The sequence below is a fragment of the Pseudomonas sp. JE3303 genome (assembly GCF_056312565.1).
In genome coordinates, this window is the sequence record NZ_JBWGIF010000008.1 from 226,292 (window position 1) to 268,768 (window position 42,477).

Below are 42,477 nucleotides of genomic sequence, written 5' to 3' on the forward strand. Positions count from 1 at the left end.
TTCGCGGGCGAACCGAACGAACACCCGCCAGGGGTTGCCGTACTGAGGCGGCTCCAGCAGCACGTCTAGGCCTTCGGCCTTGGCCACTGCCCAGGCCAGCTGCTCGCCGACCAGGTCGGATGTCTTCACTTCGATCAGGTCGGTCATGGCTAGCCCCAATAGCTCAGGTCTTCGTCGATGGCATCATGGGGATGCCAGGCGCCGAACGTCTCATGCAGAGAGTCGACCATCTCCCAGCTCGCCCAACCGAGGCGGCTGCGCATGTGTCTGTACGCCTTGGTCTTCCAGATGATCGCCTTCAAGTAAGCCCGGATCTTCTTCACAGCTGATACCTCTCATCAATCCAGCGCCCAGGCGCCTGAGCGGGTGTAGGTTCGGGTTGGGTGTCGTGCGGGGAGAGCTGGCGCTCGCTATGCACACTTCCATCGCAAGGCCATTCGGTGCCCGGGCCGCAGTTCGGCGCCTTGAGCTGGCTGTCGGGGATGCATCTGATGCCGCCCCGGTTGCTCAGCTCATACAGCCAGCAAGTTGCACCGCGGTCGTCGTCGTGGAAGACAGTCACTCCACGGGGTAGTGAGTCTGCGCTGGCGCCGGCGGCCAGCAGCAGGAGGCAGAGGGCGAGGCGGCTCATGGCTCGATCCTCTTGAACTCAACGACCCAGACCCATGGGTTGGCGTCCCAGCTGTTCTCACCGTTGATCTTTTCCCAGAGGTTCGCGAACGCCCACCTGGCTCGATCAAGGCACTGATCCGGGTGCGTTGCGTCGCCAGCGTGCCAGCCTGGCGCTTGCTGAGGCTTCAGCGGGTGGAAAGTTTTGCCGCTGTCGATGCTTGCCTTGCCGGGCCGCTCTTGCGTGCCGAAGTCGGTGTACACCATGCCTTCGGCCTTGGCCTGGTCGTCGCTGATGTCCTGCAGTCGCTCGACGCGCACGTCGGTGACCTCCAAGAGAATGCGGCAGGCCCAGCGCGGCATGTGGATGCTCGGCCTGGTTCGGTCGAAAGTGCGAGGGCCAATTGCTTCCGGCTGAGGCAAGACCTTGGCTTGGTAGTCACCGTCGGCTTGGTAGCGGACGCATGCCTGGCGGTCGCCAACCTTGCCAGTGGAGATCTTGTGCGTCTCGCGCACCCAAAGGCGGTCGCCAGGCAGCCCAAAGCGGCAGAGCTCCGCATAGTAACTGGCGTCGTTCGGGTGCATGGAGTCGCCCTGGGCCGGCAGGGCATGGCACTCGCCCAGCCGCACGGCGTATTCGATCTCTTTGAGGTCCCGGGCACTGAGCGCTCGTCTGGTCACCGTTTTTCGACAGTCCAACAGAGCGCGGACCATCGGCCCGCTGAACAGAATCGGGCGTTCCTTTGCTTCAGGCATGACTACTCCAGGGCCGCTCCATGGCGGCTTTGATAGATAGGGGTGTATGGATTCCGCAACCAAGCGCGCCGATGGTCCGACTACTTCTCAAAAATCGGCCGATACAGTTGCAGTGGCGGAGAGTTCCGTTATGTTTGTCTAACGGCTGTACAACTCGACCGGTGGATCTGGAGGAACCATGAGAAAGCGAGGCGATCTTTTTTGGGATTGGGCAGACCCAAATCTTCATCACCGCTCGCATGACGAAAACCTGAGCGATGGAACGCACATTGATGTGCAGGTCCGGCTGTCCCGGGTCGGTGCCACTCAGTTGTTCATCGGTATCTACAACCCCTCTGGCCTGCCTCTGCATGAAGAGGCCTATGACAACCGCCCTGGAGAATCCATGACCCGAGCGCTTTCATGGGGCGTAGGTCGCGCGCGAGTAATCGCCACCCACGGCTTGGCATCTGCGGACCTGGTTGAAGGTCAGCTGCAGTCCGCGGCGAGATAAAAGGGTAGGGGTTATAGCTGGGTGAGTATTACGGCTGGCGCTGGAACATCATCGTGTCGTGCACTCTCGACACACACTTGGCAGCGCTCTGATCTGCGCTGGCTGATAGGGCTGCTTCGATGCGCGCCGCGACGCGCAGCGGAATATCATCGGACAGCAGGTCGCGAAGCAGGGTGTCCCGTTCAGCTTGTCGACCCAGCTGGATGCGCAGCTCATCCACTCGCTGGCGCAGGTCGACGGCGTTCTGCACGTAGGCAGCCTTGTCTGCCTGGGCCGTGGCCAGCTCCTCACGCAGGTCGTTGCGGTCGCGGAACAGCAACTGGCCTCCGGCCTTGAGTGTCTCTATCTCCTGGTTGGCCACCTCTAGGGCTTCCTGCAGCGACTTGCGGCTAGGCGTGCCCATCTTGTACCTCCGGCTCTGCGCTGGCGGATAGGGCTGTTTGCAAGCGGGAAAGCTCGGGCAGGTCGTTAACTGATCTTTCGTTCGCCCGCTCTATCCATGGCAGAAGATCACGCAGCAGCGCATCCCGCTCGGCCAACTGGGCGCGCAGGGTTTCGAACGCCTGCTTTCTCGCTTCAAGCGCAACATTGGCGGAATGCAGGTCTCGTCGCAGGGCGTCGCGCTCACTCTCGAGCTTTTCACCAACCTCTTTGTTGTGCGCCGCAATTCTCTTGCAGTAGTCGCGGTCTGCACGCAGATCGTCTCGCTCCGCTTCCAGCTTCGCAATGGTCGAATAGGCCATCTGTTCTTTCTGGCTCAGCTTACGTGTCATGCTCGCTTCTCCGCTTGATACCGCGCCTGCCGCTTCTTCGAGCAGGCACGATGGTTGCCTTGAGCGCGGGGCTTGCTGCACTCATCGCAGATGTTGTTGAGGTCGAGGAAAGGCATCGGCGCGCCGTGGCGCCGGGCCTGGGTGGTTCGGTAGAGCGGCTTCATTGCAGTACCTCGAGCTGGCGCTGGATCCGCCGGCCGATCCACCGCACGACGAACACGGCCTTGCTGTTCCCGATCGCCTTGTAGCGGGGGCCGTCTGGGCAAAGGTCGGCAGGTTTGGCGCGGTAGGGTATGGCGGTGTATCTGTCAGGGAAGCCCATTAGCCGCTCACACTCGACGGGCAGAAGTCGGCGAACATGGCCAGACTCGGGCGTCAGGACTTCGGTCAGATCCTGGCCCTCGGGATGAACTAGAAAGGTCTCAGTTGCGAAGTCGTGCCGAATTCCGTGCGCAGTCAATGTGCCAGCGCGGAACAAGGAGCGTCGGTTGTCTCCGCCAAACGCTGGCACGCCGGCCAGCACGCTCACTGCAGGCCCGTCGTCACCCTCGCAGTTGGCACATCCATAGGCGCCTAGCTCCTCATCGAAGAGGTACCCGCATCCGCACTGGAGAGCAGGGCCGAACGGAGCGTGTCCGGCAAAGTCGTGCCCCTCTGCCCTGTTCGGCGCAGTATCCCGGCGCTCGCCTTCGCGCTCAAAAAGTACCTCGAGGGGATCGAACCCTCCTCGAGCACTTGCGACAACGAACACACGACGCCGTTGTTGGGCCAGGCCGAAATATTGGGCGTCAAGAACCCTCCACGCGACTGTTCGGCGGGGTCCATGCACACAACCAGCGTGCGTCCATCCTCTCCCTGGAGGCTGCAGCTCGCAGTCTTCCCCAGCAAGCGCGCCAAGAAAGCATCCGAAGGCATTGCGCTTGTCGGTGAGGCAGCCGATGACGTTTTCCCAGACAGCGACGCACTCGGCATCGCCGCGGGCTGTTCGAACATGGTCAATTGCATCTAGGAGCTCCACGTATTTGATGGTGAGGGCGCCGCGCGGATCAGCCAGGCCTTCGCGCATGCCGGCCACGCTGAACGCCTGGCATGGCGTGCCGCCGACCAGCACGTCGGGCGCTGGAATCTTGCCGGACAGCGTCATGGCGGCCAGCCGGGTCATGTCGCCGTGGTTCGGCGTACTGGGGTAATGGTGAGCCAGCACCGCGCTGGGGAATGGCTCGATCTCGGCGTACCAGTCGGCAACCCAGCCAATTGGGTGCCAGGCTACGGTCGCAGCTTCAATACCGCTGCAGACACTTCCGTACTTGATGGGCATTGGTGATCCTCGCCGGGCTGGCGTGATTCGTTGAATAGGGGAGGGATGAAGCGTCAGACCGGAGCGATAACCTCGTCGCCCGGGTCCTGCTGAATCATCAGCATGCTCTTCTGGCTGAATGCCAGGGCCAGGCGAGGCGATATGCTCACCTGGTGTTGCGGTGGGGTCAGGAACTTCACGGCGTGCTGCGTGCCCAGCGAGTGGATGCCGTGGATAAGGGCCTCGATCACTCCAGCGGACTCCCGCGCCGCCCAGCGTGCCAGGGTCAGCAGGCACTCTGCCGTGCGGGGCCTGACGGCGAGCCTGAGCAGCTCAGGTCGCGCCACAATCCGGCTACCTGTAATTTCGTGGCGCACGATCCGCAGCAGCGCAGCCTGGCCCAGCGCCTCGACGTGATGAATCATCAGCGTCAGCGCCTCGCCCTGCTCCTCAATCCCGGCCCACTCCATAAGCTCCAGCAGGGCCTGTTTAGTCCCTGGCCGAACCCTCAAGCGCAGGTCTTCTTCCTGCAACCTCTCGGCCTTGGCGTGCCTGCGCAGGTCTCGTTCCTTCTGGGTCATTGCCATACGGCACCTCTTTCAATCCGCTCGGTGGCAGGTGGAACTGTTCTTGTCGCCGACGCTGGCGAACTTTCAGATTGGTCCGTCGCATCGCTTCCCCGCAGCCTTGGGGTAGTCGACCCCGAATAGGTGGATGATCCGGCAGAACTTTCGATCGGAGATTTCCAGGCGAGCCTTCGCCTGCTGACGGCTCAGGCCCTCGTCTCGAAGGGCGGAAATCTTGGCGGCCAATGCCTTGTCGGCGGCTGGATCTGCGTAGTCCCGAAACTTGTAGCCCTGGGACCGGTTAGGGTCCGGCTGGAACGAGAAGCCTCCTTCCACCGATGCCCTGTAGAGCGTCGTCTGGACCAGACCGGTATGTGCCATCGCCTGGGCGTAGGTCATGGTCTTGGCCAACTCGCGCAGTTCTGCGAGCCGGATGTGGCGCTTGGCCGCCTTCACGCTTACCGGCTTCTCCGGCACGGCCCGGATCACCTCGATGTCCCGGTGCGCCCGGTGCGGCACGTACTCAAAGCCCTCGAGCACGATGATCTGGCCGCCAGATTGAAGGAAGGCGGCGCGGGCCGCCTCCAGGTCGATTGATTGGTTCATTCGGCCTCCTATGCTGCGATGCCAAGCACGCGATTCATGCGATCGTCGAGGATTTCGTAGAAGGTCTTCACCCGCTCGGTGAGCTTGCGGATCATGGCTTCATCTCGATACGCACGCTTCACAAACAGCGGCATGCCTGGCCAGTAGCAGATGAAGTCGATCCATTCGCGCTCGGACACCCACAGACCGCCCTGGCACTGGGCGACGTGCTCTTTCGGGATCTCGCCGCCCAGGATCACGTCGACCTGAAGCTTGGGGAGTTTTGTCTTGATCTCGGTCAGCCCCTTCTCGCCAACCAGTGCGTCCGGCGAGTAGCCGATACCGTGATTGAGGATGATCCCAACTTCGGTTGTCTCGACATCCTCGCTGTCGCGGTAGAGGTTTCGGGCCACCCCTTCAAGTTCGTGACCGCGTTCGGTATGGCGATTGCCGCTGAAAGGGTCGGCAGCTTCGCCAGTGATGCGCTCGCCGATCAGCGTGTTCATGTAAGTGAAGGCGCCTACACCGAAGCCAGCTTCGCCCTTGCCGTTCACCAGCAGGCACTCCAGCTCGCTGCAGGTGATGATGCCCAGGCGAAGATCCAGCCAGGCTTGGGTGCCTTGCTCAACGTCACTGATGATCCGCATTTGCAGCCTCCGCAGCCTTGATTGCTTTGTTCAGTTGGGCGACCAGGATGTCGTGTCGGCCTTTTGGTACGCACTCGGCCGAGCCGTATTCGCCCGTGAACCAGTCGCGGGTCTTCTGGGTGCAGCGATCCAGCAGCGCGGTAATGCCTGCCGCCTGAACGCTGGTGACGTTCGCCGTCGGCACCGCCGCATGGCCGTCGTCATCCTCGCCGCGCGTGGTGAGATTGAGGAGGGCGCCCATCACGTAGCGCTTGCCGTAGCTGGTGGACGAGCCGACAGCCTGGACCGCGTTCTTGCTTCCGCTGGTGTCCAGGGGCAGCAGCATGGTGGTGCTTTCCCGGTGGCCAGCCCGATGCATCAGGATTCCTGTCACGCTCAGACCGGAAGGCGTGTTATCGACCTTGAAGGTGATGGCGAAGCCGTGGATCTGCATGATCGGCTTGATGACGTCGTTGATGTCCTCGAAGGTGGCGTAGTCGCTGCGCTTCTGGCCATTCACGACAATGGCGCCGCGCTCGGCGATGCTCGGGATGTCGCTTTGCATGGCCGCCATGGCCGCGTTGAACTCAGCCTCAGCGTCGCGGGCCTGCATCCGCTCATGCATCGCCATCAGACGCTCGAGCTTATCGATGTCGCAGGTCGGGTCGGTGGCGGCCCGGCTGATTACGGCGAGGATGCTGCTGTCGGCCTGGGCCGGAGCGGCCACCTGGCGGCGCTGCTCCGGAACAATGATCGTGCTGCTCATGGTTTGCGCCTCAGTAGGAGATGGCGATGTTTGGGATCTTGCGCTGGGCAATCAGAGTGATCGCTTGCTTGGCGCCTTCCTCGGTCATGCCGCCGGCGATGAAGGCTTCCAGGGCGGCTCGGTTGATTGTGGCCCGGTGAGCCTTGTCGGCCTCGCGGGCTTCTTGCTGGCGGACGATCTCGGCGGCAGCGGCGTCGGCCCGGCGGCGCTCATCCTGGCGGGCCTGCTCGGCAGCTTCCTCGGCACGACGGGCAGCGGCCTGGCGATCCTGTTCGGCGCGCTGCTCGGCAGCTATTCGATCGGCTTCGGCCTGGACCTTTGCACGCTCGGCCTGTTCGGCCTGCAATTGCAGTTGGAGGCGCTGGCGTTCGGCGGCAGCCTCGGCATCTCTGGCGGCCTGTTCGGCAGCACGCTGCTGGGCCGCGGCCTGATCAATCAGGGCCTGCTCGCGGCGGGCGGCCTCGGCGCGCTCAGCTGCTGCACGCTCACCTGCTTCGCGCCGCTCACGTTCGGCAGCTTCACGGGCAATGGCAGCCTCGCGGTCTGCTTTCTCGCGGGCTTCTGCCTCGGCGCGCAGGCGGGCCAGTTCGGCCTGTTCGGCTTCGTACTTCTGCCGGGCGGCCAGCGCATCACGCAGCGCTGCCAGCACCTGGTCCTTCACCTGACCGGCCTCAGCCGCGAACTCCTCCCACGACTCGCCCAGGGCAACGCCTTCAACCTTTCCGATGCGGTCCAGCAGATCTTCGCTGACCAGCACCCCCAGTTCGGCACCGTGCGCTTTCAGCCTGTCGAGTGCCTGTTCGTGCGAAGCCATCCGGGCAGCCTCGGCGGCTTCCCATTCAGTCAGAGGCCGGCGCGTCTCATCCCGCAGCGCGTCCATCTTCGTGACGAAATCGCGAAGCTCAGCCTCGACCACCTTCGGCATTTCCTTGAGACGGCGCAGGTAGTCACGGCCCGGCTTCTCGACGGCGACCTTGGACTTGCTGACCTTCGCGGCCAGGCTTGCGATGCGTTCGCGACCCTTGCAAGTGGTCAGGTCCGGCACTTCGCCCGTTACCTCATCCTTCACCAGGTTGAGGAAGTGATTGAGGCCGCCAGCCACATAGATGGCCGGGGCGTTCTCTTCGCTGATCTGCTCGATCTTGATCAGTTGCTGTTGTGCGGACATGCGAATCTCCCGCGCCATCCATGCGGTGGGCGCTGATGTGGTGATTACTGAGTGAGAAGGTCGGCGAGGGCGCCGGACAGCATGAAGACGGTGCATGCGAAGAGCATGGGGAATGCCCCGCGCCAGAAAGCCAGGCGCTTGGCCTGCTGGCGGGTCACGCTCTTGGCCTCACACTGATGCGTCCGGCCTTGATCGCCGCGACCAGCTTCGGCGGAAGGTGCGTAACTGGCAGGTCTCTCGGAACGCCTGCGCTGATGATCGCCAGACTGCGCTCGATCTCCTCCAACTGCTCATCAATGAGCGATTTCATCGGTGCGGTGCTCATGCTGCCTCCTTGCGCCGCTGGGCAATCCGGCGGACGCGCTCGCAGTAGTGGTTGAATTCTTCGGCATCAATGGCATGCACAGAGAAGTAGGCGACGATCAAGGTTTCAGCCTTGGCCTCCTCGACCAGGCTAGCGCCGGGGAGCAGCATCGTTTCGATGGCCCCCTCAATAGCGCTGACCGCGACGCTGTGCGGGATCACAACTGGAACTCCTCTGCCTCTGCCAGCACCCCGTCCTTGGCCAGCGGCCGGAGCAGGGTGCGGGCGATCTCCCGCAGCGCTTCCTCCGGACTGGCCACCGCCAGGATCTCGTCCGCTGCCTCGGCTGCATCGCTCGAGACTTTGGCGCGCGAGGCCAGGACCAAACGGCCCAGGACCGAATTGCTGATGCCCGACACACCCAGCTGGCCCATCACGAACTCATCCACCGCGACGGCGAACTGCTCGAAGGTAACGCCCTGCTTCTGGCGCAGGCGGCGCTGGAAGGTCACGTCGCGGCGAGCCAGCAGCTCCTCGGCGGCGTTGTCGACCCAGATGCGTTCTGCCTCGCCCTGGCAGTCATCTGGCGCAGGCTCGGCGTTGTCGTACAGGAACTGTGCTTTGCGAAGTGCGACCATGGCGGCCTCCATGTGGTGGTTTACTCGTTGGGGTCGACTGGCAGCGGGTGCCAGTGAGTGGTGATCGGTCGGGCGACATCGCCAGGGCCGTCAGCGCAGGTTTCGATGAGCTGGCAGGATTCCTCAGCCTCGTACCACGCGCCGCCTTCTGTATCGCTCGAATCCGCCTGCCAGCAGTCCAGTTCGGCAGCGAAGCAGTTCCAATTGGGCCACTTGCGCCACACGACAACGGTTTGGCCATCAGCTGGCTTGGCGTCCTCGCACTTGATCCAGCCCTTGCCACGCGACAGGAGAGCAGTTATCGCAAGGGCATGGCCTGTCACGGCCTTGTGCTCGGTCAGGGCGGTAACGCTTACCACCGTGAGGGAAGTGCCGCCTTTGGCTGTCCACGATCCGTCAGGGTTCTGCTTCACATCGATAGGGGCGCTCATGCTGCCTCCGACCAGTGGCGGTTGATGCTCTCTTTGGCGTACGGCGAGAGGCGCTGGAAGCTGTTCACCCCGCCACATCCAGGCATGGTTCCTTCCAGCTCGACGCAGGCCTTGATGTCACAGCGCCGGGAGCACACCCAGCCGCCGTAGTGGCAGCGGTGCACTTCTCCTTTCGGGTCGGGGTGATAGGCCAGGCCGCCTTTCCAAGAAGGCGACCCGCGCAACTTGAGGCCGCAGCCCCGGCACACGGCCTGGGTATCGGTGCATTCATGCATTTGGTGGTCCTCTGGACCGCATTGGCCAGGAGCCAGGCGCGGGTGACCAAACCCACCGTGAAAGGTGGCCTGGCACCTGCCGATGCGGTCGAATTGAAAGGGAAGGGTTGATGCAGGGGGCCGCATTGCGCGGTGATGATTCGTCCGCATCGGTGGATCAACTGGCTTCATAGCTCGACCAGCTTCGCCCGGGGCGTGAGAGGCTGGGTGGTCCTCGACCAATTGATCCACCGATGCGGCCTGCGATGGGGAGCAGGGCATCGGGCCGTCTTTCCGGCTGTCAGGGATTCAGTCAGCCAATGGCTGGGCGCGACAGGAAGTCATTGATAGCTTGCTGTTTGGCGTCCTCACCATCCAAGAAGCGAATCGCCCATGGCATCAGCGTCTGGACAGTGCCGTCCGCCATCTCAACGATGGCGACACTGTAGTTGCCAGGGCCGTTCTCGAACTCTTCGTACTCGACGCCCCAGCCGTGAAACTTTCCTTCGGCCGCGTCTTCGAGCTCTGTCCGGCGCCCGCGATCGTCGTGCAGGGCCTTCATTGTCATAACTGGTCGCATCGCCTTGCCCTCCAGGGCCTAGTTATCGCCCGCACGCCTCAATCTCACCGTGCGCAGCCTGCAGCCTTTCGATCAGCTCGAGCCGCTCACTACCCGAGAGGTGGTGCGCAGCAGCGTGGAAGATCCCGTCAGCCAGCGCGCCGGTGTACATCATCAGCAGCGTGTCGCCTTCGCGGGCAGTGAAGTTGATGGTCTTGGGTGGGGTGGTCAAGGCTGTCACTGCTCGTCAGGCTCTGGCTCCCACCCCTTCACCTCATACGCAAAGGCCTGCCACTTCTGCTGGTCAGCCGCGGACATCTCGTTCCACCCAGCCGACTCATCACGGGAGATCACTTCGCCACCCCTGAAGGTCACCGTGCCGCAGTTGCTGCCGATGTCTTCGTCGGCATAGGTAAGTTCGATGGTTGCCTCGGGGAACATCTGGCTCAACTTGACGAAAACCGGCTCAGGGAACGACCAGGCAGTTTCAAAGCTTGCGTCATTGGGCCCGTTGACGCTCGGCTCGCATGCGTTCCACTTGGTACCCCAGGCGGACCGAGCGAAGTCCATGCTGTGCATGAAGCCGGTCTTGCGATGGTTGCGCAGCATCTGAACGAATTGCTCGAAGCTCTCATCGCTAAGTTTCGACAGGTCGAAGCGGCTGCGGCTTTCACGCTGCATGCCACCAACGAGCGGGTGACCGTTCAGCGGCAGCCGCAGCACCGCCTCAGCAGCTGTCTCGGCGTCACCGAAGACACCATTCCATGGAAATTCGCCTTCGAACTTGAGGATCTTGCCGAAGTCGATGCGGCCTTCCTCGTTCACCATGGCCTGAATTACTTCCTGCGGCGCCTTGACCTTGTTGGTTACCCAATTTGGCATTTTCTTGTTCCTCCAGTGGATTCCCGATGCCGCCTCATCGAAGCGGCATCAGTGAATATTTCTGGTGAATCCTTATCTCCAGCCGCGGGCCTCTCGGCTTGTTCTCCCGCTGGATAACTGTTCTCGGCGCTTTACGCTGCACGCCCGGGGCAGTTGCCACCCCTCTGAACCGTTGAGGCCGGTTCATCGCTGCCTTTGAATCTGGGCCGGTGGTTATCCGGCAAGGTGTGTCGCTAAAGAGCGGGCGGGCCTCTTGAGGCCCTCTCTCAGCGCGGGTCCCTCGTTGGGGACTGCGTTGCGATGGAGCAAATATCACGCATCGTGTTTTTAATGTCAACACGAAATGTGATTTATTTTGATGGAGGTGTGTTGAGAATTTTTCCTACGCAGCGGGTTCAAGTTTCACGACACGTGATGTAACCTTCAATGCACTGGATGGATATACAGCTAATGAGGGAGGTGATATGGCGAAGCAGAAGAAGGCGGTGCAGGAGCGTCAGGTGATGACAGGTGTCGAGCGGCTAGGGCTACGGGTCTCATCGATGATCAATCACCCCGTTGCGCAGCTGCAGCGCTGGGTGACAATCTACCGGCTGGATACAGACGGCGATGCGGAGTGGGAAGAGGTGATGGGCGTGCTGGCAGAAACGCCGGAGTTGGACCTTATCTTCAACGATGACGGAGGCGTCACGGTGCGGTGGGAGAAGCAGGAGGTTGAGAGGTGGCTGACCGAGACGAATATCGAGCCGGAGGAGGTGGCGGCGCCTTTCTGACAGGCATTAAAAAGCCCAGCCAAGGCTGGGCAATTCTTAAGATCAGATGCGCAGTCTAGCCTTGGATAACCTCAAGGCTGGCACAATGCAACTTTTCTCCGTCGACCAACAGATTTAGCTTGAGTCGCCCAGGCTTATCGAGATGTAACGGGGAGAGGATGGCCATCATCTGAACCATATAATATTTTCCCTCTTCCTGAAGCTTGGGTGCCTGATCGATGATCCCCTGGATCTGCTCCTTACCCAGCTCCATCTTGAATATCTCGGCCTCGGAGTAGGAGCCAGTTATCACTAAGCTCTCGAACATCGACTCCTTGGGTGTCGACACAGAGACTATGATGCAGAGCTTTGGAAGCGCGCATGGAAACTCAGGGGTTCCGAGTTGTCCGTTATACAAGCCGATAAGGGACGTTTTGTTGCCTACCTCATGCCGGATATCATCACAGTAGACGGTATGAGCGTAACGCATTATTTCAATTCCTTTTGTGCGTTCATGGTGCGCTGACGATCAATCATCCCGGGGAGCTTGCCGAAATCGATATCAAGGGCCATGCAAAGCTTTTGTGCGGTGGAAAGCATCACATCGTTTCCGGATTTTTCCAGATTGGCGACATGAGGCTGGCTGGTTCCAATCATCATGGCGAGTTGCTTTTGAGACAGCCCTTTCCGAAGCCTGGCAGTTCTCAGCGTATCGGCTTCGCCGGGATACAAAAGATCCGCCGCCCACGATCCAGCAGCAGCTAGCTCCCCATTCATACTCGGGTCTGCTTCCAGCTCCGCAGTCAAGGCATCAAAATCAAGATGGTCTGACTGCAAATTCGCTGAAACTGCGCTGAATTTTGCCGTGATTACCGCGCCTGAAATGGACGTGGTCCGCACGGGGGGCGGAGCGGAGTCACCAAGCTCTGTCGACCAAGGCTTGGTAGGCGCTTGCGATGCGAATAGAGATAGGGTGGGTGAGCTCATAATTGAACCTTTCGTCATGAATAACGCCGTATTCGGCCTTTTCAACTATTGCCAGCAGCTGATACTGATTCTCGGTAGGAAAGAAGGCATGAATCAGTCGGAATCCTTCGATTTCCTGATCGAAAAACCTCAGTCTCCAGAGGTTCATGCTTGCCTCCTGCGCAGCCCCCCATGGACCTGTATTGAACTTCGCGCCCTTTGGTCGAGGGCGAGCGGGGCTGCCTCCCCAGTCGGACTGGGTAAGCCTATCCAGAGCATCCTGATCAACACGCAGCTGTCCGAGAAGCTGATGCAACCTCAAGCCTGCGCGACGATCGTTCGCGATGATCAACCGAAGGTCGGCCGTCGCATCATCGTGGATGATGAATTTGTACAATATATCGTCCTTAGTATATTTCCACAAGAATCGCCCCTGCCCATCAGGCAAGGTGCGCATTCCAGACCAACAGGACCCGGGCTTGGATGAAGGTGTCCTCGACCCGGATGTCCTCGGACGGATGATTGGTGTTGTCCGAGATCATCTTGAAGTGATCGCGACCCTTCTTCTGTAGGCGCTTGATGTAGAGCATCTCGTCATGGGAGAAGAGGTAGATCCCATCCCCCACGAACTCTCGAATACTCACGTCGACCAAGAGCGGATCACGGTGCTTGACCGTAGGCGCCATAGACTGGCCCCAGCCCGTAACCAGCTTGAGGTGGAAGTGCTCAGCGAACTCAACCCCGATTTCACGCAGGTGCTTCGGGCTAACCCGGACATCTTGGAGCATCTCTGGGAAGTCCTGCGCAACCTGGCCGCCGCCCATTGCCGCCCTGACGTCATAGTGGGCAATCCACACTTCATCGCCCGCAAGGCCAGGCCGGGAAAAGTCGGGAGTTGGGATGCTCGTTTCGACCGAACCCTCTGCAGCGGCGAGCAAGCGCTGCCGTGCATCTTCGGGGATTCCCTTTCCGCTCTTCGCGAGCATCTGCTTGACCAGCTCAGCAGTGCTTCTTGCTGGCGCAGCTGCTTGATCCGATGCCGGGGAATTCAGAAGCAATTCTGACTGGTCGACACCCAAGGCTGACGCTATTGCCGCTATGTCGGCCAGGGTGGGCTCGCGCGTCCCGACTTCATAGTTGCCCACTCGCGACTGCGACTTCCATCCGCATGCTTCCGCTAGCTGGGCCTGTGACATGCCAGAGGCTTTTCTCAAGCGCTTGATGCGCTGACTTAGTGATTCATTCATGCGCCGGATTTCATCACGAAACGAAATACCCGGCTTTCACTTATTGTGATTGCAATTAACACGATGCGTGTTTATCCTTCGGTCATCAATGGAGGAAAACCGCATGAACCAAGTCCGAATGATCCGCGAAAGAGCTGGCGTTACCCAGGCAGCGCTGCGCCGTCAGCTCGGCTGGAACCAGTCTCGTTTGGCCAACTACGAATCCGGCCTCAGAAACCCAGGCCTACAAGAGGCCCGTCAGATCGTCGATGCGCTGAACGAGCTGGGCGCTCTATGCGCGCTTGACGATGCGTTCCCGCCAGAAAAAGCAGCCGCCTAATCAACTTCAACAGCAAGGAGCCACCCCAGCATGTACGCCAACCCCAAGCACCTACATGACCGCGAGATCAAGGTCCGGGTCGACGAGGACACATTCGAGCTGATTCAGGCTCTGGCGAAGTTCCACCGAACCCAGCGCGCGGTGTTGTGCCGCGAGCTGCTGGAAGCGCAGTTGGCTGCATTGGCCTCGGAGAGTACCGCCGAAAACCACGCGGCCTGAAGGCCCGCAGGAGGCCCCATGCCGATTGAAGACATCGGATTGGACCAGGGAATGATGGAGCTGCTGGAGCAGGAAGCGCAGAGGAGGGGAGTCACCCCCGAGGCGCTTGCTGCTGAGCTGATCCGTCGAGAACTGGCCAACCGAACGAAACCTCGCAGTCCGCGGGGTTCAGTAACACCGTTCCATCGCAAGGCCTGAGTAGGCCCTCATCCGGACCACAGCACGTAGCAAAGCAGGGGAAACACCTGATGGCCTATGACGAAAAAAAGCACCGCAACGAGCACCAGGTGAAAGTCCGGCTGGATGACCAGGACTTTTGCGAGCTCAAGGATTTCGCCTTGGAATTCAAGACGCAGCACAGCGTCCTGGCGCGGGAAATCATCTTGGCCGCCCTGGCGTTCAAGCGAGAACACGGCCACCTGCCGGTGACCATCGAAAAGAAGGCTCGGGCCTGAATAGGGACCCAGGGAGGACCAATGCCAGCAGTAACCGATGCAACGCCTTTCCGCGAGGTGGAAGTAGCGCAGTTCCGGAGGGACGACTTCGAGGATCTGGAGGCTTGGGCCGCAGAAATGGGGATCAGCACTGATGAGCTGGCTTCGCAGATCGTTCGCCGGGCCAGCCTCTTCATGTCGCAGCGTCAGCAGGTCCAGGCAAGAGAGAACGTGGTGCCGTTCGCGCCACGAAGGTAACGCTCAAGTCCCTAATTAGGGACCCCAGGCGCCGGTCCCTGGTTAGGGACCAGTAAAGCGCAGGCACAAAAAAGCCGGGATTCCGCCCCGGCTCTCTGCAACACAAACTCTGAGGCGAATTATGCATATGCAGAATCCCAGTGTACAGGCCCTCACCAGGGCCGCGCCACAAAATGCGAGCAACGATTTCGTGGCGCGCGAAGTCACCATGAGCAGCTCCGAGATTGCCGCGCTCACCGGAAAGCTTCACAAAAACGTGATCCGTGACGTCCGCGAAATGCTGGATGCGCTGCAAGTGGATGGCTCAGATCTGAGCCATGTCCGTGAAGAGAAAGATGGCCGGGGGTATACCTCTGAATTCCATCTTGATCGCGAACTGACCGAGACGCTGCTGACCGGCTACAGCATTCCGCTGCGGCGCAAAGTCATCCACCGCCTGCATGAACTCGAGCAGGCCATCTCCCCGCGCGTGCTGGCCACCTTGCCCGACTTCTCCAACCCAGCTGCCGCCGCGCGCGCCTGGGCCGAGGAGTACGAGCAGCGCCAGGTTGCCCAGCAGGCCCTGGCCATCGCCGCACCCAAGGTCGAGTTCGTCGACAAGTACGTCGATTCGACCGGCCTCAAAGGCTTCCGCCAGACCGCCAAGCTGCTCAAGGCCAACGAGGCCCGGTTCCGCGAGTTCCTGCTCGATCGCAGGATCATGTACCGCATGGGCGGCGAGTGGCAGGCATACCAGAGCCACATCGACGCCGGCCGCTTCGACGTGAAGACCGGCACCAGTGACGGCGGGCACGCTTTCAACCAGACCAAATTCACCCCAAAAGGCGTCACCTGGGTGGCCGGCCTGTGGGCACAGCACACCAAGGAGGCCCAATGATGGCTGGCGACTGGATCAAATTTGAGCTCACCACCATGGACAAGCCAGAGGTTTGCCAGTTGGCAGATCTGGCTGGCATCGATCCTGATGCAGTGGTTGGAAAGCTGATGCGCGTATGGGGCTGGTTCGACCAGCAAACCGAGAATGGTAACGCTCCGAGCGTTAGCAAAAAGTTACTCGACCGATCCGTGGGCGTTACCGGCTTCTGCGAATTCATGAAGTCGGTTGGATGGATGACCGAGGTAGATGGCTGCATCAGCCTGCCTCACTTCGACCGGCACAACGGCAAGACCGCGAAAAACCGGGCTCTCACGGCGAAACGGGTCGCCTCTCACAAGAGCAAAGGTAACGCTGGCAGCGTTAGCAATGCGTTACCTAGAGAAGAGAAGAGAAGAGAAGATCAAAACCCTCTCTCTGCGCGGGAAGCTGTCGACCCTCGCATGCCCAGCGAAATGACCCTCGACTGGCACCCTGACCAGAAGCTGCTGAAGACCTACGCGGTTCACTCGGGCTTGGCGCTGGACCTGGTGACCGAAGAGGCGCGCCGCGCATTCACTGCCCACTACGAACCGCGGGGCCAGGTGAATACCCAGGCCGAGTGGGTGCAGATGCTGGTCAAGTGGGTGCTGAACGACCGCAACCGTGCGGCTGCCTCGAACGTGAAGCAGTTCCCGGCACGCCAAAGCAGCGAACCTGACTTCGACAGCACTGCGTGGGCAGAGAACCTGGTGGTGCGCCCATGAAATCAGCCAACCAACTTATGGCCGCCATGGCCAACCGACCGCCTGAGCTGAGCAATGGCCCGGTAGTGGTCTCCCTGGAAACCGCCGAGGTGGTCAACGACCTGTTCCGCCGCCTGCGCGGGATCTTCCCGGCGTGGCGCCAGGCCTGGCCCTCCACCGACGCCCTGAACGCCGCCAAGGAGGAGTGGATCAAGGAGTTCGCCGCCGAGAACATCCGCACCCTGGAGCAGATCGAGTTCGGCATCGAGAAGTGCCGCAAGCTCAAGAAGCCCTTCGCGCCGAGCGTGGGCGAGTTCATCGCCATGTGCCAGCCGACCCCTGAGGGCTTCGGCATGCCCGCTCCGGGTGACGCCTGGGTCGAGGCCCTGATGGCCGTATACAGCCATGAGGGCGTGAAGATCGCCGCCATGGCCACCGGCCTGTTCGACCTGCGCTCTGCCCACCAGAACGACAAGGGCCTGCAGGCGCGCTTCGACCGGGCCTACCAGATCGTGCTGCGCCGGGCCCAAGAAGGCCAGCCGCTCGACGGCAGGATCGCCACCGGTATCGGTCACGACAGCCAGAAGAGCCAACTGGAGTTGGCCGACGAGTTCGCCCGCCAGAAGCAGGCCCGCCTGCTGGAAGTGCAGGGCATCCCCACCACTGCCGCCGCTGCCCGTGCGCAGCTGCTGGCCAAGTTGAACATCAAGCGCGCCGGTCAGCCGGCCGGGGAGAGGGGGTGAACAGCTCCGCCGAGAAACGTATGCCCGCATGCAGCCACTGCCACGACCAGGGCGAGATATTCACTGGGCGATATGCCGACCAAGGCTACTGGCAGCCGCCCGAGCCGATCATGGAACCATGCCCGTACTGCGAAGAAGAGCGCAACGAAGCTGTCGAGGAGAAGCACTGATGGACACCAACAAGATGCGCGAGCAGGCCGGCCAGCAGTTTGAGGCTTTCTACGCCGAGTACGAGAAGAAGCGCGAGGACAATGGCTGGATGCCCTTGGAGAGCCATGTAGTTGTGCACATGCGTAACGCCTGGATCGCCTCCCGCGCCGCCGTGGTGGTGGACCTGCCGCAAGGAAGCGGCATGTTCAATCTATCTGGCGGGCGCGCGCCTGGAGGTTTGCCCCTGGTCGAGTTAAAGCAGGTTGCTGACGCAATTGAGGCCCAGGGCCTGAAGGTCGAGGTGAAGCCATGACCGACATGATCTGCAGGAAGACCATGATGCGCTGCCAGACGCAGGGCATGTGCTCGCCGCATGGCGGATGCCAGCCCTCGGTCGCCACTGTAGACAGCGCCTGGCTCAATCAGCTGCGATCTGAATTCGTCGCCATTGGCCAGGAGCGCGACCAGCTCAAGGCCGAGAACGAGGCGCTGCGCGTGGATGCCGAGCGGTATCGGCAGCTGCGCGACAACGGGTATCTGGACAGCTGGGCTGATGTGCACGTCTGCGATGAGCATCGACGGCCAGGCCTCATCGATGCCGCGATCGACCGCGCACTTCTGCTTGAAGGGGGTGGCTCATGACTGAGTTCGCCATCCGCAGCCCGCAGGACCTCAACCGTCTCTACGGCGCCCTGCATGCCATCGACCTGACCAAGCCCAAGGTGGTTGTGATCAAGGACGTGGACCGCAGCATCGAGCAGAACAAGAAGCTCCATGCCTCGCTGGCCGATATCGCCAACCAAGTCGAGCACGCCGGGAAGAAGTGGAGCGTCCTCATCTGGAAACGCCTCCTGACGGCCGCCTGGCTGCGTGAGAGCGGCGAACAGCCTCAACTGATACCAGCGGTAGACGGTAACGGCTTTGACGTCGTGTACGAACGCACAAGCAAGCTCAGCGTGAAGCAGTGCGCGAGCTTGCTGGAGTGGATTCAGGCGTTCGGCGCCGAGCACCAGGTTCGCTGGAGCCAGAAGGATCTGTGGGAGGGGCGGTATTGAACAATCTCAACCAGTGCGAATGCCACCGCTGCATCGCTGAAAAAAGAAAAGGCACTGAGGTTCTGGGCGTCTGGGTATCCCTGGCCAGCACCAAGATGATCCTTTGCCCGGTATGTGGCTGCAAGCGCTGCCCGCACGCGAGCGACCATCGGCTTGGCTGCACAGGTAGCAACAAGCCTGGACAGCCAGGGAGCGTTTACCAATGACTCGAGTAGCCCTCAAGGATGTGAAGCAGAAGACCTGCAAGGCCTGCGGCGGCAAGTTCCGGCCATCGCTGTCGACGCAGAAAGCGTGCGGGGTGAAGTGCGCCTTGGAGCTGGCGAAGAAGCCAGAGAATCAGCAGGTAGCGCGGAAGGCCCTTGCGCAGCGCGACCGCCGCGAGATTCAGGTACGCAAGGAGAAGCTCAAAAGCCGCGGCGACTACCTGCGGGAGGCTCAAATTGCCTTCAACGCTTACATCCGCCTGCGCGACCAGTTGGCGGGGTATGCGTGCATCTCCAGCGGGCGCCCGCTCGACTGGAACGGCAATGCAGTGGATGCCGGCCATTACCGCAGCGTCGGCGCCGCGCCGCACCTGCGCTTTGACGAGCGCAACGTGCACGCCCAAAGCAAAGAGCAGAACCGCTATCTCTCCGGCAACGCCACGGACTACCGGGTTGGCCTGATCCGCCGCATCGGCCAGGCCGAGGTAGAGGCCCTGGAAAGGGACCAATCAGTGCGCAAGTACACCATTGATGACCTCAAGGCCATCAAGGCCCAGTACCGGGCGAAAGCTAAACAGCTCAAGGAGCAAGCAGCATGACCGAACAGATCAAGTTAGCGCCTTGCCCCTTCTGCGAGGGGCCTCCCTGTACGACCGTCCAGAACTACCTGAGCGGGGAGTTCGTGGAGCATGACCGCCCGCAAGACGAATCGTTTTCCGAGGACTACGAGGCTCATGTCTGGTGTCACGAGTGCGGCGCTGCGGGACCTCTCGTGAACTCATGCGACCTTGGGAGCTATTACGGCCTCTTCGACCTCACCGCTGATTGCGTGATGCGCGTAGCTGCCGATCGGTGGAATGCCCGCAACGACAAATCTCGCCCGCAGTACGACGCTGGCGACGTCCAGGGCCTGAATTTCTACCCGCGAACCGATGACAGCAAGGAGAAGGCGGCATGAACTACCAGAACGTGATTTCAGCAGTGGTTTGCGCTCTGGCGGCCGAAACGATCAAGGGCGCTGGCGGGTGCGACTTCGAGCCCAAGGTTCAGACGTCCAAGCTCAAGGGTGAGATTGTGGGCAAGGAAGCCGCTTTCCTCATCGATTGCATGGTATTCAGCCGCCTGCACAAGAACCTCAGCGCTGAACACTGGCGGCACCTGGTGGCAAAGTACTCCACGCACACTGATCGAAAGCACACGGCCATTGAGGAAATCACCCGGGCGTTCCGGTCTCCGGCGCCTGAGCGATTCCGCCACTGCGCGATCGTGATTTGGGCAATGCCGCGGCTTCCAGGGGTAGAGGGCAAGCGGAGTACGAATGTTCTCCCGGCCGCCTGGTATGAGATGGACAACTGGACGGACGACCCGCACCCGATCAAGACCCAGGAGCGCTGGAGGCGTGACATCCGCAAGGCTCTGGAGAGCTCTGTGAACGAGGCTTTGACCGAGGCACAGCACATTCTCGACGATGAAGGCCTTTTGGTGGCAAATGCCGCTTGACGGCAAGTGATCCAATGAGCCAATATGAACCCATCCTGTCATTCCTGCGCGTGTTGAGGAGTGGATCAGAAAGCCCTGGCTATAGAGCCGGGGTTTTTTGTTTTCTGAAGGTAGCGCCGCTTGTCGAAAATTCAGAAATCTAAACATCCGCGCCACGAAATGAGAGATTTCAAATTGTGGCGCGAACATCGCGGATTCGAGATGATTTTGAGGGCATAGTGATACTATGTCGGCAATATATTGGTCGAAAAGAGCCAATTTCCGTCGAAACCAGAAGGATCTTCCCTCTAGATTTAGTGGTCGAAACGTTGCATAACGTAAACACGTGACGCAGAATGCGCCCCGTTTTAGCAACTGACTGCCTCAAGGAGAGGGAAATGACTCTGGACTTCAGAACGTTACGCTTAGTTTTTTCAGGCGCGATCGTTGGCGTAGCGATCGCCGGTCTTCTTGGCTTTGACACCTCGTCCCTCGGGCCGGCTGGCCTGGCATCTCTTATTGGTGCTGGCGGCACAGTTGCAGCGCTAAAATTTGTGGCCATTATCTGAAATGCCATTCGACTTGGGCCTAGATGCCTGGACTGTTGTTGTAGGCTTCATTTCCGTAGTCCTGCGATATCTAATGCAGGGGTTCAGCGTCAAGAAGGACGAATGCGTGGTCGCATTCCTGAATGGAGCTACGATCGTTCCGTTCGCAGTGCTGGTTTCGTCGGCCTTCAGCCCTGATTTTCTTGAATTGGCAATGACGACTAAAGGGTCGATGGCGCTTGCAGGTGGTGTCGGGATATTTTCGGTAGCAGGTGACGTGCTTGCTCCGAAAGATCTGCGTCGAAAGGTTAGAGCCCCCGCTAACGAAGCCTAACAACATTCCGTATAAGGGTCCCGCCGCTGAGCGTGATCCACACTCCAAAGCCCTGGCATCCGCTAGGGCTTTTTCGTTCATGCACAGCGAGAGGTCGAGCATGGAGATCTTCCATCGCCTGCTCGAGAAGTTCGATTGGGCAATTGCGGGCCTATTAGGGGCCCTGGTCGCCACCCGATGGCATAAGGACTACTTGCTCGACCGGAAGGCCTGGGTTCTGTTCCTGCTCACCGGGATGGCCTGCGCCCACTACCTGACTGGGATGGTCAGCGCCTACTTCGGCATCACCGAGCCGCGCAGTGTCGCAGGCGTGGGCTTTCTTCTCGGTACCTTCGGCGGATCTCTCATCGCCGCCGTAACCCGAGCGATCAAAGCCGCCGATCTATGGTCTGTCATCAGGTCCAAGTTCGGAGGGCCTAACACATGACGTTCGAATACGTGAATGCTGTCGCAGCAGGGTTCATTGCTTTCTGGGCTACCTGGTGCGCGCTGAGCGGGAAAGTCCGCGACGGCGTGATCGGCAAGATCCTTTACGCGGTCATCGCGTTGAGCGGCTACGCCATCCTGGCTCGGTCGGATCGATTGTTTTTCACCCCCAATGCCGCTGGAGTCACGATGCACGTTGCCCTGGCAATGGCCGGCCTACGCCATATCTTCATGGTCACGTACTGGCCCAAGGTGAAGCGCTGGATCTGCCGTCGACTGGACTGCGATCGGTGCAAGCCCGCTGAGTGATCGGCGCCACAAAATCGAGGTGCGCCGTTTCGTGGCGCGGGAGTGAATATGAGCAGACCGATGCCGCCGGCCGACCTGCTCGAATCGATCTTCCTCACGATCCGCCCAGCACCTGAGGTGTGGGAGTGGATACAGCGCGAGATCCTCGCCGACACCGGCAGCATCCACAACCCCGAGCATGGCCACCTCATCGATGCGAGCATCGGCGTGCTGTGGGCGTCCTCTTCATTCGGCAAGCAGGGTCGCACGGTGCTGGGGCAGGCCGAGCAGCTCATGTTCCGCGCTGGTGGATGGCAGAAGGCCCGGCAAGAGCAGCAGATGCGGGAGTGGTTCGGCGAAGAGCCGGCCTACCTGATCACGCTGGCTGCCGACTACTGCGCCCAGTGCACTGAGGCTGAGTTCTGCGCCTTGGTTGAGCATGAGCTGTACCACATCGCCCAGGCGACGGATGAGTACGGCGCGCCCAAGTTCACGAAGGATGGTTTGCCCAAGCTCGAGATGCGCGGCCATGACGTCGAAGAGTTCGTTGGAGTGGTTCGTCGCTATGGGGCGAGCGAAGAAGTACAGCAGCTGATCAATGCTGCAAACCGGCCGCCTGAGGTGGCCAAGATCAACATTTCGAGGGCCTGCGGAACCTGTCTACTCAAGTCGGCGTGATTCTGTACAGGCTCTGGACGGATGACAGCCTATGGCAGCCCTCAGCAACGACGTGAAGGCCTTTATCGTTCAGGCCCTGGCGTGCTTCGACACGCCTTCACAGGTGGCCGAGGCAGTCCAGAGAGAATTCAACCTTACCGTGACCCGCCAGCAGGTGGAGACCCACGACCCGACCAAGTACTCAGGAAAGGGCCTGGCCAAGCGCTGGGTTGCCCTCTTCGAAGACACAAGAAAGCGTTTCCGTGAAGAGACGGCAGACATCCCCATTGCCAACCGTGCCTACCGACTCCGCGCGCTTGGCCGCATGGCCGAGAAGGCCGAGAACATGAAGAACATGGCGCTCACTGCCCAGTTACTGGAGCAGGCCGCCAAAGAGGTGGGCGATGTATACGTGAATCGCCGTCTCGAACCCGACAAGCCCCTTGGCTCCCAGGCGGACCAGCAGCACGCCGTTGCTGAGTACACGCTGGAGCCAGACGAGAATGTCCCGACTACCCCGCACCTATGACCCGCCGGTAAAGCTGACGCCAAAGCAGGCGAATATCTACTGCTGGGGTTTCCAGCCTGAGGCGCGCTTCCGTGATGCGGTCTGCGGTCGGCGATTCGGCAAGACCTTCCTCGGCAAGGCTGAGATGCGCCGCGCGGCCCGGCTGGCGGCGGAGTGGGGTGTCAGCGTCGAGGACGAGATCTGGTATGGCGCGCCGACGTTCAAGCAGGCCAAGCGGGTATTCTGGCGACGACTGAAGCAGGCCATCCCCGAAGCCTGGCGCGCGGCCCGACCGAACGAGACCGAGTGCTTGATTACCCTGAAGTCCGGCCACGTCATGCGAGTGGTCGGGCTCGACAACTACGACAATCTGCGCGGCTCCGGCCTGTTCTTCGTCCTGGTGGACGAGTGGGCCGACTGCCCCTGGGCGGCCTGGGAGGAAGTGCTCCGGCCAATGCTCTCGACTTGCCAGTACTCAATACCCCAGACCGGGGAGACGCGAAAGGGCGGTCATGCGCTGCGGATCGGTACGCCGAAGGGCTTCAACCACTGCTACGACACATACCGCGACGGCCAGCCAGGCGGCGAGCCTGACCACAAGAGCTGGCAGTACACCTCGCTGCAGGGCGGCAACGTCCCGGCTGAGGAACTGGATGCTGCCCGCCGCAAGATGGACCCGCGCACCTTCCGGCAGGAATACGAGGCCGGGTTCGAGAACTATGCCGGGGTCGTCTACTACACCTTCGACCGCAGTGAGTGCGGCACTACCGAGCGCATCAAGCCGGGCGAGGCGCTGCACATCGGCATGGACTTCAACGTCATGAAGATGAGCGCTGTGGTCTACGTCGTCCGTGACGGCCTGCCCCTGGCGCTGGATGAGTTCCACACTGTGCGCGACACGCCGGAGATGATCGAGAAGATCAAGGCCCGCTTCCAAGGCCACGGCATTTCGGTCTACCCGGACGCCAGCGGCCAGAACACCAGCAGTAAGAACGCCAGCGAGTCTGACCTCTCCCTGCTGAAGAAGGCTGGCTTCACCGTTGTGGTCGATTCGCAGAACCCCGGCGTGAAGGATCGCGTCAACGCGGTCAACGCCATTCTGCTCAATACCTACGGCGAGCGCCGCCTGAAGGTCAACATCGATCAGTGCCCGAAACTGACCCAGTGCCTGGAACGCCAGACCTACAACGACAAGGGCGAACCGGACAAGGACCCGAAGAAGGGTCACGACCACATGAACGATGCCGCCGGCTACTTCATCGCCAAGCGGTACCCAATCAAGAGCCAGTCGGCCGGCACTCGCCGCATCGGAGGTTTGGCGTAATGCCTGTTCAATCCACAAACCCAGACTACGACGCTCACATCGATGAGTGGCGGATGATGGACGACGCCCTGGAGGGCGAGGGCGCTATCAAGCGCAGCCCATATAACTTGCCCAAGCCCAGCGGCATGGTCGAGGCGGAGAAGCTGGATGGCGCCGGTAACGCGTATCTCTACCGAAACTACACCGACCGGGCCCAGTACGAGCACTGGGTGCGGGACTCGTTGCGTTCCATGATGGGTCTGGTCTCACGGCTCATTCCCGAGGTGAAGCTGCCCAGCGGCATGAAGGGTCTTGAAGAGAATGCCACCGCTGACGGCTTCGGCCTGACTCAGCTGTTCCTGCGGATCGTGCGCCAGGCCATTTCCCACGGCCGAGTGCCGCTGGTGGTCAACATCGACGACTCGGGCCAGCCCTACTTCGCCACATACGCGGTGCGCAACGCCATCAACTGGGACACAGCTGACCAAGGCGGACGCCAAGACCTGGTGCTGTCCGTGTTCCGCGAGTTCCGGAAGAAGGACGCCGAGGATCGCTACAGCCATGAGTGCGTGACGGTCTTCCGCGAGTTCTACATGGAAGGCGAGGTCTGCTACACGGCGGTCCGCAACGAAGCTGGCGAGCTGATCGAGGATGCCCGCCCACTTGGCACCGTCGGTACCGATAACCAGCTCGTGCGAGGCCTGGAGTACATCCCGGTCATCTACTGCGGATCGACCGACAACTCGCCTGAGGTGGACGAGATACCGCTGCTGACCATGGCCCGGGCAGCGCTGAAGTCCTACCAGCTCAGCGCCGACTACTTCACTGCGCTGCACCAGACCAGCCACCCGCAACCGTGGGTGTCCGGCCTGGACGAGAGTGTGGAGCTCAGCGTCACCGGCCCATCCGCTGCTTGGGATCTTGGTCCGAAAGGCTCCTGCGGGTACCTCGAGTTCCAGGGCGCTGGCATTCAAGCTGTCCGCACGGCCATGGAAGACCAGAAGAACGCCGCTCTCGAGGCTGGCGCCAAGGTCATGGACGTGTCCGGTACCGAGTCGGGCGAGGCCCGTAAGACCCGCCAGAACGACCAGCACGCGACCCTGCACAGCATTGTCATCACTGCGGCGGCCGGCATTGAGCAGGGCCTGCGGTATGCAGCGGAGTGGACTGGCTACAACCCGGACGATGTCGCTTTCAAGGTCAAGCCTGAGTTCGTGATCCCGGTCGTGGACGCCCAGGTGCTGGCCGAGCTGCAGAAGAGCGTCATGGCAGGCACGATCAGCGCCGAGACCTATTGGCAGTACCTCACCACCGGCAAGCTGCCGGAGCGGGCCTACGACGAAGAGGCTGGCCTGATCAGCGACGAGCGCGAATCGGCCGGCATCAACCTGGACAAAGACGATGGCGACGAAACCGGAGCAGACAGCGGACGAGAAGCTGCTGGAGCAGGTCAGTCGGCACGCGGTACTGCTTGAGCGACTCAAGGCGGGGGAGGTCAAGAAGTTCGAGACCTACCTGCGCAGGATCGACGTTCACCTTCGTGATCAGCTGACACGCAAGGAGCTGACGACCTACAGCCGCAGTCGGCTGGAAGAGTTCCTGGGGCGGGTCGGCGGCAAGCTGCTGGAGATCTACAAGGCCTTCGGCGACCGTATGCAGGCCGACCTGGTCGACATCGCGATATACGAAGCCGCCTTCGAAGGCCGCAGCCTGGCCAAGGCGCTGCTGATCGACGCGATCATGCCAAGTGACGCCCTGATCAGGGCTGCGATCAACACGCAACCGCTGCAGGTGTCAGGGATCGATGGCGGCACGCTGCTGAAGGCATTCCTCAAAGGCTGGACGCGCACTGAGTCGGCCCGGGTCACGAACGCCATCCGGCTTGGCGTCGTGCAAGGCCAGACCAACGCAGAGATCACCCAGGCCATTCGCGGTACCGCGGCGCAGAACTTCACCGACGGCGTGCTGGCGGTCAGCAACCGCAATGCCAAGTCGGTCGTGCACACGGCGGTTCAACATGTGGCCAGTACTGCGCGTATGGAGACACTCAAGGCGAATGCCGAGGCCGTGCCGGGCTATCGCATCGTTGCCACCCTCGATCGAAAGACAAGCCTGCTGTGCAAGAGTTTGGATGGCCGCGAGTACGAGATGGGCAAAGGGCCGGTGCCGCCGTTCCACATCAACTGCCGGACCACCATCACGCCGATCACGAAGCTGTCTGCGCTCTTCGGCCAGGGGGCTACGCGGGCTTCGGTGGGCGCATCCGGCGGCGCTCAGGTATCGGCCAGCCTCAGCTACTACCAGTGGCTTAAAACCCAGCCCGCGGCGTTTCAGGATGCTGCACTGGGCCCGGTCCGCGGCAAGCTGTTCCGCGATGGCGGGCTGACCGCCGAACGCTTCGCCGCGCTGCAGTTGGACAAGAACTTCAAGCCGCTATCACTGCAGCAGCTCAAAGAGCTGGAGCCGCTGGCATTCGCACGAGCTGGCATCAACTGATCCGCGCCACGAAACGCGATCTCGCGAAACGTGGCGCACACATTCCAGGCCTCGCCAAGTGCGGGGCTTTTTTACGCTCGCGAGGCGGGCCGACCAAACCCAAGGGGTGAACCAAGTGGCAGACGAAAACCAGATTGATCTTGAAGACCCGGCAATCAAAGGCGCCATCGCAGCAGCCGTCGAAGCCGCTACCATCGGGCTCAAGAACAAGAACACCGAGCTGCTTGGCTCGCTCCGGAGCACCAAAACCGAGCTGGAAGGCTTCAAAACCCAGTTCGAAGGCCTGGACATTGAGGCCGTAAAGGGTCTGCTGACCAAAGCTTCTACAGATGAAGAGACCCGCATGCTGGCCGAGGGCCGACTTGACGAGGTCATCGCGCGCCGCACCGAGCGCCTGCGCACCGACCTTGACAAGCAGGTCAAGGCCGCCAATGAGCGCGCCGACAAGGCCGAGGCCTTCGCTGCCAAGTACAGCGACAAGGTCCTGGCCGACTCCATCCGCGCTGCCGCCATCAAGGCTGGCGCGCTGCCCGAGGCTGCCGAGGACATCATCCTGCGCGCCCGTGGCACCTTCAAACTCAGCGAAGACGGCGAGGCAATCGCTACCGACCGTGATGGCGAGGTCATCTACGGCAAGGACGGCAAGACCCCGCTGTCTCCCCTCGAATGGGCGGAATCGCTGCGCGAGACCGCTACTCACCTGTGGCCAAGGGCCCAGGGTGCCGGACCGACCGGCGACAACGGTGGCAAGGCCACGCAGAAGTTTTCCGACATGACCGAAGCCGAGCGCACCGCCTTGTTCAGGGCGGATCCGGCGAAATATCGCCAGCTGCGCGATGCCACCAAACAGGAGTAACACCCTATGGCGACTACTCGCCTTTCCGATGCTGTAATCCCCGAGGTCTACGCCGACTACCAGGCGGAGAACACCCCCGAGAAGACCGCCTTCTTCGAGTCCGGCGTCGTGGTTCGCAACCCGATGCTGGACCAGAAGGCGAACACTGGCGGCCAGGAGATCCAGATTCCGTTCTGGCGCGATCTGGATGCGTCTGTCGAGCCAAATGCCTCGAACGATGACCCCGCCGACATGGCTGCACCCAACAAGCTGGGCTCTGGCCTGCAGAAGGCCCGGATCAGCTACCTGAACCAAGGCTATTCGGCGGCTGATCTGGTGGTGGAACTGGCGGGCTCTGACCCGATGCAGCGTATCCGCAACCGCTTTGGCACCTACTGGCAGCGTCAATGGCAGCGCCGCATCATCGCCTCCGCCGTCGGCCTGCTGGCAGACAACAAGGCCAACGACGACGGCGACATGGTTTACGACGGCGCAGCGAGCCTGTGGTCTCGTCAGGCCTTCACCTCTGCGGTGTTCACTCTGGGCGACGCCTTCGGCCAGCTTTCGGCCATCGCAGTGCACTCGCTGGCGTACAAACAGATGATCGATGCCGATGACATCGACTTCGTGCCGGACAGCCAGGGCAACCTGACGATCCCCACGTTCATGGGGCAGCGCGTCATCGTGGACGACTCCATGCCGGCCACCAGCGCAGGTGACCCGGCGACCATCACCACGACCGCTGTGTTGTTTGGTGCTGGCGCTTTCGGCTATGGCGAGGGCAGCCCAGAAGTGCCGGAGGAGATCGAGCGCCAGGCGCGCGCTGGCAACGGCGGCGGTGTGGAAACGCTGTGGGAGCGCAAGACCTGGATCCTGCACCCATTCGGCTACCAGTTCACCGGCGATGACATCACCAATCGCGCGAACCTGCGCGGCCGCACCGGCGCCGATACCAGCGTGGACGAGTTCTCGCCGCTGCTGGCCGACCTGCGCAAGGCTGCGAACTGGAGTCGCGTCGTGGACCGGAAGAACGTGCCAATCGCGTTCCTGAAGATCAAAGGCGCCTGATGGCGGCGTGAGGGCTTCGGTCCTCACTTACTGGAGAAGGACATGAGCAAAGATCGCATCAAGCCCGGCGAGCAGCTGACGCTCGCCCAGATCAACCGTCTGCGCAAGCAGGCGCAATCGACCGCGGCATCCGGCAATGGTGGCGGCACTGACGAACCGCGCCAAGACGGCCCGACCGTTGGCGAGTTCGTGGAGGCCGGCTACAAGGCTGTGGACTACCCACCGCATGGGTACGTCTCTCGAAGCAGTCAACAGGAAATCGACGCAGCCATCGCCGCCCAGCGGGAAGGCGGGGGCGGCGCCGAGACCGACCCGCACAAGATGAACGTGCCGGAGCTGAAAGACTGGCTCACCGCCAAGGGCATCGACTTCGACGCCAGCGCGAAGAAGCCAGACCTGCAAGCCCTGATCCCGCAGGAGTAAGCCATGACCGACTTCATCACCGTTGCCGATGTGAACGAGAAGCTCGGGGCGGGCTGGGCGGGCACCGGTGATGCGGTCCTTGCCGTGGCCATGGCCAATGCCTGGCTCACGGCCAAGATCAAGCGTGCGGTGCCCGAGGTGGTGCCGGACGCAATCAAGACCGCTGGCGCCCAGGTGGCCAAGCTGGCTGCCGAGGGCAAGCTGTACCGGGACACCCAGCGCGAAGTGCAGAGCAAGACGGTGTCTGCGCAGTCGGGGACGTCCGTCAGCAAGACCTATGCGGAAGGTTCGACCGACCTGTCCGCTGGCGAGAATTTCGCACTGGCGCTGCTTGCTCCATGGATAAAGCGGCCGGCCACGATCATGCTCAAGAGGATTTAACGTGCGGATATGGATTGATACCGAGTTCAACGAATTCAAGGGTGACCTGATATCCATTGCGCTTGTGGACGAGTTTGGCCGGGAGTTCTATCGCTCGCTGGGCTGTGCTGATCCGGGCCCGTGGGTGGCGTTGAATGTTATGCCGATCATTGGGATTGACCCCGTAACGGTAGAGCAACTACAGGCTGATCTCGCGCAATGGCTTGCCTGCTACATGTCGATCAAGATAATCGCCGACTGGCCAGAGGATATCGCGCACTTTTGCGATCTGCTGATTACGGGGCCTGGCTACAGAATCGATACACCACCACTCCTACTGGAGATTCGGCGCGACCTTGATGCGGTCTCTGCGCTACCCCATAACGCGCTTGAAGATGCCAAGGCGATTCGTAAATTGCATCTAGAAATGGAATCACGTTATGGGCATGCGTGACGAGATACAGGCCGACCTCGCCGAAGCCTTCGACGACCCCGACGGCCTGGCGGATGCGGTGAAGCCGGTTGTCGGCACCCGTACGGTGAAGGGCGGCTATGACCCGGAGATCGGCGGCACAGTACCCGCCTCGACCATTCGCTACTCCGGTCGCGGGGTGTTCGGCAGCTACCTGGCCAAGGAAATTGACGGCTCTCGCATCCAGACCGAGGACGTGAAGCTGCTGGTGCTTCAAAACGAACTGCTCGAAGAGCAGGGCGGCCTGGCCACCGAAACCCCGACGCTTCCCAAAATCGGCGACCAAATCAGCGGCTACCGGGCGCTCAACGTTTCCGAAGACCCGGCCCAGGCCACCTGGACCATTCAGCTGAGGACGTAACCATGCCGCGCGGCTCACACATGACGCAGCGTTACGGCGGGCTTGAGGGCGGGTTCGCCGAGAGCATTCGGGCGTTCGCCGAGCAGGCCGAGCAGGCGCTGGATGCCACCTTCCGCGAGATCGTGATCGAGATTGGCAGCAGCGTCATCCGCATGTCGCCAGTGGGCAACCCTGAGATCTGGGCGGCCAACGTGGCGTATCGAGCGGCCCGGACTGCCGAGGCTGACCGCTACGACGCCAAGGCCGCAGTGCGCAATGAGGCTATCCGGCAAGAGCCGGGCAACTTCACCAAGTCCGGAAACCTCAAGCGAGGCGTGCGCTACGCGAAGCAACTGACCAAGACCGAACGCGACCAGAACTTCTACGTCAACGGTCTCGCGACCGGGCAGGGCTACGTCGGCGGCCGCTTCCGAGGTAACTGGCAGTTCTCGATCGATTCACCGGCGACCGATGAGCTTGATCGGGTCGACCCGTCAGGCAATGAGACGATCGCCGCGCTGCTGGCCCAAGTGCAGGCCCTGACCATCGGCCAGACGGCCTACATCGTGAACAACCTGCCATACGCGATTCCGCTCGAGTACGGCCATTCGAGCCAGGCACCGAACGGTATGGTCAGGGTGACCCTGGCCAACTTCCAGCGAATCGTCGACGAAGCCATCAGGAACAATCGTGTATGAGCCAAGCAAAAGCCCGTCAGGCCATCGAGATCAAGCTGATGGCCTGGGCCGCGGCGCGCCCGATTCGGGTGGCCAACTTCGAGCAGGAGTTCGAGGCCGAGCCCGGCGAGACCTACCTCCGTGCCTACCTGCTCCCGGCCGGCACCACCTGCCGCTACCTGGGCGGCGAGGCGTACGAGTACACCGGCGTGTACCAAGTAAGCATCGTTTGCCCAGCAGGCCAGCCCCTGGCCACGGCCGAGGCGCTTGTTGAAGAGCTATCCGGCCTGTTCCGGGTTGATTCGGAGCTCAGCCGCAAGGGCTTTGAGGGATTGATCACCGAGCCGGTAGAGCAGGGCCCAACCATCACCGATCCGGCGACCTACACCATCCCGGCCAGCTTCACCTACCGCGGCGTCGCGGACCAACCGCCCGCTGGGGCATAACCTACCGCCACCTGGCGGGCTTCCAAGAGGAATACACATCATGGCCGCACGCGTCCCGCTGCCCAACGGCGCCGTACTGGAGATCGCCTCCGTACTTGGCGCTCCCATCGCTTTCACCGCCCTGACCAACGCTGCACCGCCGGTTGCCACCGCCCTAGGGCATGACTTGGAGAACGGCGACGTCCTTCTGGTCAACTCTGGCTGGGCCCGAATCACTGATCGCGCCGTGCGCGCCGCCAACGTTGCCGCCGATGCCTTTTCCTTGGGCGGGCTGAATACTGTCAACCCAGATATCTACACCGCTGGCTCGGGCCTGGGCTCTGTCGTGCCGGTCACAGGCTGGGCGCAGATCTCCAAGGTAACCGGCTTCAACGTCTCCGGCGGCGAGCAACAGTTCCTGACCGTCGGGTACCTGGAGAATGATGACGACCTTCAGTTCCCCACCAACCGCAACCCTATCAGCCTGTCGATCGTCGTCGAGGACCAGCCGACCGCTGCCTACGTGGGAGCCGTCGAGGGCTTTGGCGAGAGCAAGGAGCTGACCGTACTGCGCTTGAAGCTCCCCGGTGGCGACCAAATTCTGTTCCCGGGCTACGTGAGCATCACAACCACGCCGACCATGGAGCGCAACCAGCTCATGACCCGCACCATCAGCGTTGGCCTTTCCGGCCGCCCCGTCCGCCTCACGGCCGTCGCGTAAGGAACCCTCATGGCGAAGATCAAGATTGCGCAAAATCCTACCTTCAAAGGTGACGTGATGATCCCGCGTGTAGGCAGCGAGCCGGTTCCCGTCGGCTTTGAGTTCCGCTACATGGACCGTTCCGCATTGGCTGCACTGTTTGACCAGTGGAATGCGCGGCGCGACGAGATTGCCGTCAAGGGCAAAGCCGAGGGGTGGACCTGGGAGGCCTCGACAGCAGCGGAAATCCAGCATCAGGTTGAACAGATCAAGTCGGTAGTAGTGGGCTGGGACTTCGACGACGAGTTTGGTGACGAAGCAATCGCCCACCTGGTTAAAACCTGCATCGGCGCGCCGCGCGCTGTGCTGGACGCCTACCAGAACGCCTACAGCCCGGCCCGCTTGGGAAACTGAGGAGCGCGGCCAGGGCTGCGTATGAGCGCGGGCCGTCCGATGGACAGCTTGCAATGCTCGGCCTTACTCGCGCCGATCTCCCGGAAGAAGAGTTCGAGGTATGGCCAGACGCTTGGCCAGCCTTCCGACTGTTCGACGCTTTGTCTACCCAGTGGCGTACCGGCGCGGGCGGACCATCCGGTCTGGACTACAGCGCCATACCAGCCACCTCCGCAATGCTTGGAATCAAGCGCCGCGACCTTCCCAACATCTTCCCCGACCTCCGCATCATGGAGGTCGAGGCAATGGCCGTCATGGCCGAATCTGTGGAGTAGATCATGACTACCATTGCCGAACTCGGGATCAGGGTTGATTCCGGTGATGCTGTCGAGGCAGCTACCGACCTCGACAAGCTGGTCCAGGCCGGTGAGAAGGCGGAAAAGGCCGCTGACGGCCTGGCATCGAGCTTCGATAAGGCTGCGTCCTCTGCAGGCACTCTCGCCACCGCCGAAGGGCGGGTGTCGGAGTCCACAGAGGAGGCCATGGCGCGTCTCACTGCGATGGCTAAGGCTTCACTGGACTCAAGCGAATACCACAAAAGCCTGGCTGCGAGCCTTACCGGCACCTCATCGGCGATTGGGGTTGCCAGCGCAGCCGCAACCGACTGGTCTGCTTACCAGGCCGAGGTAAACGCTCGGGCGCGCACGCTGATGGAAACCGAGGACCGCCTTGCTGACTCGGTCCGCCAGGCCGCCGCGGCGACTGGTGTACAGGGTGACGGGCTGCAGGCCCTGCTCGGCAAGATCAATCCGGCCTTGGCTGCGCTCGACAAGCTGGACCAGCAGCAGGCCGACCTCCAAAAATACCGGAATGCCGGTCTTGTGGATCCCGACACCTTCCGCGAGTACAACACCCGCATCGAGGCTAGCCGGCAGAAGCTCGGCGAGTTTGATGAGGGGTTGCGCAAGACGGGCATCTCCTCTGGTCAAACGGAGCAAGCGCTACGCCAGTTGCCAGCCCAGTTTACCGACATCTTCACCAGTCTCGCCGGCGGGCAAAATCCCCTCCTTGTGCTCATCCAGCAAGGCGGCCAGATAGCTGACTCATTTGGCGGCATCGGGCCTACGCTGGATGTGCTTCAGGAGAAAATCGGGTCGGTGCTTGGCCTAGGTGGCGGACTGGGCTCAGTGGGTGACGTGCTGAATGCGGTTGGCGACGGGGGAAGGGCTGCGGCAGAAGGAGCAGGCGCGGCTGGCGAGAGCCTCAGCGATATGGCGGATGGCGCTAACACCGCCGCAGATGCTGCTAAAAACGCGTCCGAAGCTGCCACTGCTCTGGCCACTGCCACACCGCCCCTTGCCTCAATGCTGGGCATTGTCACGGCGGCCGTTACAGCGGCCGCAGCTATAATCGGCACCTTGATCTACGGCTACAAAACCGGCAGCGAGGAGGCTGACCAGTTCAGCCAGGCACTTATCCTCACCGGTAATGCGGCGGGAACCAGTGCAGACGCGCTCGGCGATATGGCGCGAAGAGTCAGTGCGGTGAATGGCACCGTCGGTGACGCTGCCGATGTCCTTGCCAAGCTGGCTGGCAATAGCAAAATTGCCGAGGGCAGCTTCGAGGCCATCGCAAATGCCGCCGTCGCCATGGAGGACGCTACAGGCAAGGCGGTAGACACCACTATCGCTGAGTTCGCCAGGATCGCTGACGACCCAGTGAAGGCCGCGAGGGCGCTCAACGATCAGTATCACTTCCTCACTGCCTCCGTGTACTCGCAGATTCTAGCGCTGAAGGAGCAGGGAAACGAAATCGGCGCGACAAAGGTGCTGACCGACACTTACGCGGATACTGTCAAGACGCGAGCAGAGCAGATCACCAGTAACCTAGGCTCCGTAGAGAGGGCTTGGAAAGGCATCAAGGACGAAGCGAGCGCAACACTCGACGCCATCAAAAACGTCGGTCGGGAGGCTTCGGTCTCGCAGCAGATCACTGAGCTTGAACGAATGGAGGCTGCGGCGCGAAGCATGCTCAAAGCGGACCCCGATGACGCCGACGCTAAGGCCAAATTGGAAAGTGCAGAGAGCCAACTCAGCTCTTTACGTCTCTCTCAGCAAGAGAAGCTGAATCGTGAGACCGCGCAGAAAGCAGAGCAACAGCGTCAGGACGCAGCGATCAGCGGTATGCAGCTTATTGCGCGTGAAGCTGAAACCGCCCGGAGCGAGGTTGCAAAGCTAGAAGAGCGTCTGCAGGACCTTCAGAAGGCCAAAACGAAAAACATCGCCAACAACACCTTCTCGGGAGAAACCGAGAAGCAGTTCATCCAGGCGGAAAAGGACCTTCAAAAGCGCATTGATGATGCAAAAAAGCGAGGCATCGGTAATTCGTCGGAGGTGGATCTCGCCGGCTTTAATGACCAGAAAAACAAGCTCGCCGCCATCCTGGCTGAGTACAAGAATCACCTGAAGGAGCTAGACGCGGCACAGAAGGCCGGGATCAACTCTCAGGAGTCCTACGCCGCCCAGCGCGCCGCAATCCTTGAACAGCAGAAGGCCGAGGTCACCAACGTCTATGAGGCGGAGATTGCAGCTCTGGAAGAGGCGAAGGGCCGCGGCACCACCTCGGCCCAGCAGCGCATCCAGCTAGACCAGAAAATCGCTGACGCTCGAGCCAATATGGTTAAAGCGGCAAAGGATGCTGATTCGGAGCTGGCCGTGCTGGCCATCAACGAAGAGGGCCGATTGGCCCGTCAAAAGGTGGCGACTCAGGCCTATGTCGATCAACTGGAGCGTCAGCGTGCCGCGCTGTTCGAGTCCGGTACCCGCTCTGCTGCTGCCTTAGGCATGGGTGACCGCCAGGCCGGCCTGCAGAGTAGCTTGGATGGTGCAACTGATCGGTTCAACGAGGAGCGCGCAAGGCTGCTGGATCGCCGCCGTACGGCCCCCGACAAGTACTCTCAAGAGGACCATGAGCGCGACTTGGCCATCCTGGGCCGGGCCGAGGACAAGTACCGCGACACAGTGGTCGAGAACTACGACAAGATCACCGAAGCGCAGGGTAACTGGCGCTACGGGGCGACGTCCGCCTTCCAGAACTATCTGGAGTCGGCAAAGGATGTGGCTGGGCAGATGAGGGCGTTATTCACCAATGCCTTCAGCTCGATGGAGGAGGCAGTGGTCAACTTCGCCATAACTGGCAAGTTTTCATTCGCTGACTTCACCAAGTCGATCTTGGCCGACATGGCGCGGATCGCCACGCGACAGGCAGCCTCCGGGCTCTTGTCCAGTATCGCCAGTAGCGCACTGGGTACATGGTTCAGCGGCAGCAGCACTCCTACATCGGCGGGCTCAACCCAGGCTGGCTACACCCCTGAGATCATGGATAGCTTCGTCTCCGGTCAACGGGCGGCGGGCGGCCCTGTCGCGCCGAACTCCCTCTATCAAGTTAACGAGCTAGGCCCCGAGCTTCTGAGTCAGGGCGGCAGGACGTACCTGATGACAGGGGCAGATGGCGGCAGCATCACGCCGCTCAGGTCTGGATCGGCTTCCGGCGCTGGCGCGGGAGGAGGAACAGTCATCAATGTGGCGGTGAAAATCGATGGTGACGGCAATGCCGGTTCGTCGAGTGATACGGCTGGCTTCGAGCAGTTCGGTAGCGAGCTCGCTTCGTTCGTCGAGCAGAAATATAACCAGATGATGGCCAAGGATCTCCGGCAGGGCGGCCGCATCAATACCGCAATGAAGGGGCGCTGATGGCTATCGAAACGTTTTCTTGGCGTGTGCAATCCGGCGAGTCCGGCGAGTTTACCTTTGCGGTCCGCTCCAAGCGTTTTGCCGACGGGTACGAACAATCCGTAGGCGAGGGTCTGAACAATCGCTCCCAATCTTGGCCCGTGACCTTCAGTGGCCCAAGAGATCGCGTGAAGGTAGTCATGTCCTTTCTCGACCGTCACAAGGGCTCGAAAGCGTTTCTGTGGACGCCGCCGCTTGGCGACCTGGGCTTCTACAAGTGCGGGAGCTACCAAGCGCGCAATGTCGGCGGGATGACCTACACCCTGACCGCCACCTTTACCCAAACCTTCCACCCGTGAGGCATGCATGCCACTGATTCGAGACATCCAAAAGCTGGAGCCGGGCGACGAGATCATCCTGTTCGAGATCGATGGAGCAGAGTACGGCGCGGATGTTCTGCGGTTCCATGGCCATGCGATCCCGCACACGCCCCAGGAAATTGCCGCAGCTGGAGCTGATGCTGACCAGTTGCCGGCCAAATCGATCTTTTGGCAGGGCAATGAATACGCGGCCTGGCCAGTGCAAATCGAGGGGATTGGTGCTGACAGCAGCGGCTCGGCGACGCGCCCAACGCTTTCAGCTGGCAACGTGAATGGTCGAATCACCGCGCTTTGCTTGGCCTTCGATGACCTTCTTAAGTTTCAGCTCACCGTACGCGAGACCTTAGGGCAGTACCTGGACCCTGATAACTTCGCCGAGGGGAATCCCGATGCTGATCCGACTCAGGAAGCATTGGAGATCTGGTACATCGACCAGAAGGTAGGCGAGGATGGCGAGATGGTCGTCTGGGAGCTCTCCTCACCAGGTGAGATCGATGGCTTCGGTCTGCCCGGCCGGCAGATGACGACCTTCTGCCACTGGGCGATGACCGGTGGTTACCGCGGGCCTGACTGCAACTATACAGGCGCAGCTATGTTCGACGACGAGGATAACCCCACGGATGACCCATCGCTGGACCAGTGCAAGGGCTGCCTCAGCTCCTGCAAGTTGCGCTTCGGGGAAACCGAGGAGCTTGCCTTTGGCGGCTTCCCCGCCGTTTCCCTGATTGCCCGGAGCTGACCATGCGCAAACACATCTTGGCCGCAGTGCAAGCGCACGCCGCGGCGGAATACCCGCGCGAGAGCTGCGGGCTGATCATCGCCGTCGGCAGGGCTCACCGGTACGTCGCCTGCGAGAACACCGCGAGTGAGCCCGCCGAGGAGTTTCGGATCTCGCCAGAGCAGTACGCGGTGGCCGAAGACCAAGGCGAGGTGATCGGCATTGTCCATTCGCACCCGGACGCCACCAGTAGACCGTCACCCCGGGACCTGGCCATATGCGAAGCGACGGGCTTGCCCTGGCACATCTTGTCCTGGCCAGAGGGCGACCTGCGCAGCATTACGCCGACCGGTCACACTCCACTGCTTAGTCGGCCCTTTGTTCACGGCGCCTGGGACTGCTGGCAGGTATGTGCCGACTGGTTCAAGCGCGAATGGGGGCTGGAGTTTCCGGCGTACGTGCGTGAGGAGGGCTGGTGGGAGCAGGCCGACGGCCCAAGCCTGTACGAGCAGGCCTACGAGGCCGCTGGCTTCTACCAGGTCAGCCAGCCGCAGCGCGGCGACATGATCGTCATGGCGGTGGGGCGCACTGCTCACCCGAACCACGCCGGCATCTACCTGGGTGCCGATGCGCAGCTGCCAGGCGAGCAGGTCGAAGTGTACGGGCCAGGCCCGTTCATGCTGCACCACCTGTTCGGCAGACCATCAGAAATCATCGTGTTCGGCGGGCCCTGGCTCGACCGGACGCGCCTTGTGTTGCGTCATCAGGACGCGAAATGAAGCGGCCAAGCCGCAGGAGAAGAACATGCTGCAGAACTACACCCTGACCATTCGAGATCTTTTCTCAGTCAGCAATGGCGTGCTTTGCGGCGCCGACGCTCAGGTGGCCATCCTTGATGGTGGCGTCGAGGTTGATCGAGTGACGTTCTCCGGTAAATGCGAGCACTATCAGCGGCGCTATACCGGCAAACCAGGGCTCAAGGCAGTAATCGCCTCTGGCCCTGGCAGCGTCGAGCTGAATGCAGCCTTACTCGTCTAGCCCACCGACGAAATCGGTGCTACCTACCCTGTGCGATCCGTAGTTGGCCACGTAGCCCTCGCCAGCGGATTTTGCCTGGGCCTGCGCTTCTTCCTTGGTTTGATAGACGCCCTGAAGGTCCCACGGGGCCATGCGATACACGCCCCACCCTAGCACCCAGCCTGCGTTGTCCGGGTCTTCCTTGAGTTTCGATCTCACGTCAATGTTCACGATGTTGCTCCTTGGGTTGTGGAGGTGGAACGCTACTACGCCTCCGCCACGCTCGGTACTGGCTTTCCATCCATGCTGGATGGGTGGCCAGGACCCTGGTATTGATGTTTCGCCTGTGTCCGGTGATCTGATATAAAACTTGTCTGGTCACGGTGAGCGCACACTCGATAAAGCTCAGAGTTTCTGAGCATTGAGAGGTGTGTATGTCCAGAGACAGGTATGGCGTAGATAATGACAGGCTGATCAGCCAGCCAGCCGGTAACGAGGGTCCACCAGAGGATTCAGACCATCAGGCCGAAAGATCTCGCCCAGAGGACCGTGACGACTACGTCGACAACCCTCCCTTTCGAAAGGGGCGGGGGCAAGGGTTGCCGGATCCATCGAGGACATCCCCTGCAGAGCGCTATAGTTACCACAAGCGACCATTGGAATAACTGTTAGCTCTAACGAGCTGATGAGGAAGCCCAGCCCCGCGCTGGGCTTTTTGCACCTATCAGCCTGAGTTCAAGCTGATCCTGGTCGTGGAAGTATCTCGTAGAGCATTCGGACATGCTCTGGTTGCGCCACCGAGTACAACATGCCGCGATTCAAAAGAATCCGCTTCATGCTTCTGGCAGATACAAGGTGGCCCGGTTCAACGGATAGCTCTGCCGTCCTACTGCTCTGGTTATCTGTCACAGCTATGAGGTAGGCCTCGATCATGCCGTCGTCTCGTTTGGTGGCGCCAAGACATTTGAAGGTGAAGGTTGAGTCTGGCACGCAGCGCTCCAGTGGCAGCAGTAGGGGCAAATGTACACAAGCCTTCATCCTATACCGATAGAGTGGCGTGGTGTATGTAGTGCGCCGCTACCCAGGCTCGGCTATGGTAGATTTCCGCCATCAACAAGGAGGAATTACATGCGAATTTTGATCGGCGGGCTGGCGGTGGCGTTGTTGGCGGGGTGTGCCAATATTGGCGACACAAGGCGCACCCCGCCTGTATTGAGCATGAGCTCGAAGCATAGCGCGAAGCAGGTCGCGGAATGCGTACGGGATGGATGGCAAAACATCAGTGTTATGGGCTCGGGAATGGGCGGGACCATGCAAGCATCGGGTGGGCGCTATACCGTTTTCTCTCCCGACTCGCAAACCCCTTGGAGCCTAGCTGACATTCAGCCTGCTGCGGGTGGGTCAAGTATTCGATACCACTTCTACCGCACATGGCAATCGCCAAGCGCGAGCGTCACCGACGTGATCAGGTCGTGCGCCAACTAAGTTGGACCCGCTCAAAACAACCGCCTTCTGGCGGTTTTTTATTATCAGGAGAATGTCATGGCTGCGCTTTGCATTGAGTATCAACCGCTCACAGTGATCAGGCTTTTCGGAGGCTTGCGCCAGTTTGGACGGATTCACCGTCTTGCAGTGCGAACGCCGATTGAGGCAGTGAAGGCACTTTGCGTGCTGCTGCCTGGATTTGAGCGGTTCATCAACAACGCCAGAGCAAAAGGTCTGGAGTTTGCTTTTTTCCGTGCGGGGAAAAACATAGGGGAGTCTGAGCTGAGTTACCAAGGGCAGGGGGAGATCATCATTGCGCCCGTGGTGGTCGGGAGTAAGCGGGCCGGACTTCTGCAAACCGTCATCGGCGTGGCGCTGATCGCCTTGGCCTGGTGGAACCCGCTGGGTTGGTCCGCTGCAACCACAATGATGGTGGCGAGCGCCGGTGTTGCTAATACTGCCGGCGGCGTCATTCAGATGCTCAGCCCACAGGCGAAGGGCTTGAGAACCAGTGCGGCACCAGAGAACACGCCTGGCTACGCGTTCGGCAGCGCGAAGAACACCACGGCCAGCGGCAACCCTGTACCGCTTTGCCTAGGCCGACGACGCTGGGGGGGCGCGATCATAAGCGCTGGCATCTATGCCGAAGATCAAATGTAGAAACCACACAGAACACGGGCCGCCCATTGGCGGTTTTTTTTCGCCTGGAGGAAAGCATGGGCGCAGCATTGCAACTTGATATCCACGGCGCTAAGGGTGGCGAGAGTAAGCCAAAGCAGCCAACCGAGGCGCCTGATAGCCTGCGCTCCATTGCCGTAGCCAAGATGCTGATCGCGGTGGGCGAAGGCGAATTCGAAGGCGTGCCAACGGCGGGGGATATCTACCTCGACAACACGCCTCTGGCCGACCCGAGTGGAAACTTGAACTTCCCCAATGTGAAGTGGGAATGGCGCAGCGGGTCCGTCGAGCAGGGCTACATCCAAGGCATCCCGTCGATCGAGAACGAGATCACCGAAGGCGTTGAGCTTCGTAGCGACACTCCGTACATCCGCGCTATCGATCGCCTGGAGCTCGATGCTATCCGGTTGCGCTTCGCATGGCCGATGCTGCAATCCATCGACTCTGGCGGCAACGTCAACGGCTATCGCGTTGAGTACGCCGTGGATCTGGCTACTGACGGCGGAGCGTACCAAGAGGTGCTGCGCGAGGCCGTCGATGGCAAGACCACAAGCGTCTACGAGCGCACCCGGCGTATCGATTTGCCCAAAGCTACCTCGGGCTGGCTGCTGCGCGTTCGCCGGCTGACGCCGAACCAGAACAACAACAAGATCGCTGACACCATGCAGATCGCAGGCCGCACGGAAGTCATCGACGCCAAAATCCGCTACCCGAACACCGCGCTGCTCTACATCGAGTTCTCCGCCGAGCAGTTCCGCAATATCCCAGCTGTCACTGTGGACTGCGACGCCCGCAAATGGCAGGTGCCGAGCAATTATGACCCGCGCACTCGAACATACACCGGCGTGTGGGACGGCACCTTCAAAGAGGCCTGGACCGACAACCCGGCCTGGCACACCTACGGCATCACCGTGAACGACCGCTTTGGCCTCGGCAAGCGCATCAAGGCGTGGCAGGTGGACAAGTGGGAGCTTTACCGCATCGCCCAGTACTGCGACCAATTGGTTACGAACGGAAAGGGAGGCCAGGAGCCGCGCTTTATCTGCAACCTGAACCTGCAGAGCAAGGCTGATGCCTGGAGCCTGCTGCGGGATATCAGCTCGATTTATCGCGGGATGACTTACTGGGCGCAAGGCCAGGTCATCAGCTTGGCGGACATGCCTAGGGCGACCGATTTCGACTTCGCCTACACCCGGGCTAACGTAATAGACGGCAGATTCACCTACTCCAGCGCGTCAGATCGCACCCGCTATAGCCGTGCGCTGATCAGCTACGACAACCCGCAGAATAGCTATGACACCGACGTTACGGCGGTCACCGACCAGAAGTTGCAACGACGTTACGGCGACAACGTGCTGGAAATCAGCGCAATCGGGTGTACCCGAGAATCCGAGGCTCAGCGGCGCGGCAAGTGGGCGCTGCTGACCAATGCGCGCGATCGCGCCGTGACATTCCGCGTAGGCCTCGACGGGCGCATCCCGCTTCCTGGCTATGTGATCCCGGTGGCTGACGAATTACTTGCGGGTCGGCCGATTGGCGGGCGCATCTCGGCAGTGGCCGGTCGCGCTATCACCCTGGACCGGGACACCCAGGCCAAGGTCGGTGACCGGCTGATCGTCAACCTGCCGGACGGCACTTGCCAAGGTCGCACCGTGCAATCGGTCGCCGGCAGGAAGGTGACTGTCACCACGGCCTATTCGGTGGCACCCGAACCGGAACTGGTGTGGGCTCTGGATGCTGACGACCTCGCAGTGCCCCTGTATCGCGTGACAAGTGTCAGCCGGCCGGAGCTGGGCGTGTTTGAAATAAGCGCTGTCCAGTACGACCCAAGCAAGTTCGCGCACATCGATACCGGCGCGCGGCTGGAAGAGCGCCCCATCAGCGTTATCCCGATCACCGTGGTGCAACCGCCAGCCAGCGTCACACTCACGTCGACCTATGCGGTGGACCAGGGCATTGCGGTCAACACCATGACGATCGCATGGCCCGCCGTGAACGGGGCTGTGGCGTACGACGTGGAATGGCGCAAGGACAACGGCAACTGGATTCGACTGCAGCGCACCGGGACGACCTCGGTTGACGTGA

The 42,477-nt window shown here is 61.2% G+C and carries 69 protein-coding genes (1 of these 69 running past the window's edge); 44 read left to right on the top strand and 25 right to left on the bottom strand.

Annotated features, from left to right (window positions below):
- The 3 genes from AC0ZZU_RS13590 to AC0ZZU_RS13600 form a co-directional block, all read right to left on the bottom strand.
- Window positions 1–147, bottom strand: the beginning of a protein-coding gene (locus AC0ZZU_RS13590; protein WP_476341339.1) for a phage protein NinX family protein. It extends 237 nt beyond the left edge of the window; the window shows 147 of its 384 coding nt (coding positions 1–147); its start codon is at window positions 145–147; its stop codon lies off the left edge, out of view.
- A 172-nt stretch (window positions 148–319) separates the two neighbouring features.
- Entirely contained in the window at window positions 320–631 is a 312-nt protein-coding gene (locus AC0ZZU_RS13595) for a hypothetical protein (RefSeq protein ID WP_476341341.1), read from the bottom strand.
- Window positions 628–1,365 carry a hypothetical protein gene (locus tag AC0ZZU_RS13600; protein ID WP_476341343.1) on the bottom strand — a complete coding sequence of 246 codons (738 nt, stop codon included), beginning with the start codon at window positions 1,363–1,365 and terminating at the stop codon, window positions 628–630. The genes AC0ZZU_RS13595 and AC0ZZU_RS13600 overlap by 4 nt, the downstream gene beginning before the upstream one ends.
- Before the next feature lie 178 nt (window positions 1,366–1,543).
- Between AC0ZZU_RS13600 and AC0ZZU_RS13605 the strand changes: the two genes are divergently transcribed.
- Window positions 1,544–1,858 (top strand): hypothetical protein, encoded by a 315-nt coding sequence (locus AC0ZZU_RS13605; RefSeq protein WP_476341344.1) that lies wholly within the window; start codon window positions 1,544–1,546, stop codon window positions 1,856–1,858.
- Window positions 1,859–1,886: 28 nt separating this feature from the next.
- On the opposite strand, the gene AC0ZZU_RS13610 is transcribed toward AC0ZZU_RS13605, so the two are convergent.
- The 17 genes from AC0ZZU_RS13610 to AC0ZZU_RS13690 all read right to left on the bottom strand — a co-directional run bounded on the left by AC0ZZU_RS13610 (window position 1,887) and on the right by AC0ZZU_RS13690 (window position 10,706).
- Complete coding sequence (locus AC0ZZU_RS13610) at window positions 1,887–2,261, bottom strand: hypothetical protein (RefSeq protein ID WP_476341346.1); 375 nt, start codon at window positions 2,259–2,261, stop codon at window positions 1,887–1,889.
- Window positions 2,248–2,631 carry a hypothetical protein gene (locus AC0ZZU_RS13615; protein ID WP_476341347.1) on the bottom strand — a complete coding sequence of 128 codons (384 nt, stop codon included), beginning with the start codon at window positions 2,629–2,631 and terminating at the stop codon, window positions 2,248–2,250. The genes AC0ZZU_RS13610 and AC0ZZU_RS13615 overlap by 14 nt, the downstream gene beginning before the upstream one ends.
- The gene (locus AC0ZZU_RS13620; protein ID WP_476341348.1) at window positions 2,628–2,795 is read right to left on the bottom strand and encodes a hypothetical protein; all 168 of its coding nucleotides are present in this window, start codon (window positions 2,793–2,795) and stop codon (window positions 2,628–2,630) included. Before AC0ZZU_RS13620 ends, AC0ZZU_RS13615 begins: the two co-directional genes overlap by 4 nt.
- A complete protein-coding gene (locus AC0ZZU_RS13625; RefSeq protein WP_476341350.1) occupies window positions 2,792–3,949 on the bottom strand; it encodes a DNA cytosine methyltransferase in 1,158 nt (385 codons plus the stop codon). The genes AC0ZZU_RS13620 and AC0ZZU_RS13625 overlap by 4 nt, the downstream gene beginning before the upstream one ends.
- 53 nt (window positions 3,950–4,002) lie before the next feature.
- Complete coding sequence (locus AC0ZZU_RS13630) at window positions 4,003–4,515, bottom strand: hypothetical protein (protein WP_476341352.1); 513 nt, start codon at window positions 4,513–4,515, stop codon at window positions 4,003–4,005.
- A 66-nt stretch (window positions 4,516–4,581) separates the two neighbouring features.
- Window positions 4,582–5,100: a hypothetical protein gene (locus AC0ZZU_RS13635; protein WP_476341353.1), complete on the bottom strand. Its 519-nt coding sequence runs from the start codon at window positions 5,098–5,100 to the stop codon at window positions 4,582–4,584.
- 8 nt (window positions 5,101–5,108) lie between these two features.
- A complete protein-coding gene (locus tag AC0ZZU_RS13640; RefSeq protein WP_476341357.1) occupies window positions 5,109–5,726 on the bottom strand; it encodes a lambda exonuclease family protein in 618 nt (205 codons plus the stop codon).
- Window positions 5,710–6,471: an ERF family protein gene (locus tag AC0ZZU_RS13645; protein WP_476341358.1), complete on the bottom strand. Its 762-nt coding sequence runs from the start codon at window positions 6,469–6,471 to the stop codon at window positions 5,710–5,712. The genes AC0ZZU_RS13640 and AC0ZZU_RS13645 overlap by 17 nt, the downstream gene beginning before the upstream one ends.
- A 10-nt stretch (window positions 6,472–6,481) precedes the next feature.
- A complete protein-coding gene (locus AC0ZZU_RS13650) occupies window positions 6,482–7,639 on the bottom strand; it encodes a hypothetical protein (RefSeq protein WP_476341360.1) in 1,158 nt (385 codons plus the stop codon).
- A gap of 154 nt (window positions 7,640–7,793) precedes the next feature.
- Window positions 7,794–7,964 (bottom strand): hypothetical protein, encoded by a 171-nt coding sequence (locus tag AC0ZZU_RS13655; RefSeq protein ID WP_476341362.1) that lies wholly within the window; start codon window positions 7,962–7,964, stop codon window positions 7,794–7,796.
- The gene (locus tag AC0ZZU_RS13660) at window positions 7,961–8,164 is read right to left on the bottom strand and encodes a hypothetical protein (RefSeq protein ID WP_476341364.1); all 204 of its coding nucleotides are present in this window, start codon (window positions 8,162–8,164) and stop codon (window positions 7,961–7,963) included. The genes AC0ZZU_RS13655 and AC0ZZU_RS13660 overlap by 4 nt, the downstream gene beginning before the upstream one ends.
- Window positions 8,161–8,580 (bottom strand): hypothetical protein, encoded by a 420-nt coding sequence (locus AC0ZZU_RS13665; RefSeq protein WP_476341365.1) that lies wholly within the window; start codon window positions 8,578–8,580, stop codon window positions 8,161–8,163. Before AC0ZZU_RS13665 ends, AC0ZZU_RS13660 begins: the two co-directional genes overlap by 4 nt.
- A gap of 20 nt (window positions 8,581–8,600) precedes the next feature.
- Entirely contained in the window at window positions 8,601–9,011 is a 411-nt protein-coding gene (locus AC0ZZU_RS13670) for a DUF551 domain-containing protein (RefSeq protein WP_476341366.1), read from the bottom strand.
- Complete coding sequence (locus AC0ZZU_RS13675) at window positions 9,008–9,286, bottom strand: hypothetical protein (protein WP_476341368.1); 279 nt, start codon at window positions 9,284–9,286, stop codon at window positions 9,008–9,010. Before AC0ZZU_RS13675 ends, AC0ZZU_RS13670 begins: the two co-directional genes overlap by 4 nt.
- Window positions 9,287–9,578: 292 nt before the next feature.
- Complete coding sequence (locus AC0ZZU_RS13680) at window positions 9,579–9,827, bottom strand: hypothetical protein (RefSeq protein ID WP_476341370.1); 249 nt, start codon at window positions 9,825–9,827, stop codon at window positions 9,579–9,581.
- 40 nt (window positions 9,828–9,867) lie between these two features.
- Complete coding sequence (locus AC0ZZU_RS13685; protein ID WP_476341371.1) at window positions 9,868–10,056, bottom strand: hypothetical protein; 189 nt, start codon at window positions 10,054–10,056, stop codon at window positions 9,868–9,870.
- A gap of 5 nt (window positions 10,057–10,061) precedes the next feature.
- Window positions 10,062–10,706 (bottom strand): DUF1281 family ferredoxin-like fold protein, encoded by a 645-nt coding sequence (locus AC0ZZU_RS13690; protein WP_476341373.1) that lies wholly within the window; start codon window positions 10,704–10,706, stop codon window positions 10,062–10,064.
- Between the two features lie 464 nt (window positions 10,707–11,170).
- On the opposite strand from AC0ZZU_RS13690, the gene AC0ZZU_RS13695 reads away from it, so the two are divergent.
- Window positions 11,171–11,479 carry a DUF1654 domain-containing protein gene (locus tag AC0ZZU_RS13695; protein ID WP_476341374.1) on the top strand — a complete coding sequence of 103 codons (309 nt, stop codon included), beginning with the start codon at window positions 11,171–11,173 and terminating at the stop codon, window positions 11,477–11,479.
- A gap of 55 nt (window positions 11,480–11,534) precedes the next feature.
- Here the strand turns inward: AC0ZZU_RS13695 and AC0ZZU_RS13700 are convergent, their stop codons facing one another.
- The 4 genes from AC0ZZU_RS13700 to AC0ZZU_RS13715 are packed head-to-tail and all read right to left on the bottom strand — an operon-like array spanning window position 11,535 to window position 13,671.
- Window positions 11,535–11,948, bottom strand: coding sequence for a DUF6941 family protein (locus tag AC0ZZU_RS13700; protein ID WP_476341376.1), 414 nt, complete (start codon window positions 11,946–11,948; stop codon window positions 11,535–11,537).
- Window positions 11,948–12,445, bottom strand: a complete 498-nt coding sequence (locus AC0ZZU_RS13705; RefSeq protein WP_476341462.1) for a helix-turn-helix domain-containing protein — start codon at window positions 12,443–12,445, stop codon at window positions 11,948–11,950. Before AC0ZZU_RS13705 ends, AC0ZZU_RS13700 begins: the two co-directional genes overlap by 1 nt.
- On the bottom strand, window positions 12,375–12,821 hold the full coding sequence (locus AC0ZZU_RS13710; RefSeq protein ID WP_476341377.1) for a hypothetical protein: 447 nt from the start codon (window positions 12,819–12,821) through the stop codon (window positions 12,375–12,377). Before AC0ZZU_RS13710 ends, AC0ZZU_RS13705 begins: the two co-directional genes overlap by 71 nt.
- Window positions 12,822–12,864: 43 nt before the next feature.
- A complete protein-coding gene (locus AC0ZZU_RS13715; RefSeq protein WP_476341379.1) occupies window positions 12,865–13,671 on the bottom strand; it encodes an XRE family transcriptional regulator in 807 nt (268 codons plus the stop codon).
- A 103-nt stretch (window positions 13,672–13,774) separates the two neighbouring features.
- Between AC0ZZU_RS13715 and AC0ZZU_RS13720 the strand changes: the two genes are divergently transcribed.
- The 40 genes from AC0ZZU_RS13720 to AC0ZZU_RS13915 all read left to right on the top strand — a co-directional run bounded on the left by AC0ZZU_RS13720 (window position 13,775) and on the right by AC0ZZU_RS13915 (window position 38,250).
- The gene (locus AC0ZZU_RS13720; RefSeq protein WP_476341380.1) at window positions 13,775–13,990 is read left to right on the top strand and encodes a helix-turn-helix transcriptional regulator; all 216 of its coding nucleotides are present in this window, start codon (window positions 13,775–13,777) and stop codon (window positions 13,988–13,990) included.
- A 30-nt stretch (window positions 13,991–14,020) separates the two neighbouring features.
- A complete protein-coding gene (locus AC0ZZU_RS13725; protein WP_476341382.1) occupies window positions 14,021–14,209 on the top strand; it encodes a hypothetical protein in 189 nt (62 codons plus the stop codon).
- A gap of 18 nt (window positions 14,210–14,227) precedes the next feature.
- Window positions 14,228–14,407 (top strand): hypothetical protein, encoded by a 180-nt coding sequence (locus AC0ZZU_RS13730; RefSeq protein WP_476341383.1) that lies wholly within the window; start codon window positions 14,228–14,230, stop codon window positions 14,405–14,407.
- Between the two features lie 50 nt (window positions 14,408–14,457).
- On the top strand, window positions 14,458–14,664 hold the full coding sequence (locus tag AC0ZZU_RS13735) for a hypothetical protein (protein WP_476341385.1): 207 nt from the start codon (window positions 14,458–14,460) through the stop codon (window positions 14,662–14,664).
- Between the two features lie 21 nt (window positions 14,665–14,685).
- Window positions 14,686–14,901, top strand: a complete 216-nt coding sequence (locus AC0ZZU_RS13740) for a hypothetical protein (RefSeq protein WP_476341387.1) — start codon at window positions 14,686–14,688, stop codon at window positions 14,899–14,901.
- A 121-nt stretch (window positions 14,902–15,022) separates the two neighbouring features.
- Window positions 15,023–15,778 (top strand): phage antirepressor KilAC domain-containing protein, encoded by a 756-nt coding sequence (locus AC0ZZU_RS13745; RefSeq protein ID WP_476341389.1) that lies wholly within the window; start codon window positions 15,023–15,025, stop codon window positions 15,776–15,778.
- On the top strand, window positions 15,775–16,521 hold the full coding sequence (locus AC0ZZU_RS13750; protein WP_476341390.1) for a DnaT-like ssDNA-binding domain-containing protein: 747 nt from the start codon (window positions 15,775–15,777) through the stop codon (window positions 16,519–16,521). Before AC0ZZU_RS13745 ends, AC0ZZU_RS13750 begins: the two co-directional genes overlap by 4 nt.
- On the top strand, window positions 16,518–17,243 hold the full coding sequence (locus AC0ZZU_RS13755) for a replication protein P (protein WP_476341392.1): 726 nt from the start codon (window positions 16,518–16,520) through the stop codon (window positions 17,241–17,243). Before AC0ZZU_RS13750 ends, AC0ZZU_RS13755 begins: the two co-directional genes overlap by 4 nt.
- Before the next feature lie 20 nt (window positions 17,244–17,263).
- A complete protein-coding gene (locus AC0ZZU_RS13760) occupies window positions 17,264–17,413 on the top strand; it encodes a hypothetical protein (protein ID WP_476341393.1) in 150 nt (49 codons plus the stop codon).
- Complete coding sequence (locus AC0ZZU_RS13765) at window positions 17,413–17,706, top strand: phiTE_015 family protein (RefSeq protein ID WP_476341395.1); 294 nt, start codon at window positions 17,413–17,415, stop codon at window positions 17,704–17,706. The genes AC0ZZU_RS13760 and AC0ZZU_RS13765 overlap by 1 nt, the downstream gene beginning before the upstream one ends.
- Entirely contained in the window at window positions 17,703–18,035 is a 333-nt protein-coding gene (locus tag AC0ZZU_RS13770; protein ID WP_476341397.1) for a hypothetical protein, read from the top strand. Before AC0ZZU_RS13765 ends, AC0ZZU_RS13770 begins: the two co-directional genes overlap by 4 nt.
- Complete coding sequence (locus tag AC0ZZU_RS13775; RefSeq protein WP_476341399.1) at window positions 18,032–18,448, top strand: recombination protein NinB; 417 nt, start codon at window positions 18,032–18,034, stop codon at window positions 18,446–18,448. The genes AC0ZZU_RS13770 and AC0ZZU_RS13775 overlap by 4 nt, the downstream gene beginning before the upstream one ends.
- A gap of 202 nt (window positions 18,449–18,650) precedes the next feature.
- The gene (locus AC0ZZU_RS13780; RefSeq protein WP_476341400.1) at window positions 18,651–19,250 is read left to right on the top strand and encodes a recombination protein NinG; all 600 of its coding nucleotides are present in this window, start codon (window positions 18,651–18,653) and stop codon (window positions 19,248–19,250) included.
- The gene (locus AC0ZZU_RS13785) at window positions 19,247–19,609 is read left to right on the top strand and encodes a Lar family restriction alleviation protein (RefSeq protein ID WP_476341402.1); all 363 of its coding nucleotides are present in this window, start codon (window positions 19,247–19,249) and stop codon (window positions 19,607–19,609) included. Before AC0ZZU_RS13780 ends, AC0ZZU_RS13785 begins: the two co-directional genes overlap by 4 nt.
- On the top strand, window positions 19,606–20,151 hold the full coding sequence (locus AC0ZZU_RS13790; RefSeq protein WP_476341403.1) for a hypothetical protein: 546 nt from the start codon (window positions 19,606–19,608) through the stop codon (window positions 20,149–20,151). Before AC0ZZU_RS13785 ends, AC0ZZU_RS13790 begins: the two co-directional genes overlap by 4 nt.
- Before the next feature lie 377 nt (window positions 20,152–20,528).
- A complete protein-coding gene (locus AC0ZZU_RS13795) occupies window positions 20,529–20,699 on the top strand; it encodes a hypothetical protein (RefSeq protein WP_476341405.1) in 171 nt (56 codons plus the stop codon).
- Between the two features lie 106 nt (window positions 20,700–20,805).
- Complete coding sequence (locus tag AC0ZZU_RS13800) at window positions 20,806–21,012, top strand: hypothetical protein (protein WP_476341406.1); 207 nt, start codon at window positions 20,806–20,808, stop codon at window positions 21,010–21,012.
- Window positions 21,013–21,112: 100 nt separating this feature from the next.
- Entirely contained in the window at window positions 21,113–21,439 is a 327-nt protein-coding gene (locus AC0ZZU_RS13805) for an MFS transporter (RefSeq protein ID WP_476341408.1), read from the top strand.
- A complete protein-coding gene (locus AC0ZZU_RS13810; protein ID WP_476341409.1) occupies window positions 21,436–21,747 on the top strand; it encodes a hypothetical protein in 312 nt (103 codons plus the stop codon). Before AC0ZZU_RS13805 ends, AC0ZZU_RS13810 begins: the two co-directional genes overlap by 4 nt.
- A 48-nt stretch (window positions 21,748–21,795) precedes the next feature.
- On the top strand, window positions 21,796–22,404 hold the full coding sequence (locus AC0ZZU_RS13815; RefSeq protein WP_476341411.1) for a putative metallopeptidase: 609 nt from the start codon (window positions 21,796–21,798) through the stop codon (window positions 22,402–22,404).
- A 31-nt stretch (window positions 22,405–22,435) separates the two neighbouring features.
- The gene (locus tag AC0ZZU_RS13820; RefSeq protein WP_476341413.1) at window positions 22,436–22,912 is read left to right on the top strand and encodes a DUF2280 domain-containing protein; all 477 of its coding nucleotides are present in this window, start codon (window positions 22,436–22,438) and stop codon (window positions 22,910–22,912) included.
- Complete coding sequence (locus AC0ZZU_RS13825; RefSeq protein ID WP_476341414.1) at window positions 22,887–24,215, top strand: phage terminase large subunit family protein; 1,329 nt, start codon at window positions 22,887–22,889, stop codon at window positions 24,213–24,215. The genes AC0ZZU_RS13820 and AC0ZZU_RS13825 overlap by 26 nt, the downstream gene beginning before the upstream one ends.
- Entirely contained in the window at window positions 24,215–25,669 is a 1,455-nt protein-coding gene (locus tag AC0ZZU_RS13830) for a DUF4055 domain-containing protein (protein WP_476341416.1), read from the top strand. The genes AC0ZZU_RS13825 and AC0ZZU_RS13830 overlap by 1 nt, the downstream gene beginning before the upstream one ends.
- Window positions 25,596–26,690, top strand: a complete 1,095-nt coding sequence (locus AC0ZZU_RS13835; RefSeq protein ID WP_476341417.1) for a minor capsid protein — start codon at window positions 25,596–25,598, stop codon at window positions 26,688–26,690. The genes AC0ZZU_RS13830 and AC0ZZU_RS13835 overlap by 74 nt, the downstream gene beginning before the upstream one ends.
- A gap of 115 nt (window positions 26,691–26,805) precedes the next feature.
- Entirely contained in the window at window positions 26,806–27,546 is a 741-nt protein-coding gene (locus AC0ZZU_RS13840; protein WP_476341419.1) for a hypothetical protein, read from the top strand.
- A 6-nt stretch (window positions 27,547–27,552) separates the two neighbouring features.
- A complete protein-coding gene (locus tag AC0ZZU_RS13845; protein WP_476341421.1) occupies window positions 27,553–28,593 on the top strand; it encodes a phage coat protein in 1,041 nt (346 codons plus the stop codon).
- Between the two features lie 42 nt (window positions 28,594–28,635).
- Complete coding sequence (locus AC0ZZU_RS13850; protein WP_476341423.1) at window positions 28,636–29,016, top strand: HeH/LEM domain-containing protein; 381 nt, start codon at window positions 28,636–28,638, stop codon at window positions 29,014–29,016.
- A 3-nt stretch (window positions 29,017–29,019) separates the two neighbouring features.
- The gene (locus AC0ZZU_RS13855; RefSeq protein ID WP_476341424.1) at window positions 29,020–29,397 is read left to right on the top strand and encodes a hypothetical protein; all 378 of its coding nucleotides are present in this window, start codon (window positions 29,020–29,022) and stop codon (window positions 29,395–29,397) included.
- Window position 29,398: 1 nt separating this feature from the next.
- Window positions 29,399–29,830, top strand: coding sequence for a hypothetical protein (locus AC0ZZU_RS13860; protein ID WP_476341425.1), 432 nt, complete (start codon window positions 29,399–29,401; stop codon window positions 29,828–29,830).
- On the top strand, window positions 29,817–30,209 hold the full coding sequence (locus tag AC0ZZU_RS13865; protein ID WP_476341427.1) for a hypothetical protein: 393 nt from the start codon (window positions 29,817–29,819) through the stop codon (window positions 30,207–30,209). Before AC0ZZU_RS13860 ends, AC0ZZU_RS13865 begins: the two co-directional genes overlap by 14 nt.
- 2 nt (window positions 30,210–30,211) lie before the next feature.
- On the top strand, window positions 30,212–30,886 hold the full coding sequence (locus tag AC0ZZU_RS13870) for a hypothetical protein (RefSeq protein ID WP_476341428.1): 675 nt from the start codon (window positions 30,212–30,214) through the stop codon (window positions 30,884–30,886).
- Window positions 30,883–31,311 carry a phage tail terminator-like protein gene (locus AC0ZZU_RS13875; RefSeq protein ID WP_476341429.1) on the top strand — a complete coding sequence of 143 codons (429 nt, stop codon included), beginning with the start codon at window positions 30,883–30,885 and terminating at the stop codon, window positions 31,309–31,311. The genes AC0ZZU_RS13870 and AC0ZZU_RS13875 overlap by 4 nt, the downstream gene beginning before the upstream one ends.
- Window positions 31,312–31,351: 40 nt before the next feature.
- Window positions 31,352–32,011 carry a phage tail protein gene (locus tag AC0ZZU_RS13880; RefSeq protein ID WP_476341430.1) on the top strand — a complete coding sequence of 220 codons (660 nt, stop codon included), beginning with the start codon at window positions 31,352–31,354 and terminating at the stop codon, window positions 32,009–32,011.
- Between the two features lie 9 nt (window positions 32,012–32,020).
- Window positions 32,021–32,404: a phage tail assembly chaperone gene (locus AC0ZZU_RS13885; RefSeq protein ID WP_476341432.1), complete on the top strand. Its 384-nt coding sequence runs from the start codon at window positions 32,021–32,023 to the stop codon at window positions 32,402–32,404.
- A 53-nt stretch (window positions 32,405–32,457) separates the two neighbouring features.
- Window positions 32,458–32,718 carry a DUF1799 domain-containing protein gene (locus tag AC0ZZU_RS13890; RefSeq protein ID WP_476341434.1) on the top strand — a complete coding sequence of 87 codons (261 nt, stop codon included), beginning with the start codon at window positions 32,458–32,460 and terminating at the stop codon, window positions 32,716–32,718.
- Window positions 32,719–32,721: 3 nt separating this feature from the next.
- The gene (locus AC0ZZU_RS13895; protein WP_476341435.1) at window positions 32,722–36,135 is read left to right on the top strand and encodes a phage tail tape measure protein; all 3,414 of its coding nucleotides are present in this window, start codon (window positions 32,722–32,724) and stop codon (window positions 36,133–36,135) included.
- Window positions 36,135–36,473, top strand: a complete 339-nt coding sequence (locus tag AC0ZZU_RS13900; RefSeq protein ID WP_476341437.1) for a phage tail protein — start codon at window positions 36,135–36,137, stop codon at window positions 36,471–36,473. Before AC0ZZU_RS13895 ends, AC0ZZU_RS13900 begins: the two co-directional genes overlap by 1 nt.
- 7 nt (window positions 36,474–36,480) lie before the next feature.
- Window positions 36,481–37,233 (top strand): phage minor tail protein L, encoded by a 753-nt coding sequence (locus tag AC0ZZU_RS13905; RefSeq protein WP_476341439.1) that lies wholly within the window; start codon window positions 36,481–36,483, stop codon window positions 37,231–37,233.
- A 2-nt stretch (window positions 37,234–37,235) separates the two neighbouring features.
- Window positions 37,236–37,991, top strand: coding sequence for a C40 family peptidase (locus AC0ZZU_RS13910; RefSeq protein WP_476341440.1), 756 nt, complete (start codon window positions 37,236–37,238; stop codon window positions 37,989–37,991).
- A gap of 25 nt (window positions 37,992–38,016) precedes the next feature.
- Window positions 38,017–38,250, top strand: coding sequence for a hypothetical protein (locus AC0ZZU_RS13915; protein WP_476341442.1), 234 nt, complete (start codon window positions 38,017–38,019; stop codon window positions 38,248–38,250).
- Here AC0ZZU_RS13915 and AC0ZZU_RS13920 read toward each other — a convergent pair.
- Window positions 38,239–38,460, bottom strand: coding sequence for a hypothetical protein (locus AC0ZZU_RS13920; protein WP_476341443.1), 222 nt, complete (start codon window positions 38,458–38,460; stop codon window positions 38,239–38,241). The genes AC0ZZU_RS13915 and AC0ZZU_RS13920 overlap by 12 nt on opposite strands.
- Window positions 38,461–39,771: 1,311 nt before the next feature.
- Here AC0ZZU_RS13920 and AC0ZZU_RS13925 point away from each other — a divergent pair.
- Together AC0ZZU_RS13925 and AC0ZZU_RS13930 are read left to right on the top strand one after the other, a co-directional pair.
- The gene (locus tag AC0ZZU_RS13925) at window positions 39,772–40,374 is read left to right on the top strand and encodes a tail assembly protein (protein WP_476341445.1); all 603 of its coding nucleotides are present in this window, start codon (window positions 39,772–39,774) and stop codon (window positions 40,372–40,374) included.
- 56 nt (window positions 40,375–40,430) lie between these two features.
- Window positions 40,431–42,477 (top strand): TipJ family phage tail tip protein (locus tag AC0ZZU_RS13930; RefSeq protein WP_476341447.1); only part of this gene is annotated, 2,047 nt, incomplete at its 3' end.

What these genes read in the sequence shown, in the direction of transcription:
- AC0ZZU_RS13595 (WP_476341341.1), bottom strand. Translation starts at nt 631, where the DNA reads ATGAGCCGCCTCGCCCTCTGCCTCCTGCTGCTGGCCGCCGGCGCCAGC.
- AC0ZZU_RS13600 (WP_476341343.1), bottom strand. Translation starts at nt 1,365, where the DNA reads ATGCCTGAAGCAAAGGAACGCCCGATTCTGTTCAGCGGGCCGATGGTC.
- AC0ZZU_RS13605 (WP_476341344.1), top strand. Translation starts at nt 1,544, where the DNA reads ATGAGAAAGCGAGGCGATCTTTTTTGGGATTGGGCAGACCCAAATCTT.
- AC0ZZU_RS13610 (WP_476341346.1), bottom strand. Translation starts at nt 2,261, where the DNA reads ATGGGCACGCCTAGCCGCAAGTCGCTGCAGGAAGCCCTAGAGGTGGCC.
- AC0ZZU_RS13615 (WP_476341347.1), bottom strand. Translation starts at nt 2,631, where the DNA reads ATGACACGTAAGCTGAGCCAGAAAGAACAGATGGCCTATTCGACCATT.
- AC0ZZU_RS13620 (WP_476341348.1), bottom strand. Translation starts at nt 2,795, where the DNA reads ATGAAGCCGCTCTACCGAACCACCCAGGCCCGGCGCCACGGCGCGCCG.
- AC0ZZU_RS13625 (WP_476341350.1), bottom strand. Translation starts at nt 3,949, where the DNA reads ATGCCCATCAAGTACGGAAGTGTCTGCAGCGGTATTGAAGCTGCGACC.
- AC0ZZU_RS13630 (WP_476341352.1), bottom strand. Translation starts at nt 4,515, where the DNA reads ATGGCAATGACCCAGAAGGAACGAGACCTGCGCAGGCACGCCAAGGCC.
- AC0ZZU_RS13635 (WP_476341353.1), bottom strand. Translation starts at nt 5,100, where the DNA reads ATGAACCAATCAATCGACCTGGAGGCGGCCCGCGCCGCCTTCCTTCAA.
- AC0ZZU_RS13640 (WP_476341357.1), bottom strand. Translation starts at nt 5,726, where the DNA reads ATGCGGATCATCAGTGACGTTGAGCAAGGCACCCAAGCCTGGCTGGAT.
- AC0ZZU_RS13645 (WP_476341358.1), bottom strand. Translation starts at nt 6,471, where the DNA reads ATGAGCAGCACGATCATTGTTCCGGAGCAGCGCCGCCAGGTGGCCGCT.
- AC0ZZU_RS13650 (WP_476341360.1), bottom strand. Translation starts at nt 7,639, where the DNA reads ATGTCCGCACAACAGCAACTGATCAAGATCGAGCAGATCAGCGAAGAG.
- AC0ZZU_RS13655 (WP_476341362.1), bottom strand. Translation starts at nt 7,964, where the DNA reads ATGAGCACCGCACCGATGAAATCGCTCATTGATGAGCAGTTGGAGGAG.
- AC0ZZU_RS13665 (WP_476341365.1), bottom strand. Translation starts at nt 8,580, where the DNA reads ATGGTCGCACTTCGCAAAGCACAGTTCCTGTACGACAACGCCGAGCCT.
- AC0ZZU_RS13670 (WP_476341366.1), bottom strand. Translation starts at nt 9,011, where the DNA reads ATGAGCGCCCCTATCGATGTGAAGCAGAACCCTGACGGATCGTGGACA.
- AC0ZZU_RS13675 (WP_476341368.1), bottom strand. Translation starts at nt 9,286, where the DNA reads ATGCATGAATGCACCGATACCCAGGCCGTGTGCCGGGGCTGCGGCCTC.
- AC0ZZU_RS13680 (WP_476341370.1), bottom strand. Translation starts at nt 9,827, where the DNA reads ATGAAGGCCCTGCACGACGATCGCGGGCGCCGGACAGAGCTCGAAGAC.
- AC0ZZU_RS13690 (WP_476341373.1), bottom strand. Translation starts at nt 10,706, where the DNA reads ATGCCAAATTGGGTAACCAACAAGGTCAAGGCGCCGCAGGAAGTAATT.
- AC0ZZU_RS13695 (WP_476341374.1), top strand. Translation starts at nt 11,171, where the DNA reads ATGGCGAAGCAGAAGAAGGCGGTGCAGGAGCGTCAGGTGATGACAGGT.
- AC0ZZU_RS13700 (WP_476341376.1), bottom strand. Translation starts at nt 11,948, where the DNA reads ATGCGTTACGCTCATACCGTCTACTGTGATGATATCCGGCATGAGGTA.
- AC0ZZU_RS13705 (WP_476341462.1), bottom strand. Translation starts at nt 12,445, where the DNA reads ATGAGCTCACCCACCCTATCTCTATTCGCATCGCAAGCGCCTACCAAG.
- AC0ZZU_RS13715 (WP_476341379.1), bottom strand. Translation starts at nt 13,671, where the DNA reads ATGAATGAATCACTAAGTCAGCGCATCAAGCGCTTGAGAAAAGCCTCT.
- AC0ZZU_RS13720 (WP_476341380.1), top strand. Translation starts at nt 13,775, where the DNA reads ATGAACCAAGTCCGAATGATCCGCGAAAGAGCTGGCGTTACCCAGGCA.
- AC0ZZU_RS13725 (WP_476341382.1), top strand. Translation starts at nt 14,021, where the DNA reads ATGTACGCCAACCCCAAGCACCTACATGACCGCGAGATCAAGGTCCGG.
- AC0ZZU_RS13730 (WP_476341383.1), top strand. Translation starts at nt 14,228, where the DNA reads ATGCCGATTGAAGACATCGGATTGGACCAGGGAATGATGGAGCTGCTG.
- AC0ZZU_RS13735 (WP_476341385.1), top strand. Translation starts at nt 14,458, where the DNA reads ATGGCCTATGACGAAAAAAAGCACCGCAACGAGCACCAGGTGAAAGTC.
- AC0ZZU_RS13740 (WP_476341387.1), top strand. Translation starts at nt 14,686, where the DNA reads ATGCCAGCAGTAACCGATGCAACGCCTTTCCGCGAGGTGGAAGTAGCG.
- AC0ZZU_RS13745 (WP_476341389.1), top strand. Translation starts at nt 15,023, where the DNA reads ATGCATATGCAGAATCCCAGTGTACAGGCCCTCACCAGGGCCGCGCCA.
- AC0ZZU_RS13750 (WP_476341390.1), top strand. Translation starts at nt 15,775, where the DNA reads ATGATGGCTGGCGACTGGATCAAATTTGAGCTCACCACCATGGACAAG.
- AC0ZZU_RS13755 (WP_476341392.1), top strand. Translation starts at nt 16,518, where the DNA reads ATGAAATCAGCCAACCAACTTATGGCCGCCATGGCCAACCGACCGCCT.
- AC0ZZU_RS13760 (WP_476341393.1), top strand. Translation starts at nt 17,264, where the DNA reads ATGCCCGCATGCAGCCACTGCCACGACCAGGGCGAGATATTCACTGGG.
- AC0ZZU_RS13765 (WP_476341395.1), top strand. Translation starts at nt 17,413, where the DNA reads ATGGACACCAACAAGATGCGCGAGCAGGCCGGCCAGCAGTTTGAGGCT.
- AC0ZZU_RS13770 (WP_476341397.1), top strand. Translation starts at nt 17,703, where the DNA reads ATGACCGACATGATCTGCAGGAAGACCATGATGCGCTGCCAGACGCAG.
- AC0ZZU_RS13775 (WP_476341399.1), top strand. Translation starts at nt 18,032, where the DNA reads ATGACTGAGTTCGCCATCCGCAGCCCGCAGGACCTCAACCGTCTCTAC.
- AC0ZZU_RS13780 (WP_476341400.1), top strand. Translation starts at nt 18,651, where the DNA reads ATGACTCGAGTAGCCCTCAAGGATGTGAAGCAGAAGACCTGCAAGGCC.
- AC0ZZU_RS13785 (WP_476341402.1), top strand. Translation starts at nt 19,247, where the DNA reads ATGACCGAACAGATCAAGTTAGCGCCTTGCCCCTTCTGCGAGGGGCCT.
- AC0ZZU_RS13790 (WP_476341403.1), top strand. Translation starts at nt 19,606, where the DNA reads ATGAACTACCAGAACGTGATTTCAGCAGTGGTTTGCGCTCTGGCGGCC.
- AC0ZZU_RS13795 (WP_476341405.1), top strand. Translation starts at nt 20,529, where the DNA reads ATGACTCTGGACTTCAGAACGTTACGCTTAGTTTTTTCAGGCGCGATC.
- AC0ZZU_RS13805 (WP_476341408.1), top strand. Translation starts at nt 21,113, where the DNA reads ATGGAGATCTTCCATCGCCTGCTCGAGAAGTTCGATTGGGCAATTGCG.
- AC0ZZU_RS13810 (WP_476341409.1), top strand. Translation starts at nt 21,436, where the DNA reads ATGACGTTCGAATACGTGAATGCTGTCGCAGCAGGGTTCATTGCTTTC.
- AC0ZZU_RS13815 (WP_476341411.1), top strand. Translation starts at nt 21,796, where the DNA reads ATGAGCAGACCGATGCCGCCGGCCGACCTGCTCGAATCGATCTTCCTC.
- AC0ZZU_RS13820 (WP_476341413.1), top strand. Translation starts at nt 22,436, where the DNA reads ATGGCAGCCCTCAGCAACGACGTGAAGGCCTTTATCGTTCAGGCCCTG.
- AC0ZZU_RS13825 (WP_476341414.1), top strand. Translation starts at nt 22,887, where the DNA reads ATGTCCCGACTACCCCGCACCTATGACCCGCCGGTAAAGCTGACGCCA.
- AC0ZZU_RS13830 (WP_476341416.1), top strand. Translation starts at nt 24,215, where the DNA reads ATGCCTGTTCAATCCACAAACCCAGACTACGACGCTCACATCGATGAG.
- AC0ZZU_RS13835 (WP_476341417.1), top strand. Translation starts at nt 25,596, where the DNA reads ATGGCGACGAAACCGGAGCAGACAGCGGACGAGAAGCTGCTGGAGCAG.
- AC0ZZU_RS13845 (WP_476341421.1), top strand. Translation starts at nt 27,553, where the DNA reads ATGGCGACTACTCGCCTTTCCGATGCTGTAATCCCCGAGGTCTACGCC.
- AC0ZZU_RS13850 (WP_476341423.1), top strand. Translation starts at nt 28,636, where the DNA reads ATGAGCAAAGATCGCATCAAGCCCGGCGAGCAGCTGACGCTCGCCCAG.
- AC0ZZU_RS13855 (WP_476341424.1), top strand. Translation starts at nt 29,020, where the DNA reads ATGACCGACTTCATCACCGTTGCCGATGTGAACGAGAAGCTCGGGGCG.
- AC0ZZU_RS13865 (WP_476341427.1), top strand. Translation starts at nt 29,817, where the DNA reads ATGGGCATGCGTGACGAGATACAGGCCGACCTCGCCGAAGCCTTCGAC.
- AC0ZZU_RS13870 (WP_476341428.1), top strand. Translation starts at nt 30,212, where the DNA reads ATGCCGCGCGGCTCACACATGACGCAGCGTTACGGCGGGCTTGAGGGC.
- AC0ZZU_RS13875 (WP_476341429.1), top strand. Translation starts at nt 30,883, where the DNA reads ATGAGCCAAGCAAAAGCCCGTCAGGCCATCGAGATCAAGCTGATGGCC.
- AC0ZZU_RS13880 (WP_476341430.1), top strand. Translation starts at nt 31,352, where the DNA reads ATGGCCGCACGCGTCCCGCTGCCCAACGGCGCCGTACTGGAGATCGCC.
- AC0ZZU_RS13885 (WP_476341432.1), top strand. Translation starts at nt 32,021, where the DNA reads ATGGCGAAGATCAAGATTGCGCAAAATCCTACCTTCAAAGGTGACGTG.
- AC0ZZU_RS13890 (WP_476341434.1), top strand. Translation starts at nt 32,458, where the DNA reads ATGCTCGGCCTTACTCGCGCCGATCTCCCGGAAGAAGAGTTCGAGGTA.
- AC0ZZU_RS13895 (WP_476341435.1), top strand. Translation starts at nt 32,722, where the DNA reads ATGACTACCATTGCCGAACTCGGGATCAGGGTTGATTCCGGTGATGCT.
- AC0ZZU_RS13900 (WP_476341437.1), top strand. Translation starts at nt 36,135, where the DNA reads ATGGCTATCGAAACGTTTTCTTGGCGTGTGCAATCCGGCGAGTCCGGC.
- AC0ZZU_RS13905 (WP_476341439.1), top strand. Translation starts at nt 36,481, where the DNA reads ATGCCACTGATTCGAGACATCCAAAAGCTGGAGCCGGGCGACGAGATC.
- AC0ZZU_RS13910 (WP_476341440.1), top strand. Translation starts at nt 37,236, where the DNA reads ATGCGCAAACACATCTTGGCCGCAGTGCAAGCGCACGCCGCGGCGGAA.
- AC0ZZU_RS13915 (WP_476341442.1), top strand. Translation starts at nt 38,017, where the DNA reads ATGCTGCAGAACTACACCCTGACCATTCGAGATCTTTTCTCAGTCAGC.
- AC0ZZU_RS13925 (WP_476341445.1), top strand. Translation starts at nt 39,772, where the DNA reads ATGGCTGCGCTTTGCATTGAGTATCAACCGCTCACAGTGATCAGGCTT.